Source organism: Roseateles sp. P5_D6, from assembly GCF_054049415.1.
In genome coordinates this window covers 55,580-111,963 of sequence record NZ_JBFUMK010000021.1, presented here as the reverse complement: position 1 = coordinate 111,963, position 56,384 = coordinate 55,580, and the positions used below count along the sequence as shown (strand labels likewise).

The 56,384-nt window shown below is 65.4% G+C and carries 54 protein-coding genes (2 of these 54 running past the window's edge); 32 read left to right on the top strand and 22 right to left on the bottom strand.

Translation table 11 applies throughout. The features are described 5' to 3' along the window. Positions 1-74 carry the beginning of a redox-regulated ATPase YchF gene (gene ychF / locus ACXJKM_RS23970; protein ID WP_056204434.1) on the bottom strand. Its footprint begins 1,018 nt before the window's first position, so the window shows 74 of its 1,092 coding nt (coding positions 1-74); it begins with the start codon at positions 72-74; its stop codon lies beyond the left edge, outside the window. Between the two features lie 137 nt (positions 75-211). Here ychF and ACXJKM_RS23965 point away from each other — a divergent pair, with 137 nt between their 5' ends. The 7 genes from ACXJKM_RS23965 (at position 212) to ACXJKM_RS23935 (ending at position 6,693) form a co-directional block, all read left to right on the top strand. Beyond that, entirely contained in the window at positions 212-1,333 is a 1,122-nt protein-coding gene (locus ACXJKM_RS23965) for an FAD-dependent monooxygenase (protein ID WP_457355735.1), read from the top strand. A 21-nt stretch (positions 1,334-1,354) separates the two neighbouring features. Continuing rightward, positions 1,355-2,089 carry a DsbC family protein gene (locus ACXJKM_RS23960; protein WP_457355733.1) on the top strand — a complete coding sequence of 245 codons (735 nt, stop codon included), beginning with the start codon at positions 1,355-1,357 and terminating at the stop codon, positions 2,087-2,089. Between the two features lie 5 nt (positions 2,090-2,094). Next, positions 2,095-2,532, top strand: a complete 438-nt coding sequence (locus ACXJKM_RS23955) for a DUF3429 domain-containing protein (protein WP_056204427.1) — start codon at positions 2,095-2,097, stop codon at positions 2,530-2,532. After that, positions 2,532-4,250 (top strand): M61 family metallopeptidase, encoded by a 1,719-nt coding sequence (locus ACXJKM_RS23950; RefSeq protein WP_457355731.1) that lies wholly within the window; start codon positions 2,532-2,534, stop codon positions 4,248-4,250. Before ACXJKM_RS23955 ends, ACXJKM_RS23950 begins: the two co-directional genes overlap by 1 nt. Before the next feature lie 6 nt (positions 4,251-4,256). Beyond that, positions 4,257-5,351 (top strand): DUF3108 domain-containing protein, encoded by a 1,095-nt coding sequence (locus ACXJKM_RS23945; protein ID WP_457355729.1) that lies wholly within the window; start codon positions 4,257-4,259, stop codon positions 5,349-5,351. Continuing rightward, positions 5,348-6,136, top strand: a complete 789-nt coding sequence (locus tag ACXJKM_RS23940) for an enoyl-CoA hydratase (RefSeq protein WP_457355727.1) — start codon at positions 5,348-5,350, stop codon at positions 6,134-6,136. Before ACXJKM_RS23945 ends, ACXJKM_RS23940 begins: the two co-directional genes overlap by 4 nt. A gap of 185 nt (positions 6,137-6,321) precedes the next feature. Beyond that, entirely contained in the window at positions 6,322-6,693 is a 372-nt protein-coding gene (locus ACXJKM_RS23935; protein WP_056204416.1) for a DUF4148 domain-containing protein, read from the top strand. Between the two features lie 251 nt (positions 6,694-6,944). On the opposite strand, the gene lysS is transcribed toward ACXJKM_RS23935, so the two are convergent. After that, positions 6,945-8,468 (bottom strand): lysine--tRNA ligase, encoded by a 1,524-nt coding sequence (lysS, locus tag ACXJKM_RS23930; protein WP_457355725.1) that lies wholly within the window; start codon positions 8,466-8,468, stop codon positions 6,945-6,947. 45 nt (positions 8,469-8,513) lie between these two features. Between lysS and ACXJKM_RS23925 the strand changes: the two genes are divergently transcribed. The 20 genes from ACXJKM_RS23925 to ACXJKM_RS23830 all read left to right on the top strand — a co-directional run bounded on the left by ACXJKM_RS23925 (position 8,514) and on the right by ACXJKM_RS23830 (position 28,883). Continuing rightward, positions 8,514-9,719, top strand: coding sequence for a lipopolysaccharide biosynthesis protein (locus ACXJKM_RS23925; RefSeq protein ID WP_457325201.1), 1,206 nt, complete (start codon positions 8,514-8,516; stop codon positions 9,717-9,719). Then, positions 9,719-10,285 (top strand): acyltransferase, encoded by a 567-nt coding sequence (locus ACXJKM_RS23920; protein ID WP_457355741.1) that lies wholly within the window; start codon positions 9,719-9,721, stop codon positions 10,283-10,285. The genes ACXJKM_RS23925 and ACXJKM_RS23920 overlap by 1 nt, the downstream gene beginning before the upstream one ends. Next, positions 10,282-11,358, top strand: a complete 1,077-nt coding sequence (locus ACXJKM_RS23915; RefSeq protein WP_457355723.1) for a glycosyltransferase — start codon at positions 10,282-10,284, stop codon at positions 11,356-11,358. Before ACXJKM_RS23920 ends, ACXJKM_RS23915 begins: the two co-directional genes overlap by 4 nt. After that, complete coding sequence (locus ACXJKM_RS23910; RefSeq protein ID WP_457355721.1) at positions 11,355-12,581, top strand: glycosyltransferase family 4 protein; 1,227 nt, start codon at positions 11,355-11,357, stop codon at positions 12,579-12,581. Before ACXJKM_RS23915 ends, ACXJKM_RS23910 begins: the two co-directional genes overlap by 4 nt. Beyond that, positions 12,578-13,246: a class I SAM-dependent methyltransferase gene (locus ACXJKM_RS23905; protein WP_457355719.1), complete on the top strand. Its 669-nt coding sequence runs from the start codon at positions 12,578-12,580 to the stop codon at positions 13,244-13,246. The genes ACXJKM_RS23910 and ACXJKM_RS23905 overlap by 4 nt, the downstream gene beginning before the upstream one ends. A 17-nt stretch (positions 13,247-13,263) precedes the next feature. Then, complete coding sequence (locus tag ACXJKM_RS23900; protein WP_457355717.1) at positions 13,264-14,424, top strand: DegT/DnrJ/EryC1/StrS family aminotransferase; 1,161 nt, start codon at positions 13,264-13,266, stop codon at positions 14,422-14,424. Continuing rightward, positions 14,421-15,008 carry a sugar transferase gene (locus ACXJKM_RS23895; protein ID WP_056204400.1) on the top strand — a complete coding sequence of 196 codons (588 nt, stop codon included), beginning with the start codon at positions 14,421-14,423 and terminating at the stop codon, positions 15,006-15,008. The genes ACXJKM_RS23900 and ACXJKM_RS23895 overlap by 4 nt, the downstream gene beginning before the upstream one ends. A 13-nt stretch (positions 15,009-15,021) precedes the next feature. Beyond that, on the top strand, positions 15,022-16,920 hold the full coding sequence (locus ACXJKM_RS23890; protein ID WP_457355715.1) for a polysaccharide biosynthesis protein: 1,899 nt from the start codon (positions 15,022-15,024) through the stop codon (positions 16,918-16,920). A gap of 285 nt (positions 16,921-17,205) precedes the next feature. Further along, a complete protein-coding gene (locus ACXJKM_RS23885; RefSeq protein ID WP_457355713.1) occupies positions 17,206-18,615 on the top strand; it encodes a hypothetical protein in 1,410 nt (469 codons plus the stop codon). A 114-nt stretch (positions 18,616-18,729) separates the two neighbouring features. Next, positions 18,730-19,194, top strand: coding sequence for a type II secretion system major pseudopilin GspG (gspG, locus tag ACXJKM_RS23880; RefSeq protein ID WP_457355711.1), 465 nt, complete (start codon positions 18,730-18,732; stop codon positions 19,192-19,194). After that, entirely contained in the window at positions 19,191-19,598 is a 408-nt protein-coding gene (locus tag ACXJKM_RS23875) for a prepilin-type N-terminal cleavage/methylation domain-containing protein (protein ID WP_056204386.1), read from the top strand. The genes gspG and ACXJKM_RS23875 overlap by 4 nt, the downstream gene beginning before the upstream one ends. Positions 19,599-19,609: 11 nt before the next feature. Continuing rightward, complete coding sequence (locus tag ACXJKM_RS23870; protein ID WP_457355709.1) at positions 19,610-20,050, top strand: type II secretion system protein; 441 nt, start codon at positions 19,610-19,612, stop codon at positions 20,048-20,050. Continuing rightward, the gene (locus tag ACXJKM_RS23865) at positions 20,047-20,658 is read left to right on the top strand and encodes a prepilin-type N-terminal cleavage/methylation domain-containing protein (RefSeq protein ID WP_457355707.1); all 612 of its coding nucleotides are present in this window, start codon (positions 20,047-20,049) and stop codon (positions 20,656-20,658) included. The genes ACXJKM_RS23870 and ACXJKM_RS23865 overlap by 4 nt, the downstream gene beginning before the upstream one ends. Beyond that, positions 20,658-21,674: a general secretion pathway protein GspK gene (locus ACXJKM_RS23860; RefSeq protein WP_457355705.1), complete on the top strand. Its 1,017-nt coding sequence runs from the start codon at positions 20,658-20,660 to the stop codon at positions 21,672-21,674. Before ACXJKM_RS23865 ends, ACXJKM_RS23860 begins: the two co-directional genes overlap by 1 nt. Beyond that, on the top strand, positions 21,592-22,752 hold the full coding sequence (locus ACXJKM_RS23855) for a hypothetical protein (protein WP_157282134.1): 1,161 nt from the start codon (positions 21,592-21,594) through the stop codon (positions 22,750-22,752). Before ACXJKM_RS23860 ends, ACXJKM_RS23855 begins: the two co-directional genes overlap by 83 nt. Before the next feature lie 101 nt (positions 22,753-22,853). After that, positions 22,854-23,363 carry a GspMb/PilO family protein gene (locus ACXJKM_RS23850; RefSeq protein ID WP_457355703.1) on the top strand — a complete coding sequence of 170 codons (510 nt, stop codon included), beginning with the start codon at positions 22,854-22,856 and terminating at the stop codon, positions 23,361-23,363. A gap of 1 nt (position 23,364) precedes the next feature. After that, positions 23,365-23,808, top strand: a complete 444-nt coding sequence (locus ACXJKM_RS23845) for a hypothetical protein (RefSeq protein ID WP_056204367.1) — start codon at positions 23,365-23,367, stop codon at positions 23,806-23,808. A gap of 175 nt (positions 23,809-23,983) precedes the next feature. Next, the gene (locus tag ACXJKM_RS23840; RefSeq protein ID WP_056204364.1) at positions 23,984-25,990 is read left to right on the top strand and encodes a secretin N-terminal domain-containing protein; all 2,007 of its coding nucleotides are present in this window, start codon (positions 23,984-23,986) and stop codon (positions 25,988-25,990) included. Then, positions 25,987-27,666, top strand: coding sequence for a GspE/PulE family protein (locus ACXJKM_RS23835; RefSeq protein ID WP_457355701.1), 1,680 nt, complete (start codon positions 25,987-25,989; stop codon positions 27,664-27,666). Before ACXJKM_RS23840 ends, ACXJKM_RS23835 begins: the two co-directional genes overlap by 4 nt. Continuing rightward, positions 27,666-28,883: a type II secretion system F family protein gene (locus ACXJKM_RS23830; RefSeq protein WP_457355699.1), complete on the top strand. Its 1,218-nt coding sequence runs from the start codon at positions 27,666-27,668 to the stop codon at positions 28,881-28,883. The genes ACXJKM_RS23835 and ACXJKM_RS23830 overlap by 1 nt, the downstream gene beginning before the upstream one ends. Here ACXJKM_RS23830 and ACXJKM_RS23825 read toward each other — a convergent pair. The 3 genes from ACXJKM_RS23825 to ACXJKM_RS23815 are packed head-to-tail and all read right to left on the bottom strand — an operon-like array spanning position 28,860 to position 31,965. Then, positions 28,860-30,401 carry a sulfatase-like hydrolase/transferase gene (locus tag ACXJKM_RS23825; protein WP_457355697.1) on the bottom strand — a complete coding sequence of 514 codons (1,542 nt, stop codon included), beginning with the start codon at positions 30,399-30,401 and terminating at the stop codon, positions 28,860-28,862. The genes ACXJKM_RS23830 and ACXJKM_RS23825 overlap by 24 nt on opposite strands. Then, the gene (locus ACXJKM_RS23820; RefSeq protein ID WP_457355695.1) at positions 30,398-31,780 is read right to left on the bottom strand and encodes a class I SAM-dependent methyltransferase; all 1,383 of its coding nucleotides are present in this window, start codon (positions 31,778-31,780) and stop codon (positions 30,398-30,400) included. The genes ACXJKM_RS23825 and ACXJKM_RS23820 overlap by 4 nt, the downstream gene beginning before the upstream one ends. Beyond that, entirely contained in the window at positions 31,780-31,965 is a 186-nt protein-coding gene (locus ACXJKM_RS23815; protein ID WP_457355693.1) for a hypothetical protein, read from the bottom strand. The genes ACXJKM_RS23820 and ACXJKM_RS23815 overlap by 1 nt, the downstream gene beginning before the upstream one ends. Here ACXJKM_RS23815 and ACXJKM_RS23810 point away from each other — a divergent pair, their 5' ends adjacent. From ACXJKM_RS23810 to ACXJKM_RS23795, 4 genes are read left to right on the top strand one after another with little or no spacing between them, the layout of a single operon-like run. Beyond that, positions 31,966-33,558 (top strand): flippase, encoded by a 1,593-nt coding sequence (locus tag ACXJKM_RS23810; RefSeq protein WP_457355691.1) that lies wholly within the window; start codon positions 31,966-31,968, stop codon positions 33,556-33,558. Further along, entirely contained in the window at positions 33,509-34,771 is a 1,263-nt protein-coding gene (locus tag ACXJKM_RS23805) for a glycosyltransferase family 2 protein (protein ID WP_457355689.1), read from the top strand. Before ACXJKM_RS23810 ends, ACXJKM_RS23805 begins: the two co-directional genes overlap by 50 nt. 13 nt (positions 34,772-34,784) lie before the next feature. Then, positions 34,785-35,657: a dTDP-4-dehydrorhamnose reductase family protein gene (locus tag ACXJKM_RS23800; RefSeq protein WP_457355687.1), complete on the top strand. Its 873-nt coding sequence runs from the start codon at positions 34,785-34,787 to the stop codon at positions 35,655-35,657. A 7-nt stretch (positions 35,658-35,664) separates the two neighbouring features. Further along, a complete protein-coding gene (locus ACXJKM_RS23795) occupies positions 35,665-36,627 on the top strand; it encodes an acyltransferase family protein (RefSeq protein ID WP_457355685.1) in 963 nt (320 codons plus the stop codon). On the opposite strand, the gene ACXJKM_RS23790 is transcribed toward ACXJKM_RS23795, so the two are convergent. From ACXJKM_RS23790 to ACXJKM_RS23710, 17 genes are all read right to left on the bottom strand, one after another. Further along, positions 36,599-37,750, bottom strand: a complete 1,152-nt coding sequence (locus tag ACXJKM_RS23790; protein WP_457355683.1) for a glycosyltransferase family 4 protein — start codon at positions 37,748-37,750, stop codon at positions 36,599-36,601. The genes ACXJKM_RS23795 and ACXJKM_RS23790 overlap by 29 nt on opposite strands. Next, entirely contained in the window at positions 37,747-38,988 is a 1,242-nt protein-coding gene (locus ACXJKM_RS23785) for a glycosyltransferase family 4 protein (RefSeq protein WP_457355681.1), read from the bottom strand. The genes ACXJKM_RS23790 and ACXJKM_RS23785 overlap by 4 nt, the downstream gene beginning before the upstream one ends. Before the next feature lie 2 nt (positions 38,989-38,990). Next, positions 38,991-40,124 (bottom strand): non-hydrolyzing UDP-N-acetylglucosamine 2-epimerase, encoded by a 1,134-nt coding sequence (wecB, locus tag ACXJKM_RS23780; protein WP_457355679.1) that lies wholly within the window; start codon positions 40,122-40,124, stop codon positions 38,991-38,993. Next, the gene (wbjC, locus tag ACXJKM_RS23775) at positions 40,121-41,233 is read right to left on the bottom strand and encodes a UDP-2-acetamido-2,6-beta-L-arabino-hexul-4-ose reductase (protein WP_457355677.1); all 1,113 of its coding nucleotides are present in this window, start codon (positions 41,231-41,233) and stop codon (positions 40,121-40,123) included. Before wbjC ends, wecB begins: the two co-directional genes overlap by 4 nt. Before the next feature lie 4 nt (positions 41,234-41,237). Next, positions 41,238-42,275 (bottom strand): polysaccharide biosynthesis protein, encoded by a 1,038-nt coding sequence (locus tag ACXJKM_RS23770; RefSeq protein WP_457355675.1) that lies wholly within the window; start codon positions 42,273-42,275, stop codon positions 41,238-41,240. A 2-nt stretch (positions 42,276-42,277) separates the two neighbouring features. Next, complete coding sequence (locus ACXJKM_RS23765) at positions 42,278-43,063, bottom strand: AglZ/HisF2 family acetamidino modification protein (protein ID WP_457355673.1); 786 nt, start codon at positions 43,061-43,063, stop codon at positions 42,278-42,280. Further along, positions 43,057-43,686 carry an imidazole glycerol phosphate synthase subunit HisH gene (gene hisH / locus ACXJKM_RS23760; RefSeq protein WP_457325216.1) on the bottom strand — a complete coding sequence of 210 codons (630 nt, stop codon included), beginning with the start codon at positions 43,684-43,686 and terminating at the stop codon, positions 43,057-43,059. Before hisH ends, ACXJKM_RS23765 begins: the two co-directional genes overlap by 7 nt. Next, positions 43,683-44,822: an N-acetyl sugar amidotransferase gene (locus ACXJKM_RS23755; protein WP_082533023.1), complete on the bottom strand. Its 1,140-nt coding sequence runs from the start codon at positions 44,820-44,822 to the stop codon at positions 43,683-43,685. Before ACXJKM_RS23755 ends, hisH begins: the two co-directional genes overlap by 4 nt. Positions 44,823-44,840: 18 nt before the next feature. After that, on the bottom strand, positions 44,841-45,956 hold the full coding sequence (locus ACXJKM_RS23750; protein ID WP_457355671.1) for a glycosyltransferase family 4 protein: 1,116 nt from the start codon (positions 45,954-45,956) through the stop codon (positions 44,841-44,843). Between the two features lie 2 nt (positions 45,957-45,958). After that, positions 45,959-47,149, bottom strand: a complete 1,191-nt coding sequence (locus tag ACXJKM_RS23745; protein ID WP_457355669.1) for a glycosyltransferase family 4 protein — start codon at positions 47,147-47,149, stop codon at positions 45,959-45,961. Then, positions 47,146-48,432, bottom strand: a complete 1,287-nt coding sequence (locus tag ACXJKM_RS23740; protein ID WP_457355667.1) for a lipopolysaccharide biosynthesis protein — start codon at positions 48,430-48,432, stop codon at positions 47,146-47,148. The genes ACXJKM_RS23745 and ACXJKM_RS23740 overlap by 4 nt, the downstream gene beginning before the upstream one ends. Beyond that, positions 48,429-49,784 carry a hypothetical protein gene (locus ACXJKM_RS23735; RefSeq protein ID WP_457355665.1) on the bottom strand — a complete coding sequence of 452 codons (1,356 nt, stop codon included), beginning with the start codon at positions 49,782-49,784 and terminating at the stop codon, positions 48,429-48,431. Before ACXJKM_RS23735 ends, ACXJKM_RS23740 begins: the two co-directional genes overlap by 4 nt. 38 nt (positions 49,785-49,822) lie before the next feature. Beyond that, entirely contained in the window at positions 49,823-50,929 is a 1,107-nt protein-coding gene (locus ACXJKM_RS23730) for a DegT/DnrJ/EryC1/StrS family aminotransferase (protein WP_457355663.1), read from the bottom strand. Positions 50,930-50,931: 2 nt separating this feature from the next. Next, positions 50,932-51,504 carry an acyltransferase gene (locus ACXJKM_RS23725; RefSeq protein WP_457355661.1) on the bottom strand — a complete coding sequence of 191 codons (573 nt, stop codon included), beginning with the start codon at positions 51,502-51,504 and terminating at the stop codon, positions 50,932-50,934. 6 nt (positions 51,505-51,510) lie between these two features. Then, the gene (locus tag ACXJKM_RS23720; protein WP_056204304.1) at positions 51,511-52,572 is read right to left on the bottom strand and encodes a Gfo/Idh/MocA family protein; all 1,062 of its coding nucleotides are present in this window, start codon (positions 52,570-52,572) and stop codon (positions 51,511-51,513) included. A 69-nt stretch (positions 52,573-52,641) separates the two neighbouring features. Then, positions 52,642-53,715: a Wzz/FepE/Etk N-terminal domain-containing protein gene (locus tag ACXJKM_RS23715; RefSeq protein WP_457355659.1), complete on the bottom strand. Its 1,074-nt coding sequence runs from the start codon at positions 53,713-53,715 to the stop codon at positions 52,642-52,644. 39 nt (positions 53,716-53,754) lie between these two features. Beyond that, on the bottom strand, positions 53,755-55,752 hold the full coding sequence (locus ACXJKM_RS23710) for an SLBB domain-containing protein (RefSeq protein ID WP_457355658.1): 1,998 nt from the start codon (positions 55,750-55,752) through the stop codon (positions 53,755-53,757). Positions 55,753-55,946: 194 nt separating this feature from the next. On the opposite strand from ACXJKM_RS23710, the gene ACXJKM_RS23705 reads away from it, so the two are divergent. After that, a protein-coding gene (locus ACXJKM_RS23705; RefSeq protein WP_056204295.1) for an MraY family glycosyltransferase crosses the window boundary here: on the top strand, positions 55,947-56,384 show its beginning. The gene runs 693 nt beyond the window's last position; the window shows 438 of its 1,131 coding nt (coding positions 1-438); it begins with the start codon at positions 55,947-55,949; its stop codon lies beyond the right edge, outside the window.

Below are 56,384 nucleotides of genomic sequence, written 5' to 3'. Positions count from 1 at the left end.
GCTTTGGTCAGGGCGTTGAAGAGCGTGGACTTGCCGACATTGGGCAGGCCCACGATGCCGCATTTGAGGCTCATGGCGGGGGCTTTCCGTAGGGGAGGGCGGGCGACGGCAGGCCGACGCCGAATCGGGGATTTTAGTCGGCCGGCGCTGTCGACTCCTTCGGGCCGGCCCAGCTGGCGATGCGGGCATCACCGCTGCCTACAATTGCCCGATGCAAAGCGTGGATGTGTTGGTCAGAGGACGGGGGGCGGTCGGTGGCAGCCTCGCGCTCAGCCTGGCTGCTCAGGGGCTGACCGTGGGCATGACCGGCGCGCCGGGAACGCCTCGCGCCGACGACGTGCGGACCTATGCGCTCAACGCCGCCTCGGTCGCCCTGCTGACGGAGCTGAAGGTCTGGGACAGCTTGCCCCCTGACGCGATCAGTCCCGTCTACGACATGGTCGTCGGCGGTGATGCCGTCGCCAACCAGCCTGCCGGCCGACTGAGCTTCTCGGCATGGCAGCAAGGCCTGCGTGAGTTGGCCGTCATCGTCGACGCCGCCGCGCTGGATGCGCAGCTCGCGACGGCCCTGCGCTTCTCTCCTCATGTTCACAACGTCGCGGATAACACCTCGGCAGCGCTGATCGCCCTTTGCGAAGGTCGCGAATCGACCGCGCGCGCCGCGCTGGGCGTCGACTTCAAGCTCAAGCCCTATGGCCATCGCGCGCTGGCCGCAAGACTGAAAGCCGATCGGCCCCATCAGGGTGTCGCTCGCCAGTGGTTTCAGCCGGGTGGCGAGGTGCTGGCCCTGCTGCCTTTCGAGAAGCCGGCGCTTGGTGCGTCTTATGGCCTGGTCTGGTCCTGCGCTGAGGCGCGGGCCGAACAACTGCAAGCCTTGCCGGCCGCCGAATTCGAACGCGAACTCAATGCTGCCACCGGTGGTGCTGTGGGCGAGTTGGGCCTCGGTAGCGAGCGATCGAGTTGGCCGCTGGCTCTGGCCCGCGCGGATGTCGTCAGCGGCCCGGGTTGGGTGCTGCTGGGTGATGCAGCTCACATCGTTCACCCGCTGGCAGGCCAGGGATTGAACCTCGGTCTGGGCGACGTCGCCGCGCTTGCCCACGTGCTGGCTGCGCGCGAGTCCTGGCGCCCCCTCGGCGACGAACGCCTGCTGCGCCGCTATGCCCGCGAGCGCCTCGCGCCGACGCTGGCAATGGGCGAGCTGACCGACGTGCTGCAGCGTCTCTTCGCCAACTCTTCCCCCGCCGTCCAGAGCCTGCGCAACCGCGGCTTGGATGCGCTCAACCAACTCACCCCCGTCAAGCGCTGGCTGACCCAGCGCGCCCTCGGGCTCTGAACCCCAACCGGCTCTCCCATCGTGTCCTCTACGTTCCTTCGACTCCTGGCCGGCCTGCTTGTTGCCATCAGCCTTCCCGCGCTGGCCAACGACGCCGTCATCCGCAAGGCCCTTGCCGAGCGCATGCCCAACGCGCCCAAGGTCGACGAGATCCGCCCGGCCCCCATGCCCGGGCTGTGGGAGGTCCGCATCGGCAATGAGGTGCGCTATACCGACGCGACCGGCAGCTTCCTCATCGAAGGTGAGCTCTACGACCTGAAGGCCAAGAAGAACCTGACCGAGGAGCGCATCACCCAGCTCAACCGGATCGATTTCGCGAGCCTGCCATTCAAGGATGCGCTGGTGTGGAAGAACGGCAGCGGCAAGCGCCGGATCGCCGTCTTCGCCGACCCCAACTGCGGCTACTGCAAGCGCTTCGAGAAGGGCCTGCAGGAGCTCAAGGACGTGACGGTCTATACCTTCCTCATCCCCATCCTTGGCGGCGACTCTCCCGAGAAGACGCGTGCGATCTGGTGCGCCAAGGACAACGTCAATGCCTGGCTCGGCTGGATGCTCAAGGGCGAGCAGCCGGCCAAGGCACCGGCTTCCTGCGACGACGCCGCCATCGAGCGCAACCTCGCGCTGTCGCGCAAGATCCATGTGAACGGTACGCCCGCCATCCTGCTGGAGGACGGCAATCGCATCCCTGGTGCCGTCGGTCCGGTGGAGTTGGAGAAGCGCCTGCAAGCCCTGGCCGCGCCGGCCAGCAAATCCTGAATCCGATGAGCGTGGATCGCCGCGAGCTCGCGCATCGGTTGGGCTACGCCGGCCTCGTTCCCTTCATGCTCGGATGCGCCCTGATCTGGCTGATCGGCGACCGTGACCTCGATCAGCACACGTTTGTGAGCGTCGGGATGTCAGCGTATGCCGGGTTGGTCATTGCCTTTCTCGGCGGCATCCACTGGGGCCTGTCCTTTGCACGTGGCCTGCCTGGGCGTCAGCCCCTGGTCTGGGGCATCAGCGCCGTGCTGCTGGGCTGGCTGGGTGTGGTAATGCCGGCCTATGCGGGCCTGGCTCTGCATGGCGGTGTGCTGATCGCCTGTTATCTCGTCGACCGCCGCGTGTACCCGCAGCTCGGCGCGGCGGACTGGCTGACCTTGCGCTTTCGGCTCACGGCCGTCGCAGCGCTGAGCTGCTTTCTCGCCGCCGCGGGTAGCTGATGCGGGGACCAAGCTACAAGATTGAGCTGGCCGACATTGCGGCCCATCGCTATCGCGTCACGCTGACCCTTACCAGCCCAGCGGCTGAGCAGTTCTTCAGCCTGCCGGTGTGGATCCCTGGCAGCTACCTCGTGCGCGAGTTCGCCAAGCATCTGAGCGGGATGACGGCCCGTCAGGGCGGCAACGAACTGGTCGTCGAGCAACTCGACAAGGCCAGTTGGCGCGTGCGCTGCAGCGGCCAGCCGCGAGCCAAGGCATTGACCCTGAGCTATGACGTCTACGCCTTCGACGCCTCGGTGCGAACCGCCTGGCTGGACAGCCGGCGCGCTTTTTTCAACGCCAGCAGCCTGTGCTTGCGCGCCCATGGCCGTGAGAGCGAGGCGCATCGCGTGACATTGGGGCAACTGCCCGAGGGCTGGCGTGCCGCAACCGGGATGAGCGCTGCCGAGGGAAGCTGGGAGGCCGCCGACTACGATGAACTGCTAGACCACCCTTTCGAGATCGGCCCGCACTGGCAGGGCGAGTTCATCGCCGCCGGCGTGCCGCATCGCATCGTCGTGGCCGGCGCCTGGCCGAGCTTTGACGGCGAGCGCCTGCTGGCCGATGTGCGGCGCATCTGCGAGGCCCACATCGCGTTCTGGGGTGGTGCACCTTTCGAGCATTACAGCTTCCTGCTCTCGGCCGTGGATGACGGCCATGGCGGCCTGGAGCACCGTGCCAGCACGGCGCTGATCTGTGCACGGCGTGAACTGCCGACAGCCGCTGAAAGCGCTGCACCCAGCGACAACTATGTGCGTCTGCTCGGCCTGTTCAGCCACGAGTACTTCCATGCTTGGAACGTCAAGCGGCTGCGCCCGGCGGAGTTCGCGACCTTCGACTACCAGCGCGAGAACTACACCGAGCTGCTGTGGTTCTTCGAGGGGTTCACCAGCTACTACGACGAACTGATGCTGTGCCGCGCCGGCCTGGTCGATGCGCCGCGGTATCTGAAACTGCTCGCTGCCAGCGTCAACAGCGTGCTGGCCTCGCCGGGCCGGCGCGTGCAGCCGCTGGCCCAAGCCAGCTTCGAGGCCTGGACCAAGTACTACCGGCCCGACGAGAACAGCGTCAACGCCGCGAGCAACTACTACGGCCAGGGCGCCCTTGTCGCGCTCTGCCTGGACCTGAGCCTGCGGGATCAAAAATCCAGCCTGGATGCGCTGATGACGCGACTGTGGACGGCCAGCGCCGGCGGCCCGGTCAGTGAGGCCGACATCCTCGACGCTGTGCGTGCGCTGTCCATCGACGCGGTCGCGGCGCAATTGCACGGCTGGGTGCATGGCCGCGACGAGCTGCCACTGCGCGCGCTGCTGGAGAGACATGGCATTGTCTGGCGCGACGAGGGCCGGACCAACGTCGCCCAGCGCCTGGGCCTGCGCGTGCGCGAGGCGGCGTTGACCGGCATTGGCGTGACTCATGTACTCACTGGCGGCGCCGCCGAGGCGGGCGGCGTCAATGCACGCGACGAGATCCTCGGCTGTAACGGCTGGCGCCTGCGTCGCCTCGATGAGGTGGCGGGCCTGCTGGGCAGCGGCGAGACGCAGCTGCGCCTGCTCGTCAGCCGCGACCAGCGCTTGATCGAGCTCAATGTCGAGCTCCCAGCGCCGCAGTCCTCTGCGGTTGCCTTGACGCTGGCCGACGGGTCCCACGCTGCGCGCCGCCACTGGCTCGGCGCCTGAGGCAGCATGAAGACACCGCGGCCGCCGGGCCTGCTGGTGCTGGCCGTGTTGGCACTGCATCTGCTGCTCGGCCACGAGGTGCAGCGCATCCACGAGGGCTGGATCAGCGAAGGCCCGCCACCCATGCCGGCGCGCATGCAGATCGCCCTGGTGCGCGAGATGCAGTTGCATGAGCCGCCTGCTTTGCGCGTGCGGCCGCCTTCGCCACCTAAGCCGCGTACCAAGGCGCCGTCAGCGAACGTCCAACTGCCAGGTCCGGCGGCCTCCGCACCTGAGCCCGTCGCCGCATCGGAACCGCCGTTCCCCGAGCCCGTCGCGTCCGTAGCGTCAGCGCCTGAACAACCCGCCTCCGTTGCCCAGGCCGCGTCGGCGCCGTCGGTGGACGGCGAGCCCGGTCCTGAATGGCCGCTGTCAACGCGGCTCAGCTATGTGCTGACCGGCAACTACCGGGGACCAGTCAGCGGCCAGGCCCAGGTCGAATGGCTGCGCAAGGGGCGGGACTACCAAGTCCACCTCGACGTCGGCGTCGGCCCCGGCTTCGCGCCGCTGATCACACGACGCATGAGCAGCCAGGGCCAGTTGACGCCCGAGGGCATCGCGCCGCAACGCTACGACGAGGAGACCAAGGTCATCCTCAGTGACAGCCGGCGCGCCAGCGTGTTCTTCCTGGGCAATGAGGTCCAACTCGCCACCGGTGCGCGCGAGCCGGCCTCGCGGGGCGCGCAAGATTCGGCCAGCCAGTTCGTCCAGTTGACCTGGCTCTTTTTGACCGGCCGCGAGCTGCTCCAGGCTGGGCGCACCGTGCAGTTCCCGCTGGTGCTGGCTCGCCGTCAATACATCTGGCAATACGAAGTGGTGGGCGAAGAGACGCTGGATACGCCGATGGGCCCGCTGGCCAGCTGGCATCTCAGGCCCACCCGTGCGCCCGCCGGTGGCGACCTGGCCGCTGAAGTCTGGCTGGCACCTGGCCTGCAATACCTGCCCGTGCGCCTGGTCATCCGACAGGACGCCGACACCTATATCGATCTCATGCTCAAGAGCGCGCCGCTGCAAGCCGCGCCAGAATCAATCAACGACACGCCCAGGAGACTCAGCCAATGACCTACGAATGCATCATCACCGCCGTCCATGGCGACGGCCCGCGCAAGACCGGGCTGATCACGCTGAACCGCCCCAAGGCGCTGAACGCGCTGAACGACCAACTGATGGACGAAATGGGCGCCGCCCTGCTCGCCTTTGACGCCGATGACGGCATCGGCTGCATCGTGCTGACCGGATCGGAGCGCGCCTTCGCGGCCGGCGCCGACATTCCGACCATGCTGCCCCACACCTTCGCCACGGCTTTCAAGAGCGGTTTGATCTCCAAGAACTGGGAGACCATCCTGCAGGTGCGCAAACCCGTCATCGCTGCGGTAGGCGGCTTTGCGCTCGGCGGCGGCTGTGAGCTGGCGATGATGTGCGACTTCATCATCGCGGCCGACACAGCCAAGTTCGGCCAACCCGAGATCAAGCTGGGCATCGTGCCAGGCGCCGGCGGCACCCAGCGCCTACCGCGCGCCGTGGGCAAGAGCAAGGCCATGGACATGCTGCTCACCGCTCGCATGATGGGTGCGACGGAGGCTGAAAGCGCCGGCCTGGTGTCGCGCGTCGTGCCGGCTGACAAGCTGCTCGAAGAGGCCCTGGCCGCCGCCGAGACGATCAACGGTTTCAGCGGCCCCTCGGTCATGCTGATCAAAGAACTCGTTAACCTCGCCTACCAGGCGCCGCTCACCGACGGCGTGGCCGTCGAGCGCCGCTACTTCCACGCGCTGTTTGGCAGCCATGACCAGCACGAAGGCATGGAGGCCTTCCTGGCCAAGCGGCCGCCCAACTTCGAACACCGTTGATGAGTTGTGGCAAAGCGATGACGATCTAGGGATGATTGTTTGCATTGAATGAATAGTCAGTTCCCGTCAGCCTAGTATTTCTACTGAGATCGACTCCCTACAGTTCGGCCCATGGACACCGCGGTCGCGATGTCCGAGTGACCTAGAAAGCAGGAAGTTCCTGCCAGACACTGAAGGAGCCCGTCATGAGCAAGCTGTCCACCCTCATCGCCGCCACCCTGTTGATCGCCGCAGGCGCCGCCTCCGCCCAAACCACCCCGTTGACCCGCGAGCAAGTCGTTGCCGATCTGGTTGCGGCCCGTAACAGCGGCGAACTGGCCGCCATCCAGGGCGAAAAGGGCATCGAAGTGACGACCCCGGGCGCGGCCAAGGCTGCCGCGGTTGCCACTGTCAAGCTTCCCCGCCAGGCCGTGCTGACCGTCAAGCCGAGCGAAGTGCGCGCCGACGAGAAGATCGCCGCCGCCCAGGCAGCCGACCATGGTGAAAACGCCGCCCGCGAACTGGGTGATTTCCCGGCTCCTGTCGTGCGCCGTGCCTCCGCCCTGGCCAGCCGTTGAGCGAACGCTGAAACAAAGCGGTTTCAAACCGACGAAAGGCGACCCGAGAGGGCAATGCCAGACAGTTAGGGCATCAAGGCACTGACTGGAGATAAAAAGGGAACGTGTAGAAAACGTTCCCTTTTTGCTTTGCGCCTGCTTCAAAGTCCCCTTGACCAGACCCCGCAACAAATGCCGCATGACGCCTTCGCGCAGCTGTCGCAGCTCATCGACAGCGAATGCATCGCGGGCAAAGCGCCCGCCTCGGCAGCCTAGTTTCCGCCTTCCCGGCGCAGCGCCGGGAACAGGATCACATCGCGGATTGACGGCGAGTCCGTGATCAACATCATCAGCCGGTCGATGCCGATGCCGCAGCCGCCGGTCGGAGGCATGCCGTATTCCAGCGCGCGGATGAAGTCGGCGTCGAAGAACATCGCCTCTTCGTCGCCGGCATCCTTGTTGGCGACCTGGGCGTGGAAGCGCGCGGCCTGGTCCTCGGCGTCGTTCAGCTCGGAGAAACCGTTGGCGTACTCGCGGCCGGTGATGAAGAGCTCGAAGCGCTCAGTGATCTTGGGATTGGCATCCGACGCACGGGCCAGCGGCGAGACCTCGACGGGGTAGTCGATGATGAAGGTGGGCTCCCAGAGCTTCTCTTCGACGACGGCCTCGAACAGGCCGAACTGCAGCTCGGCCAGGCCCCAGCGGGCGGGCGCTTCTTCGCCGGCGGCCTTGACCTTGGCGCGCAGCACGTCGGCGTCATCGGCCTCGGCTTCGGTGAGGCCGGCGAACTGGATCAGCGAGTCGCGCACCGACACGCGCGCAAACGGCTTGTCCAGCGCCACCGGCTTGCCGGCATAGGTCAGCGCGGCGCTGCCGGTTGCGGCAATCGCCGCGTGGCGCAGCACGGCTTCCGTGAAGTCCATCTGGTCATGATGCGTCCAGTAGGCCGCATAGAACTCCATCATCGTGAACTCGGGGTTGTGCCGGACCGAGATGCCTTCATTGCGGAAGTTGCGGTTGATCTCGAACACGCGCTCGAAGCCGCCCACGACCAGGCGCTTCAGATAGAGCTCAGGCGCGATGCGCAGGAACATCTCCTGGTCCAGCGCGTTGTGGTGGGTCTTGAAGGGCTTGGCGTTGGCGCCGCCCGGGATCGGATGCAGCATGGGCGTCTCGACCTCCAGGAAGCCGTGGTCCACCATGAAGCTGCGGATGGCCGACACCGCCTTGGAGCGCGCCGTGAAGCGCTTGCGGGCGTCTTCGTCCGTGATCAGGTCGACATAGCGCTGGCGGTACTTCTGCTCCTGGTCAGTCATGCCGTGGAACTTGTCCGGCAGCGGGCGCAGGCTCTTGGTCAGCAAGCGCAGCGTCGTCACTGCGACGGACAGCTCGCCGGTCTTGGTCCTCATCAACGTGCCTTCGCCACCGATGATGTCGCCCAGGTCCCAGTGCTTGAAGGCGTCGTAGACCTCGGGGCCAACGTTGTCGATGGTCACGCGCAGCTGGATGCGGCCAGTGGCGTCCTGCAGCGTGCAAAAGCTCGCCTTGCCCATCATGCGCTTGAGCATCATTCGGCCGGCCACGCTGACCTTGACGGCTTGCGGTTCCAGCTCCTCGTTGGGCACCTCGCCGTACTGGGCCTGCAGGGGCTGGGCGCGGTGCTGGGGCTTGAAGTCGTTGGGGAAAGGCACCGCTGTGGTGGCCCGCAGTGCGGCCAGTTTGCTGCGGCGCTCGGCGATCAATTGGTTGTCGTCGGCCTGAGCGGTCGAAACAGGAGTCGGAGTCGTTGTGGTCATTGCGGGCCTTCAGTCGAACCAGCGATTCTAGAATCTCGCGCCTTGATGACCTCCCACAGCCTGACGCGCGCCACTCTCACCTTGCTTGCCGGCAGCGCGCTGGCCCAGGCCGTGCCGCTCTTGCTGGGCCCCTGGATCGCCCGGCTGTACACGCCGGCCGAGTACGGCCAGTTCTCTCTGGTGTGGACGGTAGCCAGCAATCTGGCCGTTGTCGGTTGTGCGCGCTACGAGTTCGCGCTGGCGCTCGAGACGGGCGAAGAGGGCGCCGCGGCGCTGTTGGCGTTGTGCCTGCGCGTGCTGCTGGCGATGACGGCCATGGCCATCGTCGTCGGCGGGGCCTGGATGATCTGGGCGGATCTTCCCGTTGCCGCCGCGTTGCCGCCGGCCGTGCTGGCGGCCGCGGCCAGCCAGGCGCTGGCGCAATGGGCGGCTCGAGCCGGTCGGTTTGGCGTGCTGGCCTGGGGCCGTGTCGTGCAGTGGGGCGGCGGCGCCATTGCACAGGTTGGCTTCGGCCTGTTGCAGGCGGGGCCCTGGGGGCTGATCGGCGGCGCCACATTGGCCACGGCTGCTGCCGCAGCCCTGCAGGCGCAGCCGGCCCCCGCCCGCGGTTGGCGTGGCCTGCTGGCACCCCAGCCGCTGCGCGCCATGGCCGAGAAGCATCGCGACTTCCCGCTGCTGAACACGCCGCACGCCTTTGCCGGCGCGCTGCAGGACACCCTGGCCATCGCGCTGCTGACCGCCTGGCTGGGTTCGCCCGAGGCTGGCGCCTGGGCGCTGGCACTGCGCTATCTGAAGGCGCCGGCCAGCCTCGTCGGTGGCTCGCTGTCGCAGGCCCTCTACCCCCGGCTCACGCAGACCGAAAGCCGCAGCGAAGCCCGCGCCCTGGTGCGCAAGAAGCTGCTGCTGCTGACGGCCATCGCGCTGCCGCTGATGCTCGCGCTGCTGGCCTTCGGGCCATGGCTGTTCGCCACCGTCTTCGGCCCCGAATGGCGCGGCGCCGGCGAACTGGCCCGCTCGCTGGCACCCTATGTCGCGCTGCACTTCATCGCGTCGCCGCTGTCCGTCGTCACCATGGCCTGGGGTGCACAGGCCTGGGCGCTGAAGCTGGCGCTGGTCGGGCAGGCGATGTTCATCGGCGGGCTGGCGGCCGGCATCTACCTGGGCGGCCTGGCCGGTGCCGGCTGGGGCGTGTCCGCGGCGATGCTGCTCTACTTCGGCTACTTCTTCTGGGCACTTTGGACCTGGGAATGATTCGATCCTGGCTCAACCGCTTTCGTCGTCGCCTCCTGCGGCTGCTCGGCTTTCGCATGCTGTTCGGCGAGGCCGGCGCGCCGCATTCGCGCATCGCGCCCAGTACCTGCATCGAAGGCGAGGGCGGCCTGCAGCTGGCGGACCACGTCTTCATCGGCCAGTTCAATTTCATCGACGCCGGCGCGGGGCTGGTCATCGAGGAAGGCGTGCAGATCACCAATTTCTGTTCCATCGTGACCCACAGCACTCACAACGCCCTGCGTGTGAACGGCCGCCGCAGCGCGGTGCTGGGTGGCGAGCTGCCGGGCTACCGCAAAGGCCCCATCCGGCTGGGCGCCTATAGCTTTGTCGGGCCGCACAGCCTTATCGAGCCCGGCAGCACGCTCGGCAAGGGTGCCATCCTGTGCGCCTACTCGCAGCTGCGCGCCGCCGCACCCGACTTCGCCATCATGGCCGGCCAGCCCGCCCGTCAGGTGGGCGACACGCGGGAACGCGATGCGGCCTTGCTGGCGCGCCATCCCGAACTCCGTGAAGCCTACGAAGCCTGGGCCGGAGTGCCTCGATGAGCTTGGGTGCCGGCCTGAAACTGGTTCTGATCGGCGACGGCGAAAGCCCGCACCTGCTGAAGTGGGCCCGTGCGCTCAACCCACGTGTGCAATTGCATGCCATCTCGTCGCGTGGCTTCCTGCCCGAGTTCCACCAACTGCTTCCCGACGCACGCCGGCTGGCGCTGAATACGGCGCCCGACCATGGCGGCGGCAACGTCGCGCTGATCAAGCAGCTGCCCCGCGTGGGTGCCTGGCTGGCCGATACGGACGCCGATTGGCTGCATGCCCACTATCTGACCTCCCACGGTTCACTGGCCTGGGCGGCCCGCATGGGTTGGCGGCTGCGCGCGCAGATTGCCGGCTCGGCCTGGGGCAGCGACATCCTCGTGACGCCGCAGCGTGGCGGCGCCTGGCGCTGGCTGACGAAGAAGGCGTTGCGGGAATGCGCCGTGACGACGTCGGATTCGGTCCATATGGCCGAGCGCATGCGCGAGCTGGGTGCGCGCGAGGTGATGACCTTCCCATTCGGTTTGGAAGCCATGCCCAAGCAGAACGCGAAGAAGCAGCCGTGGCTGTGCTTTGCGAACCGGGGGCTGGAACCCATCTACCGGCCGCAGCTTGTCATTGACGCCTTCGCGCGCATCGCGGCGGCGCAGCCCGAAGCGCGGCTGGTCGTGGCCAATGACGGGTCGCTGCGAGCCGCGCTGGAGGCTGACGTCACGGCGCGTGGCCTAGGCGACAAGGTCACCTTTGTCGGTCGCCTTGATGCGCAAGCTCAGGCCAGCCACTATGCACGTTCGGCTTGGTTCCTGAGCTTGCCGGCAAGCGATTCGGTGTCGGTCTCGGTGCTGGAGGCCATGGCCCATGGTTGCGTTCCGCTGCTGTCCGCGCTGCCTGCCAACATCGAGCTGATTGGCGACTCGGCGCGTGGCCTCATCGTTGGCTCGCTGGACGACCTGCCGGCGCGCATGGTGACCTTGGACACGACCAAACTCGCCGTTGCGAATCGCGACTGGGTTGCCGCCAACGGCCTCTTCGAGCCCCATGTGCAGCGCTTCCTGACCCGGCTCAAGGAGCTCACGCCGGCATGAGGATTCTCCTGGTCAACCATTACGCCGGTTCGCCTGCGCACGGCATGGAGTTCCGGCCCTACTACTTGGCCCGTGAATGGGTCAGGGCGGGTCACGAGGTCACCATCGTCGCGGCCGGCTACTCCCATGTGCGCGCCGTGCAGCCCGAAGTGCCTGGCCAACCGGTCGAGGAGATCATCGACGGCATTCGCTACCGCTGGCTACCCGTGCCGAGCTATCACGGCAACGGCGTTGGGCGGCTGCGCAACATCCTGTCCTTCCTGCGCCGGTTGCGCGCTGACGCCTGGCGGCTGACGCGCGAGTTCCGGCCTGACGCCGTCATCGCGTCCAGCACCTATCCCATGGATGTGTGGGTTGCCAAGAAGCTCGCCAAACTCGCGAAGGCCAAGCTGGTCTACGAGGTGCATGACCTGTGGCCGCTGTCGTTGATCGAGCTGTCCGGCATGTCGCCCCGCCATCCTTTCGCGCTGATGTGCGGCAAGGCGGAGGCGGATGCGTACCGAGACGCCGATGTCGTCGTCTCCATGCTGCCCTGCGTGCACGAGCACATGGCCTCAAAGGGCCTGGATCTGAGCAAGCTGCGCATCGTGCCCAATGGCTTTGCGCCCGAGGAATGGCAGGGCCACAGCGCGCCATTCGGTGCGACGCTGGCGGCGCATCTTGACGCAGAGCGCGCGGCCGGCCGCGTCGTCGTCGGCTATGCCGGCTCCATGGGACTGCCCAATGCACTCGACGTGCTGCTCGATGCAGCCGCCCAACTGCGCGATCGGCCGATCAGCTTCGTGCTGGTGGGCAGCGGCCACGAGGCGGCGCGCCTGGCCGAGCGCGCCCATGCCGAGGGCTTGAAGCAGGTGCGCTTTTTCGCTCCCATCCCCAAAGCCCAGATCCCGACGCTGCTGAGCCGCTTCGATATTGCCTACATCGGCTGGCAGCGCACACCCATCTACCGCTTCGGCATCGCGCCCAACAAACTCATCGACTATTTGATGGCCGGCCGCGCCGTACTGCATTCGGTTCAGGCGGGCAACGACCCGGTCGCCGAGGCCGGCGCCGGACTGACGGTCGCGCCGGAAGACGCCGACGCCGTGGCCCAGGGCCTGCTGAAGCTGGCGACGCTGACGTCTGAGCAGCGCGCCGAGATGGGCGAGCGAGGTCGTGCCTTTGCGATGGCCCACCACGCCTACCCCGTGCTTGCTGCCCATTTCATCGAGGCCCTGTCGTGACTGAGTTGGAGCAGATCGCCGAGCGTTACGCTCGCCGCAATACGGGCGACCGCTACAGCCTGCTGCGCCCTGAGGTGTGGCGGATGTGGCAGGAGCGCCAGCGCGTGTTGCTGCAGCTGTTGGCCGCACGGCCCGGCCGTCCGGCCGATTGGCGTGCGACCGAGGTGGGTTGCGGTGCCGGTGGCAATCTGCTGGACCTGCTGCGCCTGGGGCTGCTGCCCGCGCACCTGACCGGCATCGAACTGCTACCCGAGCGCCTGGACGCCGCGCGCGCCGCCCTGCCCGAAAGCGTGCGCCTGCTCCCAGGCGATGCTTCAGAAGCCGACGTCGCACCGGCCAGCCAGGACCTGGTGCTGCAATCCACGGTCTTCTCGTCCATCCTCGATGACGCCTTGCAGCAGCGAGTGGCCGACGCGATGTGGCGCTGGCTCAAACCGGGTGGCGTCGTCGTCTGGTACGACTTCACCGTCAACAATCCGCGCAACCCCGACGTCCGCGGCGTGCCGCTGGCACGCGTTCGACAGCTCTTCCCGCAAGGCGCTTTCACGGCCCGCCGCGTGACGCTGGCGCCACCGCTGGCTCGTGCGCTGCCCGCGGCCTATGGCCTGCTTAACCTCATCCCCTGGCTGCGTACCCACCGGCTGGTGCTGATCGCCAAACACTGATCGTCGAAAATCCCTTCATGAGTGCCCAGCCCTTTCTTCCCTTTGCCTTGCCCGACCTGGGCGACGACGAGATCGCCGAAGTCGTTGACACGCTGAAATCCGGCTGGATCACCACCGGCCCCAAGGCCAAGCGCTTCGAGCAAGCCTTTGCCGACTTCCTCGGTGACCCGCAGATCGAGTGCATCGCCGTCAACTCGGCCACCGCCGGCCTGCACCTGGCGCTCGAAGCCATCGGCCTGGGCCCTGGCGACGAGGTCATCACGACTACCCACACCTTCACGGCAACGGCCGAGGTCGTGCGCTATCTGGGCGCCGACGTGAAGCTGGTCGACATCGACCCGGCGACGATGAACATCGACATTGGCGCCATCGAGGCCGCGATCACGCCAAAGACCCGCGCCATCCTGCCTGTGCACTACGCCGGCCTTGCGGTGGACATGCTGGCCATCCTCGACATCGCGCGCCGCCACGGCCTGCGCGTCATCGAGGACGCCGCCCACGCGCTGCCGACGACGTTGGAGAAGGAGCTGATCGGCACGCTGGGCAGCGACGCCACGGTGTTCAGCTTCTACGCCAACAAGACGATGACGACCGGCGAGGGCGGCATGCTGGTCACGCGCAACGCCGAACTGGCCAAGCGCGCCCGCGTCATGCGCCTGCACGGTATGAGCCGCGACGCCTTCGACCGCTTCACGGCCAAGGTGCCGAGCTGGTACTACGAGATCGTCGCGCCCGGCTTCAAGTACAACCTGACCGACATCGCCGCGGCTCTGGGCCTGCATCAGCTCAAGCGCCTGCCGGCCTTCCAGGTGCGCCGCGAGCAGATCGCGATGCGCTATCACGAGGCCCTGGCCGACCTGCCGCTGATCCTGCCGCCCGATGCGCCGGAGGGCGACACGCACTCCTGGCATCTCTACGTCGTTCGCCTGGCCGACGAAGCCAGCATCACACGCGATGCCTTCATCGAGGGCATGTACGCTGCCGGCATCGGTTGCAGCGTGCATTACGTGCCCCTGCACCTGCATCCCTACTGGCGCGACCGCTACGGTCTGACGCCCGAGCAATTCCCGCAGTCGCAGAAGGCCTTCGAGCGCACGGTCAGCCTGCCGCTGTACACGGCGATGAGCGACGCGGACGTCGAGCGCGTCATCGCCGCCGTGAGGGGCCTGCTGGCTTGATCAAGCGCCTGTTCGACGTGGTCAGTGCGGCGCTGGGGCTGCTGGTTCTCGCGCCGCTGCTGCTGCTGGCCGCGGTCTGGATCAAGCTCGACTCTCCCGGCCCGGCCCTGTTTCGCCAGACGCGTGTGGGCCGGCATGGCGTGCCCTTCACCATCCACAAGTTCCGCACGATGCGCGTCGAGCCGGGTGCGGCCATCACGGTCGGCGCCGACCCCCGCATCACGCGCTCGGGCCGTGTGTTGCGCCAGGCCAAGCTCGACGAGCTGCCCCAGCTCTGGGATGTGCTGCGCGGCGCGATGAGCCTGGTCGGCCCGCGGCCGGAGTTGCCTCGCTATGTCGAGCTCTACTCGGCCGAATTGCGTGAACGCGTGCTGGCGGTGCGGCCGGGCATCACCGATCCCGCGTCGCTGGCTTTCAGCCACGAGGCCGAAATGTTGGCTGCAGCGCAGGACCCAGAGCGCGAATACCGCGAGGTCGTGATGCCCGCAAAACTCAAACTGTCAGCCGAGTACGCGGCCAGCGCCAGCCTGATGACCGACCTGCGGCTGATCCTGGCGACGTTGGCCCGCGTGCTGCGCGGCTGACAATCGCTTCCCAATGAACTGGCAGTTTCTCGACACCCTGCTCACGCGCCTGCGACCGCGCCGTGAAGCCTTGGCCCTGCTGCTCGACGTCGTTGTCGTTGCCATCGCCTGGCAGGCCACCTATCTGTTCCGCCTCGGTTTCGAGCGCTGGTTCTCGGCACGCCCCGACTACGACGGTTGGGTGCTGCTGGGGCTGCTGGCCATCTATGCGGCTGTGCTGTACCTGTTGCGCGTGCCCAAGGGCATGTGGCGCTTCTCCGGCTTCGGCGAGGTCCAGCGTCTGGCCTTGGCCTGCACGCTGGCGGGCCTGATCGGCACCGCGGCCGTGCTGATGGCCCATTTGCATGCTGTCCCTCGGGCCGTACTGGCCCTGCATCCGCTGTTCACGCTGATGCTGCTGGCCATGATGCGCATGGGCTACCGCATGCTCTACGAGCACATGCGCAGCCGCATCAGCGGCAGCGCCCAGGAGCAGCGGCGGGCGCTGGTGATGGGCGCCGGCGACGCGGGCCGCCTGCTGGTGGCGGGCATCCAGCACAGCCAGGGTTGGGTGGTCGTGGGCTTCCTGGACGATGATCCCGCCAAACTGGGCGGGCGCGTGGCTGGGTTGGCCGTGCTGGGCGACCTGAGCCACGCGCGGCGATTCGCCAGCGTGCATGGCGTAACCCACATCATCGTGGCCATGCCGGCAGCCTCCGTTGAGCAACGGCGCCGGGCCCTTGACGTCGCGGGTGCCACCGGTCTGCCGGTGTTGACCGTGCCCAGCAGCTCGGAGCTGATGGCTGGTCGTCGCGTCAATGAGGTGCGCGATATCGAGCCCGAGGACTTGCTGGGCCGCGAACCGGTGCAACTCGACGAGGGTGGCATCAGCGAGGCACTGAGTGGCAAGGTGGTATTGGTCACGGGCGCCGGCGGCAGCATCGGTAGTGAGCTCTGCCGGCAGATCGCGCGCTATCGGCCGCGCCAATTGGTGCTCTACGAGCTCAGCGAGTTCGCGCTTTATCAGATAGAGCAGGAGCTGAGCGAGCACTTTCCGCATCTGCCACTGCTGCGGCTGATCGGCGACGTGAAGGATCTGTTTCATTTGCGGGCCACGTTCGCCGCCCATCGGCCCCAAGTGGTCTTCCATGCAGCCGCCTATAAGCATGTGCCGTTGATGGAAGTGGGCAACGCCGCGGCCTGCCTGCGCAACAACGTAATGGGCACGTATCACGCCTGCCTGGCGTCAGCCGAATGTGGCACCGAGCGCTTTGTGCTGATCAGTACGGACAAGGCTGTCAATCCAACCAATGTGATGGGCGCCACCAAGCGCGCGGCCGAGCTGGTCATCAGCCACATGGCGGCCCAGGGCCACGCCACCCGCTTCATGGCCGTGCGTTTCGGCAATGTGCTGGGCTCCAGCGGCAGCGTGATTCCGAAATTCAAGGAGCAGATCGCCAGAGGCGGTCCGGTGACAGTGACGCATCCGGACATCACGCGCTATTTCATGACGATACCTGAGGCGGCGCGCCTGGTCGTTCAGGCTGCGGCGCTCGGCGAGGGAGGGCAGGTTTTTGTTCTCGACATGGGAGCGCCCGTGCGGATCGCGGACCTCGCAAAGGACCTGATCCGCATGTCGGGACATAGCGAGCGCGATATCCCTGTCTCATATGTCGGTCTGCGGCCGGGCGAGAAGCTTTATGAAGAACTGTTGTCCGAGTCCGACGCGACGATGCCGACTCCGGTCAAGCGGCTGTTGATTGCCAAGCTTGACGATGGCCCCCGGCATGCGGCGGTTCATGCATGGTTAAAAGGTGTCGCGCAAGGTGAAAATCCACCCTCCTCGGACGCGGAGGTGCGACGGTTTCTTTCGGTACTCCTTGGATCAGAGTACGTTGTCGAGCCGCGCGGCGTTGACGCGTCAATGGCGTGAAGCATGCGTACAAAGTGTGTGACCCGTACGAAGTGTCTCTCACTGGCAACGAAAGTCGTAAGTCCATGAGGAGCCTTTCGCGCGACGCTACTACTATGAACTCCGCTGCTGTACGGCCTAAGCTGACCGGCTGCAGGCCGTGTGGTTCTCACGTGTTTTCCCGAAGCCGAGCTGTTTCATTGACAAACGCTTAAAAACGCGGTCTAGAATGCCGCGGCGTGTTTCTAAACGCGTGTGATTCGCGAATCATCGATCTCTTTCCATAACCCTTGTGGAGTTCACCGAATGAAAAAATTTGTGTTTAAGGCGACCGCTCTGGCGATCGGTGCGCTGGTTGGCGGCGGAGCGTTTGCCTCGGTCAACCTGGACACGGCCGTGACGACCGGTACGTTTGCCAAAGAGTTGAACTACAGCTCGGTGGCTCCCGGCGTCGCTATCGCTGCCGGCCAGACCATCACGACGAAGCTTGGCTTCGGTGTCAGTGGTGGTCAAGACCGCTACATTCGTGTTGACCTTGGCGGCGCCAAGCTTGCATCCGCTGCAGCAGGTGGCAACGTAGTCAACGGCACGCTTGCGTTTGCAAACAGCATCGTCGTTCAGGGCGGCGCAATTGGCGACGGTTACGTGATTTACCAGGTGACTGCAGCCGGCGCGGGCCATGCTCAAAGCGATGCTCTGACGATCACGTTGCCCTCGCTCAATGTGACTAACGGCAATGCTGCGAACGTCGTCGCGACGTATTCGTTGTACGAGACTGCCGTCGCTGCAGTCGCTAACGCCACCTCGACGTGGCTGTACAGGAATTTTGGCGACCTGTTGAAGTTCTCGACGGGTATCAAGTTCACGCTGACGACCAACAACACAACGGCGGCCGTTGAGCAGTCGTTCAAGAAATTTACCGCTGGTACCACGACCGGTGCGACCCCCGCGACCGCTGACCTCCTGACCGCTCGCATCGGTTCCTTCACCTACGGTGTCGTGACTGGTGTGTTGAACACGGCTGGCACACAAGTGCAGCTTGAGGATTTGGTGCAGGCAACTACCAAGGTCACGTTCGCTGGCGATTTCGGCGCTGCTGGCACGTTGGGTACGTCTACTGACGACTGCGCTACCGCTCCCACCGCCCTGACTCTGAATACTGGCAAGACTTCGGCATCGTTCACGTTGCCCGTGACTGGCCAGGCTGACACAACGCGTGCATTGTGCTACGTCGTGACCGGTAACACCGCGGTTCTGTCCCAGTCGGTGACTGCACTGCTGGACGTGACCGCTGCAACGGCTGCGACCACTGCCGACGTCGCTGCTGCCACGATCGGTACCATCGACCGCGACGGTACGGAACTGCAAGCGCCGTTGGCGTCGATTTACGGCCCGCTTACTAACGGTAACCGTGCCGTGTTGACGAGCCAGCACTCGGCCGATGCGACTGTGTTGGCTTCGGTAATCACCGAAAAAGATGTGGAGTGTGGCGCCGGTAAAACTGAATACTCGCTCTTGGCTGGCAAGCAGTTGTTCATCAACGCTTCGGAAGTCTGCCCGACGTTGAGCGCCGGCACGCGCTTCGCCCTGAAGTTCATCATCGCTGCCCCGAACAACAAGATTTCGGGCGTGTACAACTCGTACACCTACGATCCGACGACCGGCAAGGTGACTGACATGTCGTCCTACCCGCTGCTGCGTCCGGGTACGAACTGATCAATTGACATTGGTCAAGGGCGCCTTCGGGCGCCCTTTTTATTTGCCGGTGGCAATTCGTTGGAAATGCGCTCAACCTAAAATCCCTCGGCTTTAGTCGCCGCGGATTCTGAGATGTCAAGATTGTTCAAGCATGGGCGGAGCCGCAAGGCGGCCCCATCAGGGTTCACTTTGCTCGAGATGCTCGTCGTGCTCGTGATCATTGGCCTGCTAGCCGGGCTCGTCGGGCCTCGCCTGTTCAGCAAGGTCGATCAATCCAAGGTCACCGCGGCGATCACGCAGGCCAAGATGCTTCGAGGTGCCGTAGAGAGCCTGCGCCTGGACATCGGCCGCTACCCGCTGCCTGAAGAGGGGCTTGCTCTGCTGACAAAGCCCCCCCCGGAGCCGGCCTTGGCCAGCCGTTGGCGCGGGCCGTATCTGGACGGCGCGCTCCCCGAAGATCCCTGGGGCCAACCTTATCAATATGCCGTGCCCGGCGCTGACGGCCAGCCGTTTGCGTTGTTCTCCCTGGGAGCCGACAGCAAGCGCGGCGGCACGGGCGACGCGGCTGACGTGGGTGTTCTTCCGGCTGCTCAGTGAGCACTTGTCTCCACCCCAGCAAGGTGCGCGCGTTTCGCGGCTTCACCTTGCTGGAGATGCTCGTCGTCCTTGTGCTGATCGCCCTGGCTGCTGGGCTCGTCGCGCCATCGGGGGTGAGGTGGTTGGAGGCGGCGCGCCAGCGCGCCTGGCAGGACGATCTGCGCGCACAACTCTTGAATCTGCCTCTGCGGGCCTTTCATGAGGGGCGCGCCTTGAATCTGGACGCGTCGTCTGTGAGAGAGCTCGTACCGGATATTCCGACAGATGTGGTCATCGAGCTTTCAGCGCCGCTGCGCTACGGTCCGACGGGCGCTGCGAGCGCTGGAGAGATTCGGTTCGGCAAACGTGGCGCACCGCCGGTGGTGTGGCGCGTCATGGCCGTCACTGGCGACGTGCAGGGCTGAAACCGTCGGGTATGAAACCGCATGAACGCGGCTTCGGCCTGCTGGAGGCGATCATCGCGTTGGTCATCCTGGCCAGCGCCGGGCTGGCCTTGTTCGCCTGGATCGGCCAGAACCTGACCGACGTCCGGCGCATTGAAGATGCGCAGGCCCGCGCAGCTTTGCAGCTGACAACGGTGGGACTGGTCACCAATATCAATCCATTTGTCGAACCTAAAGGGGAGAGGCGCGTTGGCGCCGTGCTCGTGCGCTGGAGTTCGGAACTGATAGAGCCACTGCGCCACAGCCTGCCCTTTGGTGGAAGCCAGAGCCCGGTTTGGGAAGTGGGCCTGTACCGGCTGGACGTCGTGAGCACCGAGGAGTCGACCGGCACGCACGTGGAATTCAGCCTTGAGCAGCCTGGGCTGAATGCGCTGAACGTGCAAGCGAGGCGGCGCGGCGAGGAGCCGCCATGAGCGCCGGCCGTCACCAGCATGGATTGACGCTCCTGGAGACGCTGGTCACCCTGGTCATCGCCGCGATGGTGGCGACGCTGATGGCCGAGGGCCTGTTTCAGCTCGGGCAGTTGGAGCGGCGCCTCGGCACCGGTCAGTTGCAGCCACGGCTCGAGCGGCTGCACGTGCTATGGCTGCAGCAGTCCCTGGAAGGCTTGCGAGCCGGCGAGCCTGGCACTGCGGATGAAGTGCTGGGCGGCCCGCGCAAGGTTCAGGGCATCAGCAGTCTGCTGCCGATGGTCGAACCGGCTGGGCCTATGCCGGTGACGCTGTCGATGACCTATAGCCAATCCACGGACCAGACGGAACTCACGATGGACGTGGGCCCAGTTGAGAAGCGCGTGCAAACGGCCGTGCTGGCGCGCTGGAAAGGTAATGCAGGCCACTTTAGTTATTTGGACCAGAGCGGAGCGTGGCTGAGTGAATGGCCGCTCAAGGTGCCGAATGCTCAGCTGATCCCCCGAGCCATTGCAGTTCATGGCGACGCTGAAGCAGTGCTCTTTGTCGCAGCTCTGCAGGCATCCTCCGAGCGGCTGGGCAAGCGGATCGAACTCTCCAAGCTCCCTTGATGAAGTCTTCAAGAGTCTCTCAACGTGAGGGCGGCTACGTCCTCATCTTCGTCATCGCCTCGCTGGCACTGGTGGCTTTCGTCGCCACGCGTTTCGCTTTGCGCGTGGACGCATTGCGACAGCAGGCAACCTCGATGCAGAACCTGGCACAGGGACGGCTGCTGGTAGAAAGCGCAAAGGCTCGGGCCTTGTTCTGGTTGAGCACGCGGCCCTTCGGCCTGGCGTCCTCTGGATTCGCCGATGAGCAGCCACTTGCGCTGGACAATCGGAGCTACGAAATGCGCAATGGCGCCTGGATCCGGGTGCAGGACGCTCGCGGGCTGCTGTCCTTGAACGTGCCGCAGCGCGAACGTTGGCTTGCCGCATTGATCGGCGCCGGGGCTTCCCTGGATCAGGCGAGCGCCATGATCGACATCCTGCTGGACTACACCGACACCGACTCCCTGAAGCGGCTCAACGGTGCCGAGGCGCCTGACTATGCGGCCGTCGGCCTGGCGCCGCCGCGCAACGACTGGATACTTTCCACCGATGAAACTGCGCTGATGCCAGTTTGGGCGACAAATCCACAGTTGCGCCAGCGGATGGTTTCATGGACGAACGTTATGAGAAATGATTCGTTCAATCCAAATACAGCGCCATTGGATTTGCTTCGAGCGCTTTGGCCCAAAGTATCCGCAGATCAATGGAATCTTTTCGACCGACTGAGAAGAACGGCTCCGTTTGTCGATGCCACTGCTGCAATCGCAGCAACGGGCATTCCGTTTCCCACTGACGAAAGCGTGCACTTCCATGCCAGCAACGAGCTGCGTGTTCAGTTGTGGGCCCCCGGACTGCCGATGGCGGTCGAATACACTCTTTCGATTCTGCCGACGGGGGCCTACGCGCCCTGGCTGATCCAAGAAGTTCGCCCGTCGGATCGATTCGCCGCCCCTGATGCCCATCAAGCCGCCGCCAAGTTTCCTGACGCGAGCAAAGACCTCGCTCGACCCGCTCCGTCTGCCCCGCCTTCTTTGTGACCGGCTGGAACTCGGTGCGCAGGGCGCGCAGGCGCGAGGGCTAACTTTGATCTCGCGCGGAGTGATCCGTCACCGTGCATTCGACCTTTCCGAGCTGCCCGAGGCAGACCGGCTGGGCGCCTTGCGAGCCCAACTGGCTGCCTGGGAGCCGCTGCCGGATGCGCAGTATTTGATCAGTTGGCAGGGGGCGGTCGCGCAGGCGTTTGCCATCGAGAAGCATCGCCTTGACCAAGTTGCGGTGAAGAACCCAGCCTGGTTGCCTGAGACCCTGGCGCGAGAAGCGTACTCGCAAGGGGTGCGCATGGTGCAGGCGCTCGACGGATTCGAAGGCCAGGCCTGGAAGGCTGGCGTGCTGCGGGTCACCCGTTGGTGGGCGACTCGGCCTAGCGCTCAGGAATGGTCGCTATTCCTGCGGCAGGCTGGCTGGGCGGGCTCGGCGAGCACCGCCCCTGAGCTTGAATCGCCCAATTGGCAAAAACCTGGTCGCCTTCCGGTTTCTGCCGATCAGCTCGGGCAGGTCGGTCAGGGCAACGAGCGGGTGCTGGTCGGCGTCCTGGCCCTGGTATTGATCGGGTTCGGCGCCATGTCCGCGCGAGCGCTTTGGGACAGCTTCGAGGCACGCCGTCAGGCGCAGCTTGCGCTCGCGGAACTGAAAGTCGGGGTTGCACCGGTGCTGGCGGCGCGTGACAAGGCCCTGGCCTCGGCAGACCAGAGTGCAGCACTGATTTCGCTTTTGCAGGCGCCGCGCCCCCTTGAGGTGCTCGAGGAGTTGCTGCGACTGCTACCGAGCACGGGCCTCATCCGGGAAGCCGATATCCAGGGCATGGAAGTCCGTGTCGTGCTGGACCTGCCGGCCGATGTCTCGCGCAGCAAGGTCATCGCTGGACTGGAGGCGGGTGGCTGGTTCACTCAGGTCTCCGAAGCGCGAGATGGACAGCCTCGTGCTGGCCTTGACCTGCAGATGAAGCTGTCGTCCGTGTCGCCGCCCCAGCGCAGCAGTGCCGATGCCGGCTTGCAGCGCCTGAGCGGCGAAGGTGCGCCGCCTACACCGCCCGGCAGTGCAGGGACGAAGCAGTGAAAGTCGATACAGCCAAGAACCTGCAGGCCACGCTGGGTGAAGCCTGGCTCCAGGCTCGCCGGGAGTGGATGGGCAATGCGCGCCTGCGCTGGGGCGTGCGAATGATCCTCGCCACGCTCTGGATCTGGTTCTCGCTGCTGGCGCAAGACCAGGCGGCCGCATGGCGCGCGGAAGGCGACGAAGCCCAGGCCCAGATGCAGCGCCTGAGTTCGCTGCGATCGGAAACGGTCTGGCCGCAGCGTGCCGAGGATGCGCGCACGCAGCTCGAGAGCGCGCGGGCGCTGCTTTGGACCGCCGCCAGTCAGGGCCAGGCCGAGGCCACGCTGCAGGACCGATTGCGCGAAATGGCTGCAAAGGCGGGCCTGACGATTCGCGAGCTGAGCATCGTTGCCGGTGACACCAAGCCAACCAGCGATGGCGCACGCCCGTTGCGCGTACGGTTGATCGTGGACATGAGCGATCGCGTGGCACTGACGGGCTTCCTGTCCGAGGTCAGCCAGTCGCCCCAACTGATTATCGTTGACACACTGCGCCTGCGCCCTCAGGCTGCTCCACCTCGGGCCGAGATCGAAGTACGCGTTCTGTATCGCGAGCAGGCGAAGGCTTCCTGAGATGATGACGTTACGCAACAAGCTGCTGCTGACCGTGGCCGTCGTGCTGCTCGGCTGGTTCGCTGGGGAGACGACAGCCTACAAGGCGCCGGCTCCCGTGCAGGCGCGCCGCGATGCCTGGCAACTGCCGGCGCTGCCGAAGGCTGATGGTTCGTCGACCCGGGCTGCCATCGTCGCGACCTCTGCGCAATGGGGTGCGGCGAAGGCGGCCAGCGCACCCGGTGCGCAGGAAGAAGCGCCGCGATGGCGCCTCGCGGGCATTTATGGCCAAGGCAAGGTGGGTGGCGTGCTGGTTTTGTATGAGGGTGATCGCAAGCCTGCCGAGCGTTTGAAGGTCGGCGAAAAGTTACCGAGCGGGCATGTCATTGAGTTGATCGATGGCAACCAAGTACACGTGCGTCTCGGAAAGAAACGCGAGACCTTTGGAGTTGAAAATCGTGAATGAATCCCTGAGAGCCAGGCCGGTACCGGCTTTCTGGAGGCGCACCTTCTTGACCTTGGTGGCAGCCCTGTCGGGTTGCGCGCCCCTGGCGCCCATCGTCCCGGCGCCCCTGGCAACGGCCAGCCCCGAAGCCGCCGCCTCCTCGCCCTTTGGATCTGCCGAGACCCCGACATCGAGCATGCGGGTCAATGATCTTCCGTCGCCCCCGGCAGTTGCTTCAAGCAACTATGCAGCCAAGCGCAGCGCCGCAGATGCCAAGGTCAGCACCGACATCGCAAGCCGGCAGGGTGATGAGGTCGGAGCGATCAACCTGCAGCAGGTGCCGCTGCCGAACTTCGTGCAGATCGTCTATACCGAGATGCTCAAGCGCAACGTCAACATCGATCCGGCGGTGGTCGCCCGCAAGGATCTGGTGACGTTCCGTGCACCCGCTTCGCAAAGCGCGGCGCAGCTCGAGACGGCGATCAAGCTGCTTCTGAAGAGTTACCAGATCGCCGTTGTCGACGTGGGCGGCCTGGTGCGCGTGCTGCCGGACAACGCCCAGCTCGGCAATCTGCCCGAGATCCGCCGCGGTGACGCCCTTCCCGACACCCCGCTGCCGTTGCGGCCCGTCTACCAGCTCGTCGAAATGAGGTCGGTCAGGCAGAACGAGGTCGCCATGTGGCTCAAGACCCTGTTCGCCAATCGCGTGAACATCCAGGAGGACGTCGCCCGCAATGCGCTGCTGCTCAATGGCACGCCGGACAACATGCAGGCGGCGCTCGAGGCGATCCGCATGCTGGACCAGCCGCTGATGAGCGGGCGCCGCAGCATCGCCCTGACGCCGGCCTACCTGTCGGTCGACGATCTGGCCAAGCGCCTCGTCGAGGTGCTGACCGCGCAGGGCTACGCCGTGGCGCCGCTGGGTCCACAGCAGGGCATCCGCTATCCCGTTACGCTGCTTCCGGTCTCGGCAGTGAACTCGGTCTATGTCTTTGCGGTCAGCGACGAAGTGCTCAAGCACGTCGAGCAATGGGCGCGCACGCTGGACAAGCCCAGTGAGCGCGGCGTCGGCAAGAACTTCTTCACCTACCAGGTCCGGCACAAGGATGCCGGCGACCTGGCCAAGACGCTGGATCAACTGCTCAGCAGCAGCCGTGGGCGAGTCAGCGCGGCACCGGCTCAGAGTCAGAGCAGCACGGCCTCGTCGGGCAGCACCGCTGCGCCACGCTTGACATCGGTGGTGGTCGACCAGTCCAGCAACATGCTGATCTTCCAGGCCGAGCCCGAAGAATATTCGCAGATCAGCTCGCTGCTGCAGATGCTGGACCGTCCCGCCAAGGCCGCGCTGATCGAGGTTACTGTTGCGGAGTTGTCGACCATCGACAGCAGCCAGCTCGGCATCGAATGGCTGGCCAGTCATGACTATGGCAACGGCAAGATCGGCCGCTTCGGCACCCAGGGCGGCACCGGCATCGGCAACTCAGGCTTCAATTTCCGCCTGCTGGACTCCGCAGGCAGCGTGAAGGCAGCCCTCAACGCACTGGCCTCGACGAACCAGGCCACCATCCTTTCAAGCCCCCGTGTGCAGGCTCGCAATGGTGAGCAGGCGATCATCCAGGTGGGCCAGGAAGTGCCCATCATCACGAGCCAGCAGACCACGACGGGCACGATCACGACGCCGACCCAGACGGGCGTGTTGCAGACGGTCCAGTACCGCAGCACGGGTGTCATCCTGAAGGTCAAGCCGGTCATCCACTCCGGCGATCAGGTCGACATCGAGGTGGACCAGGAGGTCAGCGCCGCTGCTGCGACCAACACGGGCGTCAACACCTCGCCGACCTTCAGCACGCGCAAGCTGTCAACCAAGATGACCTTGCGCAATGGAGCCACCGTGATGATGGGCGGCCTGATCTCGAACGACACCAGCCAGGGCAGCGCGGGCATCCCGTTCCTCAAGGACATTCCGCTGATCGGTAACCTGTTCAGCACCCGTACCAGTGGCGGCAATCGCCGTGAGCTGGTGATCCTGATCACGCCCTACATCCTCAACGACAGCAGCGAAGCCGAGGCCATGACCGCGGCCTTCCGCAAGCAGCTGGGGGGGTGGGCCGACACGGCCACCAAGCCTGACGGGTCTGTTGCGCCCAACCGCCCCATTCTCGATCTGATCGCCAAGCCGCCGGCTGGGAAGGCGGGCCAGTGAGCTCGTCCAAGCTGATCGGCGAACTGCTGATCGAGCGCGGCACAGTCAAGGCGGCTGAAGTGGAGAACGCGCTGCTGGTGCAAGCCAGCAAGGGCGGGCGGCTCGGAGAAATCCTGGTCCGCCTGGGCGCGGTGTCCATGCAAGTGCTTTACGCCGCCTTGGCCGAGCAACTGGGCTACCCGCTGCTCCTTGCCAACGCGCTGGACGAAGACGCCATGCGAGCCGGCATGGCCAAGCTGGGCACGCCCGCGAGCTGGTGGCTGGATCGCCATGTGCTGCTGTGGCGGGACGACGAAGGCCTTTGCGTGGCCAGCGCCGATCCGCTGGACGTGGACGTGGCGGAGGCGCTGGCCGGCGAACCGCACGTGAGTGCGCTGCGCTGGCATCTGCTGCTGCCCGCTGATGCTGAAATGTGGGCCCAGCGCCTGCGCGCATCGCCCCACTCTGTGGGCGCGGATGCGCGCAGCCTGCGAGAGCTGGCTGAAGACGCGCCGGTCGTGGCCTTCGTCAACAACACGCTGGCCCAGGCACTCGAGGCGCGCGCCTCGGACATCCACATCGAGCCCGGTGAGCGCGAATGCACGCTGCGCTTTCGTGTGGACGGCGTGCTGCACACGCGCAGCAGCCTGGGCATGGACCGCTACCCGGCCATCGCTTCGCGGATCAAGCTGATCGGCGGCCTGGACATCGCCGAAAGGCGCCTGCCGCAGGACGGTCGCATCTCCACGCGCGTGGCGGGCCGCGAAGTCGATATCCGCATCTCCGCCATTCCGGCCGTGCATGGCGAGTCGCTGGTGCTGCGCCTGCTGCCCAAGGAGCGCGGCGATATCGGCATGCATCGCATCGGCATGGAGTCTGACCACCGTGCCCTGTTCGAGCAGTGGCTGGGCTGGCCCAATGGTCTGGTGCTCGTGACCGGCCCGACCGGATCGGGCAAGAGCACCACGCTCTACAGCGCGCTCTCGCACATCAACGATGGCGTTCGCAAGTTGATCACGGTCGAGGATCCCGTCGAGCTGCGGCTGCCGGGCGTCGTTCAGATCCAGACGCAGGCCGAAATCGGCTATACCTTCGCCAGGGCGCTGCGCTCCATCCTGCGGCACGATCCGGACGTCATCATGGTTGGCGAAATCCGTGACCGCGAGACCGCCGAGATCGCGATCCAGGCCGCGTTGACCGGCCACCTCGTGCTCGCGACGGTCCACACCAACGACGCGCTGTCCGCCGTGAACCGGCTCGTCGACATGGGCATCGAGCCCTATCTGGTCGCGGCTGCGCTGCGGGCCGTGATGGCGCAGCGCCTGATCCGCCGGCTCTGCAGCAATTGCGCCAAGCCTCACCCCGAGGCTGCGAGCCTGCAGCATCGTTGGCAGGTGCTGCGCGACCGATTGCCGGCGCTGCACGATGTGCCCGATGAGCCCGCCTGGCTTGCCGCCGGTGGCTGCGACATCTGCGGCGGCACGGGCTACCGCGGCCGTGTCGGCATCTATGAACTGGTGACGGTCGGCGCGGCGATGCAGCACGAGATCGCACAGGGCGGCAGCTCGGAGCGCTTGCTGGCCATGGCCGATGCCGACGGGCGGCGCTCCATGGTGGATGACGGGCTGATCAAGAGCGCGCGTGGCCTGTCCACCTTGGACGAAGTGCTGCGCGCCGCCAGCGAGCACGGCGGGTGATGGACAGCTTCAGCTACCGCGCGCAAGACGCCGCCGGCCACATGGTCAGCGGCCAGATCGAGGCGAGGGACTCGGCCCAGGCGGCGCGCGACCTGCTGCGCCAGGGGCTCACGCCGCTGGCGCTGAAGGCCCTGGACGCACCGCCCGAGGCAGCGCTGCCCCGTGCCGGCCGCACGCCTAAACGCCTGACGCTGGCAGACAAGGTCGTGATGTTGCGCGAGCTGGCCACCTTGCTGGCCGCCGGCGTCTCGCTGGACGAGGCCTTGGTGTCGCTAGCGAGCGGCCACTTCGGTGGCGCCATGGGCGATGTCATGACGCGTGCCTCCCGCACCGTGCGCGAGGGCGGCAGCCTGCACGACGCTTTGCAGTCCAGCGGCCTGGGCCTGGCCGAGCATCTGATGACGGTGGTGCGCGTGGGTGAAGCCAGCGGCGACCTGGCCACCGCGCTCAGCGATTGCGCTGAACAGCTGGACGTGTCCCGCCGTATGGGGCAGGAGCTGCGCAACGCGATGGTCTATCCGAGCATCCTGGTGGTGGCGGGCCTTTTCGCGGTGCTGATCATCTTCATCGGTGTCATCCCGCGATTCGCGCCGCTGCTCAGAGGCGCGCGTCGGCAGATGCCCGAGTTCTCGGTCTGGGTGATCGAGACGGCCGTGTACATGAAGGCCCATGTGCTGGCGCTCGGCCTGGGCGTGGGCATCGTGGCGGCTTTGCTTGTGACCCTTTTCGCACGGGCGAGCTTTCGACGTGCGCTGCTCGAATGGGCCGCTGCGGCGCCGGTGCTTGGCCCCTGGCTGCGCGACGCAGAAGTGGGGCGGTGGGCGCTGTTGATGGGCACCATGCTGCGCAACCGAGTGCCATTGCTTGACGCACTGAAGCTGTCGCGCGGTGCGCTGCAGCTGCGCGAGTTTTCGCTGGTGATCGCCTCTGCGACCCGCGAGCTCGAACATGGACGAACGCTGTACGACAGCTTGCGCCATTCGGCCTGGATTCCGGCGGCGCGGCTGAACCTGATCAAGGTGGGCGAGCGCGCTGGCAGCCTGGACGCGATGCTGACCTCGCTGGGCAGCATGCAGTCCGAGGCGGCGCGGGAACGTCAGAAGCGGGCCATGGCCCTGATCGAGCCGATTGCCATCCTGCTTATCGGCGCCGTGATCGGTGTGCTGATGGTCGCCGTGATGATGGCGATCACGTCAATGAACGCCGGCGCCGCCTGAGCGCGGCGGCATGGGCGCCGGTTGCTGCGCGAAGAAGCGGGCCACGTCCTGCGGTGAGCGAACGCTGCCGTCCTGCAGCGCAAGGACGAGGTTGCGCGTCGCCAGCGCGCTGACCGGTGGCTGGTGTTGCACAGGCGGCGTGCTGCCGCTGAACCAGACAATCAGCGGCACGCGCTGGTCGGACGACTTGCCGGCGCTCCCGCTTCCCGGGCCGCGCTGCTGCTCGTACATGGCCGACCACAGCTCGCGCTCCCGAAGCCAGTGGTCGGACGTCAGCACGAGCGTCGCCTCGTCGCCCTGGGCTGTGAGCCGCTGGCGCACTTCTTCGATCATCTCGGCGGTCAACGCCAGATTGGCCTGGTAGTCCTGGCGCAGGTCACGCGGCGCGCGGTGCGCCGCGGCGCTGGGCGGATGAGGCACGTTGATGTGGATCCAGACCATCGCGTTGGCGCGGTCTTCCACAGCCTGCAGGGCTTCCTCGTGCAGGCGGGTATAGGTCGCATGCCACTGCTGCAGGAACACCGAGTAGGGGAAGTCGAACTGCCCGCTGCGCTTGAACACCCGCTCGAGCTGGGCCTTCCACCCCTGGAAGAACTGGACGGGTTCGGCATGGCAGGTGTGCGCCGTCGTGACCAGCGCGCAGTAGTCGTGGTAGTAGCCAATGACCGCGTGGCTGATGTGGCGGGCCTGCAGGTCGCTGAAGAGCTGCGGGGTTTCGGGGCTCCAGACTTCGCCGCTCTTGCTGCGCAGCGACGCCTTGCCGCCGAGCTCGACTTCACCGAAGGGCCGGCCGAACAGCATGCCTGGAATGGACTCCAGCGTGTTCGGCCCCGCGGGCAAGGCGTTCTGGGCAAAGAAGGATTGCTTGAGCAGACCCTGCATTGCCTCTCGCTTGAAGAGTCCTTCGCGCTCTGAGATCTCCATGTCCCATTCATCGAACACGATCACGATGGTGCGCCGCGGGGCGGGAGCTGCCTGCGCCGCGGGCGCATGGTCACGCGCTTGAGGCGAGAAGGTGCCCAGCAGATAGCCCGTCATGCCTGGCTGCAGCGCGAACAGCGTCAGCATGGCCAGGCAGGCCGCGTTGCCCAGCCGCGCAGCCGACTCTGGGCGCGTGCGCCAAGCGATCAGGGCCGCAGCGATGGCGCAGCCGACCATGGCGCCGGCCTTGGCCCAACCAGGCAAGGGCAGGGAGGTGGCCAGCGATTGGCGAAAGACCTGGAACAGCGCCACGAAGACCAGCGTCAGCAGCAATGCGCGCGCCATTCGGGCGGTGGCATGCAAGGCGCGATCCGGCCTATCCAGCCAGCCGCCGAGCGCGCCGAAGAGCGCCACCGCCACCAGCAGCAGATGGCCTTCCCGCAGGAAGCTGGCCGGCTGAAACGACAGATACAGCGAGTAGGTGTAGCGCAGGATCACGTCGCCCACGCCGATCGCGCCGAGGCTGATGAAGCTCAGCAAGGCATAGCGCAGCGCCTGACGCGCGGCAGGCCCGAGCTGCGCCTTGCCCAAGCTCATGGCGCGTGCGCGCCGCGGCGGCGCAGGCGCAACAGCGTGCGATGTTCCGAGATCTGCTGCTGGTCCTGCAGCTCGAACCACGGTTCGGCGCAGCCCAGCACGAAGGCCAGATCCCAATGCTGGTACAGACCCATGTTTGGCCCTGCGAGCTCGACGAAGCGCGGGTCTTCTCGAGGCACAAATTCCAGCAGCAGCGTGTCACGGCAGCAGTCGGCCAGCACTTCGAAGAGCTGCGCCGTCGGCAGGCGCTCCGTCACGGTCAGGTGATGGATCACGGCCAGTGCCAGCACCAGGTCGAACCGGCCCGCAAAACGCTGCGGCAACCCCAGCGTTTCCGCGAGGCGCCAGCCTGTCGCGGGCGTGGGTCGCGCAAAGTTGGCATGCAGGCACTGGATGGGCAGGCTCAGTTCGCGCGCCTGGCGGTGCAGGTCGTGCAAGGCGTTGACGTCGTCGTCCAAGGCCAGCACCTGGCTGCCAGCGCGCGCTGCGATCAGCGAGAACTCGCCGCTGTTGGCGCCGATGTCCAGCACGCGTGCATAGCGGCCTTCGCCCACCAGTTGCTCGATGGCCTTGCGCTTGGCCGTCAGCTCGATTGCCAGGTAGTGATCGCGGTTGCCCGTGTATTCGCTCCAGGTGCTGAGGCCTCTGCCGTGGGACTCCAGGCGGTCGACGAAGCGCCCGAGGTTGCCCAGCAGCCAGGGAGTGCCGTCAGCGCCGCTCGCCTTGCTTGCGCCCGACGCCTTCTGGTCACGGCGAATGCGGCGTCTCTCCAGCCGTGCGGGCAGTCGCACATGCAGCCACATCGCCAGCCCCAAATGGGCGTACCAAGGGATGAAGGGCGCGATCTCGGCGGCGCGCAGGCCGTCGCGGTGAGCCAGGAAGACGTCTCGCGGCGTGCGGCCCAGCTCGGCCACGGCCAGCAGGGGCAGCACGAAATGACGCACGAACTGGCCGTAGGCCAGCCATCCCGGCGGATCGGCCGGTTGGCGCCGCTGCAGTGACAGCAGGTCGCAGAAGACGGGCCGGCAGCCTTCGAACAGCACATTGCTGGTGGCCGCATCCTTGAGGGTCCAGCCCGCAGTCCAGGCGCGCCGCTGGATCTCCAGCGTCAGCCGCGCGGCATCCGCCAACATGGCCGGCGTCCACTCGAAGGCATAGGTCGGCATCTCGACGCGGCGATGCAGCAGCAGCAGGCCGCCATCTGGCTGAGGATGTTGCTCCTGCACCCCGATCAGCAGGCCGTCCCGGACGAGCTCGGCAAACAGCGCACTGGTCAGCAGCTCGGCGGTTGGCGCTGCGGCATGCGCTTGAACTCTTCGCCAGACCTGCTGCCCGTCATCCTCGACGTTGCCGTCGGGATCCCGGAAGCTCACACGCATCAGGAGCGGTCCCGATTCCAACGCCGCTTGAGGGCGCGCCAGATCTCGCGAGGATTGCGGATGTAGTAGACGAGTCCGACAGCCGCCGCAATCAGGCCCTGGATGATCAGGTGGGCCGAGCCCCCGTCGATATAGGCATAGGCCGGTGCCATGCTTGCTAGCAATAGCAGCACAACCAGAAGCACTTGGCGGCAGAAATACATGGCTGGATCGGGAGAGTTGCCCCGGGCCTGGAGCAGGGGGCCCATGTTATCAGGCGACGCCCGCCGAGCCGGCTGCCGCCGACCCGCCACCTACAATCGCGCGCCCTGAGGCCCGCCTTGAGAATCGTCCGACATTCCCTGCTGAACCTGATCGGACTTGGTGCCCCGCTGCTGGTGGCCTTGTTTGCGATTCCCGTCCTGCTGGCGGGGTTGGGCACGGCGCGTTTCGGGTTGCTGACACTGATCTGGGCGCTGGTCAGCTATTTCGGCCTTTTCGATCTGGGTTTGGCGCGTGCGCTGACGCTGCGCCTGGCCGTCGTGCTGGAGAAGGGCGAGGACGCGCTGGTGGGGCCGCTGTGTGTCACAGCGCTGATCCTGATGGGCGGCGTCGGGCTGGCCGCCGGATCGGCCCTGTACCTGCTGTCGCCTTGGCTCGTGGGGAATCTGCGCGATTTGCCCGATGTCGGCGAGGCGCTGGTCAGCCTGCGATGGATGGCCCTGGCCCTGCCTCTGGTGATCGGGACGGCCGGCCTGCGCGGCATGCTGGAAGCCTGCGGGGCTTTCGGCCTCGTCAATGGCATCCGATTGCCCATGGGGGTCTGGACCTTTGCCGCACCTGTCGCCGTGCTGCACCTGTACGGACCCGATCTGACAGCGATCGCTGCCGTGCTCACCATCGGCAGGTTGCTCGGCGCAGTGGCACACGGTGTTGCCGCCTGGTATGCGTTGCCGCAACTGCGCGGTCGAGTCACTTGGCGACGCGAGCTGCTGGGCTCGCTGCTGCGCTCCAGCCGGTGGCTGCTGGTCAGCAACCTGCTGGGCCCCCTGATGGGCTATGCGGACCGCTTCATCGTCGGCCTGTTCGTACCGTTGGCGACCCTCGCCTACTACGCCACGCCGCAGGAGCTGGTGATGAAGCTCTGGATCCTGCCCGGCGCACTGACGGCGGTGCTGTTCCCGGCGCTGGCGGCGCAGATCGCGCAGCGCGAGCAGGACGCCGCGCGCCTGTGCAGGCAGGCAGTGCTCGGCCTGAGTCTGGTCCTGCTGCCCATCACCTTGGGTCTGGCCACCTTTGCCGGCCCGTTGCTGTCGATCTGGCTTGGTGCCGCGTTTGCGACCGAGGCCCAAGGCTGCCTGCTGATCTTCTCGCTCGGCATGTTCGTGACCGGGTTGGCCCAACTGCCCTACACCGCCTTGCAAAGCGCCGGGCAGGCCGCGACGACGGCCAAGCTTCATCTCCTCGAACTGCCTTTGTTCCTCGTGGCGCTGGCCTGGGCTGCGTCTCATCTGGGCATTGAGGCCGCGGCCTGGGTCTGGCTGGCGCGCGTGGTGCTCGATGCCGTGTTGCTGGTCGTGGCGGCGCAGCGCCTGCCATTGCACGGAGGCGGGCGGCTGTTCGACAGGCGGGCGCTCGCCCTGCTGATGCTGACCCCCTTCGGTTTCGTGGGGCTGCTGCTACCCAACTCGGCGTTGCGGATATCTGCCTGGCTGCTGGTGAGCGTGCTTTGCGTGATCGGCGCTGTGCATGCCCTGCGGCAGCGATCTAAGACAATGCCCAGCCTTGATCCGCTCTGACGACCCCATGCCGCCGCTTTTGTCTGTTGTGATACCCACGCACAATCGTGCCCGCTACGCGATGCATGCGATCGAGTCGGTGCTCAGCCAGGGAGACGAGAGGCTCGAACTGGTGGTCAGCGACACCAGCACCGACGGCGAACTGGCGCGCTGGGTGGCGGAACACCCGCGGGGCCGTGACCCGCGCCTGAACTATTTCAGGCCTGCGCAGAAGCTGGACATGACCGGCAACCACAACGCCGCCGTCGCAGCCAGCAAGGGCGAATACCTGTGCCTGATCGGGGATGACGACACCATTTCCGGTGCGCTGCTTGATGCGACGCAGTGGGCTCATCAAAAGCGCGTCGACCTGATCGCGCCCAATGTGGTGGCCAACTATGTCTGGCCGGACTTCCGCTCACGCCATTTCGGCGCCAGGCACGCCTCCAGGCTGTATTTCGCCAAGCAGATGGGCGGTGGCAAGGTTTGCCTGGCTTCCGAGGCGCTGGCCCTGGCTTTGCGCGAAGCCGCGCAGGGCACGGACGGCCTGCCCAAGATCTATCACGGCGTCGTTCGCCGCACGCTGATGGACCGCATTCGCGAGCGTTCAGGGCAGTACTTCCATGGTTCGAGCCCCGACGTCTCCGGCGCCGTGGGCCTGGCGGCCTATGCCGATCGATTCCTGGTCGTTGACTTCCCCTTGTCCATCCCGGGCGCCTCCGGCGGCAGCAATACCGGGCGCAGTGCGATGAACACCCACAAGGGCCAACTCAGCGCCGAGTCGCAGACCAGCAGCTTTGTCGCCTCGGGCTGGAGCCCGGGGGTGCCCAAGTTCTTTTCGGTGGAAACCGTCTGGGCGCACGCCGCCCTCGAAACCTTGAAGCACCTGGCACCCTCGACCCTGACCGAGTTCAACTTCGTGCGATTGCTGGGCACGTGCAGCATGCGTCACCCGGAGTTCAAATCGGAGATCGCGCAGGCGACGTCAGAAGCTGCCGAAATGCTGGGCACGCCGTTGCCTGCATTGCAGGCCGCGGTCGTTCGCGAGCGAAGGACGCTGAGACAGGCGCGCATCCGCTATGTCCTGGCTCGCGCCATGCGCCCGACGGCCGCCGGTGGGCGCCCGTTCGTCGATGGCCTCGCGACCGTGGCCGAGGCCCCACCCCGCCTGGCTGCCCGCCTCGTCGAGATGAAGCTCGACTGGGAAACGGCTGTGCGCGGTCTGGTGGTTTGAAGGCATCCTGCTCATGACGCATTCCCTCAAGCGACTCCTGGTTCTCGGCGCCAATGGCATGCTGGGCAACGCCGTGCTGCGCTGGTTCTCGCAAGACCCGTCCTATGCCGTCGTTGGCGCTGTGCGGCGTGTCGAAACGGTCGAGGGCCTGAGGGCGCGCGCGCCGTCCGCATCGTTCATTGCTTGCGAAGATGCCGGCGACCTGTCCGCGATGCGGCGGCTGTTGGCCGAAGCGCGTCCGGACGTCATCATCAACTGCATCGGCATCGTCAAGCAGTTGGCCGGCGCCGATGCGCCCGCGCTGACGATTCCGATCAACGCATTGCTTCCTCATCGCCTCACCCGGCTCGCGCAGGATCACGGCGCACGACTCGTCCACATCAGCACGGACTGCGTGTTCTCGGGCGCCGCCGGCAACTACGCCGAGTCAGACATCCCGGACGCCGCCGACCTCTACGGTCGCAGCAAGCTCATGGGCGAGGTGGACTATGAGAACGCCGTCACGCTGCGGACGTCCATCATTGGCCATGAGCTCCACACCTCGCATGCCCTGCTGGGGTGGTTTCTGGCCCAGTCCGGTACGGTGTCTGGCTTCAGCAACGCCATCTTCTCGGCGCTGCCGACGGTCGAACTCGCCCGCGTCATCCAGGAGTTCGTGCTGCCCAACCCGGAGCTGCGCGGTATCTACCATGTGGCCGGGCCGGCCATCAGCAAGTACGAGCTGCTGCAGATGGTGGCTCGCGTCTACGACCGCGGCAACACGATCAACGCCGAACCGCTTCCCGTCCTGGACAGGTCCTTGAACGCCGGTCGTTTCGAGGCCGCCACCGGCTACCGCTCGCCCGACTGGCACGAGATGGTGACCCGAATGCACATGTTCGGCTGACGGCCAGATGCTGCAGTCCCTGCAGGCTGGCCGGGCCATTGCGGCACTGATGGTGCTGTGCTTTCACCTCGGCCTGGCCATCCAGCACTACTTCGGCGTGAGCGCGTTCCTGGCGCCGTTCGGGCATGCCGGCGTCGAGTTCTTCTTTGTGCTGAGCGGCTTCATCATCACGTCGGCGCATCGCGGAGACGTCCATCAGCCGCGGCGGATCGGGCGATTTCTCTGGAAGCGCTTCGCCAGGATCTACCCCATCTACTGGATCGTCTTCCTGGCGGCCTATGCCGGTGCCCATGGCATCGTCAAACTGACGCCGGTTGAACTCGTGCGGGCCCTGCTGCTGGTGCCGGCGGAATCAGCGCCGGTCATTTCGGTAGCCTGGTCGCTGCAGTGGGAGGTGGTGTTCTACGGGCTGTTCGCGGCGCTGATTCTTCATCCGGCCTTGGGCGTGGCCGCGCTCGCCGCGGCGCTGTTGTGCTGGCCTGACGGCACCGTCTATCTGGCACTCTTTCTGGCCGGTGCGCTGTGCGCCGTCCTCGATCAGCGTCGGCTGGCCCTGCCTGGGCGGATGGTGGCGCTTCTGGGTGCGGCGGTATTCGTGGGCGCCTGTGTGTACGACGTCACCACGGGCCTGAAGCCCACGCTCTGGCTCGGCATCGGCGCGGCGATTCTGGTGCTGGGCCTCGTCAGCGCGGAGCGCGCCGGCCACGTGTTCGGCCGACATCCCGCGCTGCAACTGCTGGGCGACGCTTCCTACTGCATCTACCTGGTTCACTACCCCTTCATCAGCGCGGCATGCAAGGCCGCCATGTGGGTTGGCCTTCGCGGCCAAACCTGGGGTTGGGTGCTCTACCCCGTGATGCTGTCGGGTGCGGTGCTGGCGGGGGTCTGGCTGCACCTATGGGTCGAGAAACCCTTGCTGGGCAGGTTGAACAAGGCGGGCACTAGCGATGCCCTGACGCCGCCTGCGTGAGCAGCGTGCGCATCGCGGCGATGTCGGCCTCGGCATTGAGCCTGGCTGCGCCGTAGCCTTGAGCGCGCTGGCGCTGCGCAAGCCGTTCACCAGCAGGCAGGGCGGCAAACGCGTCCACGGCTTGTGCGAATTGCGAGACCTGCAGCGGCAGATCGGCGCCAACACCGGCCGCAGCAAGATGTCGCCATGGGGTTTGATCGCTGATCAGCAGGGAGCAGCCCGCCAGCAGCGCCTCGTGGATCACATAGCCGTTGTTCTCTGCCCGGGTCGGAAACAGGAACAACTCGTAGTCCGCCAACGTGGCGACGACCTGTTCGGGGTCGACCGGGCCGAGATAGCGGGTGTGCACCCAGTCGGGCAGGCGCGTCGTCGCCTCGCGACAGGCGTCCCAATAGGCTTCATTGCCGATAGGCCCGACGATGTCCAGGGACACGGGCGCCGTGACCTTGGCCAGCGCTTCCAGCGCGAACAACAGGTTCTTCTTGGCCTCGATGCGCGAGAGAAAAACGACCTTCAAGGGCGCTGATTCGTCAGCACAGAGTGGTGTCGGCAATGCCTGCGCCCGCGGCGGGAGGTCGGCGACGAGGTGGACAGCAGCGAAGCCGAAGTCGCGCAGTCCTTGCCGCTCTGTCTCGCTGGTGGCATGGAACTGCAGCCCTCGGAACATGCCCAGCCCTCGCAGCAGCCGCAGGTAGAGCAGCTTCTTTGCTCGGCGCTGCATCAGCGCGCCACTCATGAGCTCGCCTCGGGGCGCAAGAAGCACGGGCAGGTCGAGCCGGCGCAGCCGCCGCAGCAGCAGCGGCAGGGCCGTGAATACCGGCGACAGGAAGCTGTTCAGGTAGACCAGATCCCACGGCTGGCTCAGCAGCTTTTGCATCGACCTGAGGCCGGCAAGGCCGCGCGGCAGATGGTGCAACGCGACGCCGGCTTTTTTCTGTGCCTCAAGGCAGGCCGCGGCGGAATAGGGCTCGGCGGTGTGCAGGTCGTGCGCGCTGGCGGCAACGACGAAGTCGAAGTCGTCCTTCAGGTGCGCGACGAGGCTCACCACCGCCGTCACCGAACCGCCCCCCTTGCTGCCGGGCAGGAAGTGAGGGTTGAGCACCAGGACGCGCGGTCTGCTCATCGCTGTTTGCGAAAGCCCTGGCTCGCCTCCTGCAGCCATTGTTCGAGCTGGCCAATCAGCGTGTCGCGGTGGAACTGGGAGCGGCAATACGCCCGCGCCTTCAAGCCCATGGCGAGACGCTCCTGCTCGGACATGCTGGCCAGCAGGCTCACCTGACGGGCCAGTGCGGCGCTGTCGCTGGCAGGGCAGGTCAGCCCAGCGCCTGCTTCCTCCACCACCTTGGCGCCCTCGCCATCGAGCATCGCCAGCAGCGGCTTGCCGGCCGACAGGTAGGCGGAGACCTTGCCAGGAATGGTCATGGCGAAGATGGGCTCGGCCTTGAGCGACACGAGCAGCGCATCGGCACCCTTGAAGAACGAGGGCATGCGCTCAAGCGGATGCCGGCCGAGCATGAAGACGGTGTCGCCCAGCTGGCGCCTTGCGATCTCGTCCCGCACCCACTCGGCCGCACGGCCGTCGCCAACGACCAGCCAGTGGACATCCCTGCGCTCCCGCATCGTCTCGGCGGCCGCGAGGATGGCCGGAAAATCCTGCGCGTCGCCGATATTGCCGGCAAACATGACCTTGAATGCGCTGCGATGCGGCGCCAGCTCGGCGGCGGTCTCCACGTCGGCGAGGTCACGGTCGAAGGCTTCCTCGGCCCACTGCGGGAAGTAGCGCGTCTTCTCAGGCGCGCGCGACCAACGCTGGATGGGTGCGAAGAAGGAGCGCGACTGGCCCAGGATCAGGTCGCAGCGCGCGTAGATGAAGGCGACCAGCCGCCCCACCCAGCCGAGCAGGCGCGGCGAGCGCACCATGCCGACGGCTGACAGGGTGTCGGGCCAGAGATCCAGCACCCACAGCAGCAGCGGCGCCTGCTTGATGCGGCGCAGCAGCACGGCCGGCAGGGCCGACGTGATGGGCGAGGTCTCGAAGCAGAAGATCGCGTCGAAGTGGCGCCCGCGCAGCCGCCACGGCCCCAGCAGGCAGCCCCAGAAGACGAAGCTCCAGTAATTCAGCAACAGGCGGATCGAGCCCTTGCCGCGGGGCCGCAAGGGCAGGCGAATGACTTCGGCGCCGTGGTACTCGGCAAACGCCGCCGGGTCCGCCGCGTAGTCGTCAAAGACCTGGCCACCGGGGTAGTTGGGCCGGCCGGTCAGCACGGTCACTTCATGGCCGCGTGCACGCAGCTCGGAGACGATTTCGTTGACGCGAAAGGCTTCGGGCCAGAAGTACTGGCTGACGACGAGAACGCGCATCCTCAGTCGTACTGGCGCCAGACGACGCGTTTCACATAGTCGGTGTAGCTGTGAATGATGCGTACGACCTTGGCGGAGACGTTGGGCATGCTGTAGTCGGCCACCAGGCGCAGGCTGCGCTGGTCGCCGCGAGCCTGGGATGCCAGCACGGCAAGGCCCTGGCGCACCCGCTCGACCGACAGCCCGGTCATCATGACGGCGCCTTCCTCCATGCCTTCGGGGCGCTCGTGGGCCTCGCGCAGGTTCAGCGCGGGGAAGTTGAGGATCGACGACTCCTCGTTGATCGTGCCGCTGTCGGACAGCACGGCCATGGCCGAGGATTGCAGCCGCACGTAGTCAAGGAAGCCCAGCGGCTTCATCAACCGCACGCCGGCGTGGAACTTGATGCCCCCCGCGTCGATGCGCTTTTGCGTGCGCGGATGCGTCGACACGATGACGGGCAGGCCATGGTCCTCGGCGACCGCGTTCAAGATGCCGACGAGCTTGCCGAAGGTGCGCGGCGATTCGATGTTCTCTTCGCGGTGGGCGCTGACGACGAAATAGCGCTGCTCATCGAGGCTGAGGCGGCTCAGCACGTCCGACGCTGCGATGCCGTCGCGGTAATGGTTCAGCACCTCGAACATCGGGCTGCCGGTCTTGATGATCTGGTCGGGCGGAAGACCCTCGCGCAGCAGATAGTCGCGGGCGATCGTGCTGTAGGTGAGGTTGATGTCGGCCGTGTGGTCGACGATGCGGCGGTTGGTCTCCTCCGGCACGCGCATGTCGAAGCAGCGGTTGCCGGCTTCCATGTGGAAGATCGGGATCTTGCGGCGCTTGGCGGCGATGACGGCCAGGCAGGAGTTGGTGTCGCCGAGCACCAGCATGGCCTCGGGTTGCTCGGCCTCCAGCACCGTGTCGATGCCCCCGATGATGTTGCCGATGGTCTGCGCCGCGCCGCCCTGGGCCGCGTTCAGGAAGTGTGCGGGCTTGCGCACGCCGAGGTCGTCGAAGAAGACCTGGTTGAGCTCGTAGTCGTAGTTCTGGCCCGTGTGGACGAGGATGTGGTCGCAGTGTTCGTCCAGCGCGGCCATGACGCGCGACAGCCGGATGATCTCGGGGCGCGTGCCAACGACGGTCAGCACCTTGAGCTTCTTCATGGCTTGACTTTCATGGCGGTCGTGTCGGGGCGCGCGCGGTCGAAGATCTCGTTGGCCCAGAGCATGACGATGAGCTCGTCCTCACCGATGTTGGTGATGTTGTGGGTCCAGCCGGGGATGGTCTCGACGATCTGCGCCTCGCCACCACGCGTGACGAGTTCATGCGTCTCGCCGCTGTCGATATGGCGGAAGCCGAAATGCGCCGTGCCCTTGATGACGAGGAATTTCTCGGTCTTGGTGTGGTGGTAATGCTCGCCGCGCGTGATGCCGGGGCCGGCCGTGAAATAGCTGAACTGCCCGCAGTCCGGCGTCTTCAGCATCTCGACAAAGACACCACGCGGGTCGGCGTGGCGAGCCACCTGGTAGGCGAAGGCCTCGCTGGGCAGGTAGCTGACGTAGGTGGCGTATAGCGCCCGCGTCAGACCGGTGCCCACGCGGTCGATCAGCAGGCCCTCGCGCGTGGCGCGAAAGCCGTTCAGGGTCTGGGCCAGCTCGCCGACGGTCGTCTCGTACGTCGGCTCGACATCGACGAAGCCGGCGGCCGGCGGCGTGGCTCCCAACAGTGCCAGCATCTGGTCGATGACGTCGTCGATGTAGACCAGGCGCAGCGGCGCGGCCGGGTCGTTGATCGTGACGGTCAGGCCGCGCGCGATGTTGTGGCAAAAGGTCGCGACGACCGAGTTGTAGTTGGGCCGGCACCATTTGCCGAAGACATTGGTCAGCCGGAAGATGTAGACCGGCACGCGGCATTGGCGCTGGTAGTGCAGCAGGGCGTCTTCTGCGGCACGCTTGCTGCGGCCATAGACGTTGTCCAGCGAGGCCTGCGTGGATGACGCGAAGGCGATCGGTGGCGAGTCGGGCAGGCTGCCCAGGATGGCGATCAGGCGCAGGCTGAAGTCTGCATTGCCGTCGTCGAACTCGGCCGGGTCCTGCGGCCGGTTCACGCCGGCCAGGTGATAGACGAAGTCAAGGCCGCTGAGCTGCTCGATGAGCTCGGCGTCGCCCGCCCGATGGGAAATCAGGCGCACGTCGGCATGGCCGGCCTCGCGCAGCCGCCATTGCAGGTTGCGGCCGACGAAGCCAGATGCACCGGTGATGCCGATCTTCACGACGTCAATCCTCCGCCGTCACGTTGGCCTCGCCCGCGGCGAGGCGGCGCATGAAGTCGAGCTTCATCAGCAGAGCCGTCATGCCGGCCAAGTCCAGGCGCTCGGTGTTGTGCGAGGTGTAGTCCTCGGCGTCCTGGATGCGCGTCTCGCCCTGCTCGACGAACTTGGTGTAGTTCAGGTCGCGGCCATCGGGTGGGATGCGGTAGTAGCCGCCCAGGTCCTCGGCGCCGGCGCGCTCCTCGCGGCTCAGCAGCGCCTCGTAGAGCTTCTCGCCGTGGCGGGTACCGATCTCGCGGATGGCATGGTCGGGCGCACCGATGACGCCGAGCACGGCCTCGGCCAGCACGCGGATCGTCGCCGCGGGCGCCTTCTGTACAAAGATGTCGCCGTTGCGGCCATGCTCGAAGGCATAGAGCACGAGCTCGACGGCATCGTCCAGCGTCATCATGAAGCGCGTCATCGCCGGGTCGGTGAGCGTGATCGGCTTGCCGGCGCGAACCTGCTCGACGAACAACGGGATGACCGAGCCACGCGAGGCCATCACATTGCCGTAGCGCGTACCGCAGATGACGGTGCTCGTGCCCTCAAGATTGCGCGACGCGGCGACCATGACCTTCTCCATCATGGCCTTGGAGATGCCCATCGCGTTGATCGGGTAGACGGCCTTGTCGGTGGACAGGCAGATGACGCGCTTCACGCCGGCCGTGATGGCGGCGTCGAGCACGTTCTCGGTGCCCAGCACATTGGTGCGCACAGCCTCCATCGGATGGAACTCGCAGGACGGCACCTGCTTGAGCGCGGCGGCGTGGAAGCAGTAGTCCACGCCGCGCATGGCGCCGGCGACCGCGCGCGGGTCACGCACATCGCCGATGTAGAACTTCAGCTTGGGCGATGCGTACTTCTTGCGCATATCGTCCTGCTTCTTCTCGTCGCGGCTGAGGATGCGGATCTCACGCAGGCCGGAGTCGAGGAAGCGGCGCAGCACGGCATTGCCGAAGCTGCCGGTGCCACCGGTGATGAGCAGAGTCTTGTCGTCAAACATGTTCAGCGGGGGAGGGCAGCGGCGAAGAGGGCGTCCTTCTGGGCCGGCTGCGGGTAATTGATCAGTACCGCGCGGTACTGACCCTTGAAGACGAAGAGGCTGCCGGCCGCGGCGCCGATGACACCGCAGGCCTTGATCAGGGCCTCGATGTCGGCGAGCGAGCCGGCGCCGCCGAGCACGCTCATCGGGATGCGCAGCGCGGCGCGCATCTGCTTGGCGAGTTCGAGGTCATAGCCCTTCATGACGCCGTCTCGATCGACCGAGTTCAGCACGATCTCGCCGGCACCCTGGGCCTGGCATTCACGCGCGAAGGCGATCGGGTCGAGCTTGTGAGCCTTGGTCGCGTTGTGCGTGCAGAGCTCATAGCCGCTGGCGAACAGACCCGACTTCTTGCGCACGTCGAGCACGACGACGACGCTCTGGCCGCCGACGGCGTCGGCGATGCGGCGGATACAGGTCGGGTCCTCGACGGCGGCGCTGCTGATGCAGACCTTCTCGACACCGAGTTCGATGATGCGCTTGGCCTGCTCGGGCGTACGCACGCCGCCGCCATAGGCCAGCGGCATGCGGCATTCGGCGGCCAGGTCCTGGATCAGCTTGTAGTCGGGCTCGACGCCGTTGCGCGTCGCGTCGATGTCGAGGACGACGAGCTCGTCGGCTTCCTTCTCGTTGAAGATCTTGACCGCGTTGATCGGGTCGCCGACGTACTTCGGGTCCTTGAAGCCGACGGTCTTCACGAGGCCGCCCTCGTGCACGAGCAGGCAGGGGGTGATGCGCGGCCTCAGCATGTCGAAGACTCCAGTTCGGCGAAGTTCTTCAGCATGGCCGCGCCCCAATGGTGGCTCTTCTCGGGGTGGCCCTGCATGCCGTAGATGCAGCCATTGCGCACCGAAGCCGCGAACGTCGAGCCGTACTCGGCGCGAGCAGCGACATGGGTCGGGTCGCTGCACTCGAAGTAATATGAGTGCAGAAAGTAAAAGCGCGCGTCGGTCTCAAGGCCCTTGAACAGCGGCGTGCCGGCAACCGGGTTCACGTCGTTCCAGCCCATGTGCGGCAGCGGCAGGCCGGCTGTTCTGCCGGTGCTGTCGAAATGCTTCACCTGGCCGGGAACCCAGCCCAGGCCGCGGCATTGGCCCTCGTCGCTGGACTCACCGAGCATCTGCATGCCCACGCAGATGCCCAGCACCGGCACGCCGCCACGGGCGACCATCGCATCCAGCGGCTCGCGCAGCCCGGAGGCGTTGAGACGGTTCATCGCATCGTCGAAACCGCCGACGCCCGGCAGGATGACATGCGTGGCGTCCTCGATCTCGGCGGCCGTCGTCGCGAAGCGCGTGGGGATGCTCATGCGCTTGTACATGGTGGCCAGCGCACCGATATTGCCGACGCCGTAGCTGACGATGGTGATCATCGAATGATGGCCCTTTGCACGCCGAGCGCGCGCAGCACCCGGGTGCCGAGATCGATGATGGCCATGTCGTTGGCGTAGTCCTTGTACGTCTTGGGCTCGCCGCGGTGCAGCGCCTGCAACTCGGCGACGGTCAGGCCGAGCTTGGTGGCGATGTATTCGAAGTCATGCGCCAGCGTTTCCTCGTCATAGGCGGGGATGGCGATCTTGGCGAGCGCGTCCTCGCGCTTGAGCTGGCCGGTCAGGATCAGGCTGGAGAAATGCGCGCGGCGCTTGTCGTAGCCGAACTTGCTGGGCAGCCAGTAGCCCTCGTAGAAGCGCGTGAAGCGCGACTCGTAGTGCTTGTGCGCGTACTTCTGCCAGCCGAACTTGTCCACCAGTTCGTCCATGGCCGCTTCCTTGTAGAAGGGCACGCAGTTCAGCGGCTTGACGACCTGGACGCCCTTGAAGAAGCGGTAGTAGATCTTGAAGCGGAAGATGCCCGCGAGCGGGAACTTCTTCAGCGGCCGCGTGCCGAAACGGCGGTGGATGTCCTTGAGCTGGCGCACGTCGGACGCGTGGTAATGCCACTCCAGCGGCTCGCGAACGCACTCGGTCGAGTAGTTGGCACCGGTCAGGATGTATTTCGCGTTGTTCTTGGCCGCGAAGTTGTAGAGGCCCGCGAAAAAGGCGTGGTCCTGCGGCGTGTCAAGGTGCGGCACCTGGGCCTTGAAAAAGGCCAGCTGCAGGTCGCGCATCTCGGGCCAGTCGATGACCTCGGTGAACAGATCCAGCCCCAGGCCGTCGACCAGCTTCTCGATGTTGTTGACCGCCTGCTGCGAGTTCCAGCCGGCGTCGACGTGATACAGCAGCGGGCGCAGGCCGAACTTCTCCTTGGCCAGATAGGTCACGTAGGAGCTGTCGACACCACCCGAGAGGCCGATCAGGCAGTCATGGTCCTTGCCCTTGCCATCGCGCTTGATCTGCTCGACCTGCGCCATGATCTCGCGCTCGCCGCGCTCGTCGGTGTGCCAGTTGGGCAGGATGTTGCGGTGGTAGTTGTTGCAGTAGTCGCACCAGCCGCGCTCGTCGAACACGATGCCGGAGTCGGACGTGTCCATGATGCAGTTGGAGCAGATCTGGTAAGGGCGCAAGGGCATGGTTCTGGCAAATGGGGGTCAGGCGGCTGCGTCCAGCGTGGAGAGCACCGAGAGAAGACGGCGATTGTAGGTAGCAACCCTGTAGCGCTCGTCCGCCAGTTGACGGTTATGAAGTGCTTGCCTCAGTAGCGCCTGGCGATCGGCAAGGCATTGCCGCAGCGCAGCAGTGATCGACTCCGCTGAGCGTGGCTGTACCGCCAGCCCGCATTCGCCCGGCGCGAAAACGTCGAAGATGCCGCTGTGGTCCGTCGTGATGACGGCGCAGCCGGAAGCGTAGGCCTCCAGGATGGAGATTGGCTGGCCCTCGTAAGGGTAGTAGGTGGGCAGGCAGAAGACATGTGCGTCGCCCAGCAGCCCAGCCTTCGCTGTGCCACCGACGATGCCGTGATAGCTGACGTTGGGCAACCCGGCGGCCCGCGCCAGGAACTCGCCGCGGGCGGCTTCGCTTTCGAAGGCGCCGGCAAAATCCAGCCGGATTCGCGCCTGTTCCGCGGGGCTCAGGCTTTGGTAGGCGCCCAGCAGTTCCTCGTGGCCTTTACCGGGAATCAGGTTGCTCAGATAGAGCAGGCGCAGCGGCCCGGACGCGGCGAACTTGGTCTCGATCTCGGCGACATCGCGGAATAGATAGTCCTGCGCGAAGTTGGGTATGAGATGGGCGTGCCGCTCGCGCCATCGTTGCGGCAGGCCCTCCAGTAGTGGCAGGTGCCGCTCGCCGAGCAGGATGACAGCACCCATGCGTCGCCAGAAGAAGCGGTTGAGGGCCGCAAGCAGAGGGTGGTCGCGCAGCAGAGCCTTCATGCCGGCGCCGCCGTGCAGGTGAATGGCCATGCGCGACAGCCGGCTGGCGCAAACGGCGTAGATCAACAGATCTTTCAAATTGCCGGCCACCGACTCCGAGATCGTGAAATAGACAAGGTCGCAGTGCCGGGCCCGGCGCCAAGCCTGCCAGACAAATCCCAGCACCTCGCGCACGCGCCCCAGTGCGCCACCCATCACACCGCTCTTCAGGCTGGTCTTGTTGATGTTGATGACGTCGATCTCGTATTGCTTCTCGAGTTCGTCGAGAAATACCCGGCAGGCCAGCGATTGGCCGGTGACCGGGTCGGGCAGTGGCGCAATGAACAAGACCTTCATGCTCAAGTTCCAAGCGTCTGCGTAGCGATGACGTTCCAGTCGAGCAACTCATCGGCCGTGCGCAACGCCCCAGCGGCCATATCCTCTACTTGCGTGCGGTCCGCTGCCAGGGCCGACAAGCGGGCGCTCAGGAGTGCATGTGCACCCTCTGGTTCTATGCACAACTCCAGATTGGCGTGGCGGTTCAGGTAGCCAACTTCCTGATCGCCGCCAATGACTGCCTTGGGTTCTCCAATCAGCAAAGGCTTGCCCATGCCGATCGCTTGTTGCCAAAGGATTGATTGGCTGCCAGGGAAGACCGCGAGGTCGGCCAGATCCAGGTGGGCGAGGATGGCTTCTTGATCGAGCCAGCCGGTGAAGCGGATGCGTGGATGACTGCCGGCAAGTCCGCGCAATTCTTCAAGGTACGCTGCGTCAGCCTTGCTGGCATCTCCGGCAATGATGAGCCATGTCGAATCTCCAGGCAGGGTCAGGAAGGCACGGAGCAGGCGTTCCACGCGTTTGGGACGGGCTAATTTGCCACCGCCGAAGATGACCAAAGCTTTGGCGTCAATGCCATATTGTTGACGCAGCTGGCGCCCACGCCGTTCGTTGCGAATCCGGCGGCACGCATCCATGTCACAACCAAGCGGTAGCAACGTCATGCGGTCATTGGAGACGCCGTATACCTCGTTTAGAAAGCGCTGGCTGGCCGGGGTGACCGGATAGATCGCGTCGAGCATCGAGAGGTATCGGTGTAGCAGCGGCCTCCGTAAGCCCTTATGCAGAACCGCAAGGGATAGCCAGTTGCGTGCCGAGTTGCTGAAGTCTGCGTGATAGTCGAGTACGACACGCGTGCCTGGGTAGCGTTGTCTGTACCTGCTGACTTCGGACAGGTTGAACTGGATGTCGTGGACGAAGATGACGTCGGGGCGCTCTCGCTCCAGCAGATCCGACACGCCCTTGAACTTACGAATTCGCGAAACGAAGTTGAAGGCATAGGGTTGCCTGTAGACGGTCGTTGTACCGTGGCGCTCGATACTTGCAGGGCGCCGAGCGTCGTGGCGGTTTTCTACGAACTCGAACACATCGGTGGTAGTGGCCGTGACGATACTGACTCGATGGCCCAACTTGCCGAAATACCTTTCGAGCAAGTTCTCCTGATAGCTGAGCGACTGGTTGTAGAAGTCGCAGATCATCAGCACATGACTCATTGAGCGGCGAGTGCAACGGGTGATAGGGCCATGTCGGGCGGACACAGGCGTGCGAAGCTGCGTTCGGCGAGCAGGTCAACGACATACAAGACTGACATTTGAGCGGCGTGCAGGGCCATGAAAGCATCGAAGGACAGCGCGCAGCGCCAGGCGAGGGCCAACGCGCACAGTGTGGTCAGTGCTCTTGCTGCGTGCCAGATCGGCAGGTAGTGCAGGCGACCAACGACCAGGCTTGAGCGGTCCATGGGAGCACTGACGAAGGAGAAGAAGGCCGCTATCGACATCCAGACCGCATACCTGCCCGCCGCCTCCCATGCATCACCAAAGATGAAGGGATAGGCCCAAGGCGACAGCATGGCGATGAGTGCGTACGCAAGCACGCCAATCGCGCTGAGCCGTGCGAAGGTTTGTCGCCAAAGTGGCGCGAAGGATTCGCCCCGTGACCATAGGGCTGCAGCCCGCTGGTAATAGACTTGGCCGATTGCGCTGCCGATCAGCCCGGCCGGCAGAAAGATGGTGGCCGCAACCAGGCTGTATTGGCCGAGATCGATGCTGCCGTAGAACTGGCCGATGAAAAGGATGGTCACCAAGCCTGTGACTGTGCCCAGCAGGTGCGAGCCAAACATGGAGCCTGCGTGTCTCGCGTGCGTCCGAGCCGCTTGAATGGCGCTGGAGGCGCCACCTGCCTTGGCTGCAATATGTCGGTCGGCGCGGCCGGCCAACAGATGCAAGACCAGCTTGGCTGCAGCGCCCGCAGCAATCGTGGCAATCAGCCCCAATGTTGCCAGGCCGCACAACGTCGCCAGCACACCGGTGCCAATGTAGGCGAGCTTGGCCAGCACTTCACCCATGCCCGACAGCTTGAACAGGCCTTTGCGCTGCGTCCAGTGCTGATGGGCCAGGGATAGGGAGATCAACGCTGCCGTCATCGGGCTCAACCACAGCCAATGTGTCTGCCCTGGGTCCATGGATAGCAATGGCGCTGACAACCATGTCAACGGCGTCAGCAGTACGCAGCCAGCTACGGCCAGCAGCAGCGTAAGGCGCAGCAGGGCTAGGGCATCGCTATCACGCCGGGGGAGCTGCACGAAGTACTCGTAGCGCCAAGTCATCAGCCCGGAAAAGAACATCGCAAACTGCAAGAACACACTTTGCGCGGCGAAGTCGGCCGGCGTATACAGCCGCGTCAGCAGCGGCATGCCAAGCACACCAAGCGCCTGGGCCGAGGTGTTGCCGATTGCCTGCCAGCGAACGTCTGACCAGAACGACGCACGCGCCGTCACGATGGCGTGTCTCCTGCGGGCTGCGGAGCAGTCTCCTGCATGCGTGCAGATATCTTCGGTGGCTCAACGAATCTGAAGACCAGTAACCAAAAGATGCCGCCGAACGAGAGCATGGTTGTGAAGAAGTGCCCGTTGGTCAGCGAGATCGCGGGCGGCAATGTCACCATTGCAGCAAACAAGGTATTCCATCTCATCGACAGCCGATCTACAAGCTTGATCCAGCCGATGAATACAAGTCCGATGATGAGGATGCCGACCGTGCCCGCTGCCGCGATACCGTCGCCGGCGAACAGGTTGGCGTTCACGTTGAAGATGGGATTGTTGTAGAGCTTGTCCCCAACGATGTAGCCGAGGTCTGGCCAAAGGGGCTCATTGAAGGCCCAGTCCGGTGGCGGCACGAATAGACTGAAGCCCTTGACGTTGGACCAGTAGGTATGACCAATCTCTGAGAACAGGTCTTCGTACTGACTGACGGTCAGGCCCGGAATGGCGATGGTACGGAATGTCAGCAAAACCGCGAACGCCGCACCAAAGAGGCTCTCCTCCTGTGTGTGTGCCGACCAGATCATCGCAACGGACAACACAGCCAGTATCGTGTGTGCGGCGTACTGGTGCAGGCGTGGTCGAGAGATGAGCAAGAAAACAGCCACCAGAATCAGCGGCAGCAGCAGCAGGGTGCGCTGGGCATTGACTGCATACATCAACAGACCACCTGCGAAGGCGCCGGCAATCCAGAGGGGACGACGCCTGATCAGCCCAATGCATAGCAGGGTGGGCGTGAAGATGTTGCTGAAATAAGTCTGTATGTAGCGGATGACAGGATTGTCAGTAGCGCCCGCGGTGCGCTGCTCGTAAACCGCGGCCGGATCGTCGAGACTGGTCAAGCTCAGAGACGAGCCTGAATAGGCAGCAATGATGACAAAGGCCAGCGCCCATGCTATGAGCACGAAGCGTTCGAATCCCGGGTGGAGTCCATCGGTGCCTTTGAGTGTGCCGGGTTGCGACGAGGAGGCGGCTATGCCGGCCAACACAAAGATGGCGGTCAGTGCGAGCAGCATGGGGCCATAGAGCCTCAGTGCGTCACTGCTGAGCATCAGCGACGTGATCAGGCAGGGGATGTAGACATTGAAATAGAGAACGAAGACGACCAAGCTGGCCGGTGTCGTGATCCGGGGGGCCTGAGCGAAAGCGCTAAGGGCCAGCATCGATACACCGACCGCGAGGCGGGCACCGTCCATGGGATACATCTTGAAGCCGAAGTACTCCCAAACTGGATTGAGGTACTCCACGTAGGCATAGCCGAAGGAGGCGGCGTACAAGAAGACAAAGAGCGCAAAAAGTAATCGCTTCATCTGACTGCCCCGGCCTTCTGGGATGGTGCGGAATTCAGTCAAGCGCCACGGAGCGCGCGTGAGAGAGCCTCGACGATTTGCAGCTGTTGAATTTCTGTGAGGTCCGCGCTCATGGGCAAGCTCATGACGCGCGCTGCAGCCGCGTTGCTATGTGGCAGGCTGTCCGCCGGGCAGCCCGGGCTTTCGTAAGCCGGCTGGCGATGCAATGGGCGCGGGTAGTGCACGGCCGTCGGAATGCCCTGCTCTTTAAGTGCGGCGATGACGGCCGCGCGATCCTCGACCTTGACTGTGTACTGAGCCCACACGCAGTCGCGGTCATCGGCCACCGGTAGCAGGTCGACCGGCGCGCCACTGGCCTTGATCAGCTCCGCGTAGCGATCACCCAGTTGCTTGCGCTGGGCGATCTCCCATTCAAAGCGTTCAAGCTTGCCCAGCACGATCGCGCATTGCAGCGTGTCCATGCGACCACCTACTCCCACGCGGGTGTGGGTATACCGCTGGCTCTGGCCATGCACGCGGATCTCGCGCATGGCCTGCGCGAGGGCATCGTCGCTGGTGAATAGAGCACCACCATCGCCATAACAGCCGAGCGGCTTGCTGGGGAAGAAGCTGGTCGCGCCGATCTTCGAGACGTTGCAGCTCTTGCGGCCCTTGTAGGTCGCACCGAAGCTCTGTGCCGCGTCTTCGATGACCGATAGGTTGTGCTTGGCGGCGATGGCGTTGATCTCGTCCATGTCGGCGACTTGGCCATACAAGCTCACCGGCATGATGGCGCGCGTGGCCGGCGTGATGGCTGCCTCGATGAGGGCGGGATCGATGTTGCAGTCACCGGGCTTGATGTCCACGTAGACCGGCTTGGCGCCGGCCAGCACGATGGTTTCGGCCGTCGCGGCGAAGGTGAAAGGCGTGGTAATGACTTCGTGGCCGGCACCGATGCCCTCGGCCATCAGCGCAATCAGCAGGGCCTCGGTGCCGCTGGAGACGGTGATGCAGTGCTTGGCGCCGGTCAATTGGGCGAGCGCGGCTTCGAGCTCGGCCACTTCGGGGCCCATGATGTATTGGCCGTGGTCGAGTACCTTCTGGATGCGAGCGTCGATGCTGGTCTTGAGCGCGTGGTACTGGCTCTTGAGGTCGATGAATTGCATGTTCAGTCTTGGATCAATTCGCATCGGCCTTCAACGAGCCGATAGCGGTCATGGGTTTGGGGGCAGGTCGCCTCGCCGTCGATGATTTCGAGGCGCTCGCCATGGCGGCTCATCCAGCCGGTCTGCCGCGCCGGCACGCCGAGCATGAGGGCGAAGTCGGGCACGTCGCGGTTGACGACGGCGCCCGCGCCGATGAAGGCGAAGCGACCGATCGTCGTGCCACAGACGATGGTGCTGTTGGCCCCCAGCGTCGCACCCTGGCGCACGACGGTGCGACGGTATTCGTCCTTGCGGGTCACTGCCGAGCGGGGGTTGTATACATTGGTGAACACCATGCTCGGGCCACAGAACACGTCGTCCTCCAGCGTCACTGCGTCGTAGACGGAGACGTTGTTCTGCACCTTGACGTTGTTGCCGATGCTCACGTCGTTGCCGACGAACACGTTCTGTCCGAAGGAGCAGCCCTTCCCGATGCGCGCGCCGCCACAGATGTGCACGAAGTGCCAGACGCGGCTGCCGTCGCCGATCTGCGCGCCCTCGTCAACGATGGCGGAAGGGTGGATGCTGACGCTCATGCAGGCTCAGAACTGCAGGGGCAGGTTGACGCGGCGGCCGTCGCGGGCTGACTGGTACATGCCGATCAGCAATTCCAGGGACTTCAGTCCTTCGCGACCATCGGTCTCTGCCTTGGCCTGGCCGCGCAACACGTCGATGACGTTGAGGTAGTAGAGCGGGTGGCCGATGCCATAGACCGACGTGGTCTGGTAACTGGCATCCTTGATGCTGGCGTCCGCCGGATCGGGCGTCTGGAACTCCCAGTGCTTGATCTCGTTGACGGCCACGCCACCAATGACTGCCGAGCCCTTTTCGCCCAGGATGGTGATCGACCCCTCGAGATTCTTGGGATAGGTGAGCATGGTCACGTTGATCGAGCCCATGGCGCCACTGCGCCACTTCACCGCCGCCACGCCGGTGTCTTCAACCTCGATGTCCCGAGCCAGGGTGCCCGTGTAGGCCATGACACTTTCCACCGGGCCGACGATCCAGTCCAGCAGATCGATGTAGTGACTGGCCTGGTTCATGAAGGCGCCGCCGTCGAACTCCCAGGTGCCGCGCCAAGCGGCGCTGTCGTAGTAGGACTGCGGGCGGGTCCAGAACACATTGACGTTGACCATGTAGATCCGCCCGAAGCGCCCGGCTGTGACGGCGTTCTTCAGCACCTGCAAGGTTGGGTTGCGACGGTTCTGCTTCACGACGAAGAGTCGCACGCCGGCTTCGTCGCAGGCGCGGACCATGTCCAGGCCTTCCTGCCAGCGCGTAGCCATGGGCTTCTCGGTCATCACATGAAAACCAGCCTGCGCGACCTGGATGGCCTGGCGCGAATGCAGCCCGCTTGGCGTCGTGAGAATCACGCAGTCGGCCGTGGTGGCGGCCAGCATGTCCGTCAGGTTCCCGTGGCCCTTGGCACCGGTCGACGCGGTAGCGGCCGCCAGCGCGTCGGGCTCGATGTCGCATACGTCGACCAACTCGCAGTCGTCGGCGAGCTTCCTGATCGACTCGAAATGGTTGTTCGCAATCCGGCCGCAGCCGACCAGAGCGAATCGGACCTTGCGGCCGAGAATGGGTTTTAAAAGGGCGTTCATGCAGGGGCCTGCTCGGTATGGGGGAACTGGATTTCCAGGCAGAAACGGTTCTGCCGGGCAATCAGCGCTCTAGATCTGGCTCTTGGCGCGTTGGCGGACCAGCACCAGCGCGGTATGAGCAGCCACTGCGATCAGGGCCAGGGCAAAACCGGCCATCATCAGCTGGCTGCGCTTGGGTTTGTATTTGCGCTCCGGCACCTGGGCCACGTCGATGACCTGCAGTTGGCCACCGTCGCGGCTTTCATCCACGCGCGCCAGTTCGTACTGGCGGGCGATCAGGTCGAACAGCGTCTCCTGATACTTGAACTCGCGATAGGCGCCGATGTAGCCCGCCCCCGCGGTGGACTGCTCAGCCTGACCGGCACGCGCCAGTTCGCTGCGCAGCCGCGTGACCGCGGCGGTCTGCTGCTGCACCTCGGGCGTGTGCTCGGCCAGACTGCTGCTGAGCATCTGCAAACGCACTTCGGCGCTGGTGAGCTCGGCGCGCAAGCGGGCCACGGCTTCCATCGCAGCCTTGGGTTCCGCCTTGAGAGTCTCGGCCGACACACCAACGCCCTGCAGCACAGCCTGGGCGGCGTCGAGCTTGGTGCGCACCTGCTTCAACTGCCCCTCGAAGAAGGCTCGCCGCTGCTGGGCCTCGGTCAGGGTCAGGCCGGCGGTGAGCTTGCGCAGCTCTTCAACATAGGCGTTTGCCATGTCTGCAGCGCGCTTGGGATCGTGGTCGTCCACTTCAATGGAGATCACACCGTCCTTCTTGCCAAGATTGATCCGGGTGTTGCGCATGAGCTCAAGGCGAGCGTCGTGCGCCAGCTTTTCTTCGTAGACCGTCTTCAGGTCGAAGCGCTCAAGCATGCGGTCGGCGATGGTGCGGCTCTGCGCGAAGGTGACGTACTGGTCGCCGGTATTGCGAACACCGCCGGATATCCCGGCCAGCGCTCCAAGAGAAGCCAGGGCGCCGGCCGCGGCGCTCTGCTGCTGTTGGGGCGGCATGATGCTCGTGCGGGCCATGAACGTGGGCGCAATGAGGTAGCTGGCTCCCAGGCCCAGCACGGCAGTCGCGAGCGGTGCGACCACCAGCAGGCGCCATCGAGCGCCCAGCGCGCCTGCAAACTCGGAGAGGGTCAACTCGGATTCGACGGGCATGTTTGCCGCATTGTTGGGAAGCATCGAAAAACCTGCCCGTTAGTTCTTGAGAGTCTTCAATGCAGCAGCGCCCAGACCGAACTGGTACAGGATCTGCGTCCATTCCTTGGCTTCCTGGCTGAAGCTCGTGCGCGTCAGGTCCTCGGGCACGAAGACGGTGTCACCCGGCAAGGCGGCGAGTGTTGAGAAGCCTGAGCCGAAGGAGATCCAGCCTGAGGACTGTTGTTTGGCGCTGACCACGCTGCCGTTGGCGCGGATCACAAAGGTGCTTGACGTGTCGGCACCGCGGGTCGGGCCGCCGGCCAGGCGCAGCATGTCCTCAACGCTTGCTTCAGGGCGGAACACGAAACTGCCACCATTGAAGACACTGCCGAACACGCCAACGGTGGTTGGCATGGCCGGCACGGTAAGGCGGTCCCCGTCTTCCACCATCAGGTCCGGCAGACGAGAGGCATTGGGTGCGGTTTGCAGCACGATACGGCCGGTCGGCTTGACGGCCCGCAGTCGGTCTATGAGTCGATTGGAACTCTGCACCCTCGAGCCCTGCGCGCTCGCTTCATCGGCTGTCAGCGCCTTCTGGCTCACTTGAACGCGAGCGAACTCCGTTTCGAGGTCCCGCAGCGCGCGTTCGTACTGGGCCTGCTGCGTGATGCGTACGCTTTCTCTGATGAATTCGGCACCGTAGACAAAGGCGCCCGACGTCAGGCCGCCGGCGGCATTTATGGCGTCCGTCAGGCTGCTCCGGGGCGGGAGGATGTATTCCCCAGGGCGCTGGACTTCGCCCTCAATTCGCACCCGCTTGTTCTGGCGGTGCTGGGGCAACAAGGCGGCAGTCGCGTTGAAGGCGCGCACCAGGTCGCCGCTCTTGAGCGTTGCGCGCAGTTGTTGCGGCAGGGTCAACTCAGTGATGCGAGCATCGTTGCGCGTATCCAGGCTTTCAACGGCCAGGCGCGACCGGTCGGCTACCGCATTGAAGCCTGCGCCCATCCGCAACAGGTCGTCAATGGTCTCGCTCGGCTTGAGTTCGAAGATGCCAGGGCGGTTGACGCTGCCAATCAGTGCGACTTGCTGCCCAACAGGCCCGATATGGACGACGTCCTCCGACTGCAGCACGCGATCCGCCGTTTTGTCGCCGCGCAGGAGCAGGTCGTACAGGTCGAACTGGCTGACCAGCTTGCCGCCGCGGCGCAATTCGATCTGGCGCAGACTGCCAGCTGCGGAAGGCCCGCCTGCCTGGATCAGCGCATTGACGATGGTTGACAGGCTGCTGACTGCATAGGCGCCGGGCTTGAGCGTGAACCCCGTGACATAGACGCGGATGCTGCGCAGCCTGCCCAGCGAGGTGCTGAGTCGGTAGTTCTTGAACACCTGGCTCACCCGCTGGTCGATGGCTGTATTCAGGTCGCCATAGCGCAGGCCCGCCACCATGACCGGTCCGACCCGCGGAATGGTGATGCGTCCGTTCCGGTCGACGGTCAGGCGCAGGTCGGCCTCGACAGCGCCCCAAAGGTTGACCAGCAGCTCATCGCCCACGCTGACGACATAGTCGCCGGGAATCTGGCTGGAACCTTCGCCTGGCGTGCCGACGCGCGGGCTCAGCAGCTCCATGCCGAAGCGAGGCACTTCAACGTCTTCACCGACGGCACGCTGCACGTAGCGTTCGAACTCGCTCATCTCGAGAATCCGACGCGCATCGCGTTCCGAAGGATCGAGCGCGCGCAGCGACTCCCGCTGCGGCCCGCGCTGCAGCTCGCGCTGAGATTCCCGCGGTGCTTCGCTGCCCGGGTCGCTGCCTGCGGGGCGCGCTGGCGTCTGCGACGGTGCGACCAGCCGCACCGGCCCTACCTGTGAATCGTTGCTGTTGGTCTCGGCCGCACGGCTGCTCAGCGAGGTCATGCTGGCCAGCACGCCGAATGCCAGCGAGGCCATCAGGTGGCAGGCCAGATGGGTGGACGCCCCGCGCTTTACCTTGGCGAATGTCTGAGTCACGGTGGATGGTGAATATTTAGGCAATTCCAAGAGACCGGGACTAGTCATGGGGGCTGCGTGAAGTTGAGAGGAGCAGCCCAGACGCCGGACGTCCGACGGGGCTCGAATCGGCGCGGATTCTAGCTACGCGCCTGGGGGCAACCCGGATAGCGCCCGGCGCAGTCTCCCGTCGTTACACTGCTGATGTCGGCCGAACGGTGGTCACAGCCGCTGCCCCGCATCCAGGCCTGCGCTCTTATTCCATGCTTCCGATTCTCGCCCTGAGCTTTGCGATTGCAGCTGCTGCAACGCTGCTCATCATCCGTTCATCGCACCTGCACGGTGCGCTGTCGGCCGACCATGACCTGTCCGGCCCGCAGAAGTTTCACTCCCGCCCCGTGCCGCGCATTGGCGGGCTTGCCATCTTCGGTGGCTTTGCCGTCGGCACGGTCTTGCTCACCTGGCGTTATCCGGCCATGCGCCACATGGCTGGGCTGCTGCTCGCGTGCAGCGCGCCAGCCTTCGCCTCCGGCGTCATCGAAGACCTGACCAAGCGCGTCAGCCCGCTGCGCCGCATGCTGGCCACGCTGCTGGCAGCCGCCCTGGGCGCCTGGCTGCTGGGCGCGCAGATCAAGGTGACCGAGATCCCCGGGCTGGACTTGATCGCGGCCACGACGGTGGGCGGCTACCTGCTTGCGCTG

Coding starts and splice junctions, on each gene's coding strand:
- ACXJKM_RS23965 (WP_457355735.1), top strand. CDS start 212: ATGCAAAGCGTGGATGTGTTGGTCAGAGGACGGGGGGCGGTCGGTGGC.
- ACXJKM_RS23955 (WP_056204427.1), top strand. CDS start 2,095: ATGAGCGTGGATCGCCGCGAGCTCGCGCATCGGTTGGGCTACGCCGGC.
- ACXJKM_RS23950 (WP_457355731.1), top strand. CDS start 2,532: ATGCGGGGACCAAGCTACAAGATTGAGCTGGCCGACATTGCGGCCCAT.
- ACXJKM_RS23945 (WP_457355729.1), top strand. CDS start 4,257: ATGAAGACACCGCGGCCGCCGGGCCTGCTGGTGCTGGCCGTGTTGGCA.
- ACXJKM_RS23940 (WP_457355727.1), top strand. CDS start 5,348: ATGACCTACGAATGCATCATCACCGCCGTCCATGGCGACGGCCCGCGC.
- ACXJKM_RS23935 (WP_056204416.1), top strand. CDS start 6,322: ATGAGCAAGCTGTCCACCCTCATCGCCGCCACCCTGTTGATCGCCGCA.
- lysS (WP_457355725.1), bottom strand. CDS start 8,468: ATGACCACAACGACTCCGACTCCTGTTTCGACCGCTCAGGCCGACGAC.
- ACXJKM_RS23925 (WP_457325201.1), top strand. CDS start 8,514: ATGACCTCCCACAGCCTGACGCGCGCCACTCTCACCTTGCTTGCCGGC.
- ACXJKM_RS23915 (WP_457355723.1), top strand. CDS start 10,282: ATGAGCTTGGGTGCCGGCCTGAAACTGGTTCTGATCGGCGACGGCGAA.
- ACXJKM_RS23910 (WP_457355721.1), top strand. CDS start 11,355: ATGAGGATTCTCCTGGTCAACCATTACGCCGGTTCGCCTGCGCACGGC.
- ACXJKM_RS23900 (WP_457355717.1), top strand. CDS start 13,264: ATGAGTGCCCAGCCCTTTCTTCCCTTTGCCTTGCCCGACCTGGGCGAC.
- ACXJKM_RS23890 (WP_457355715.1), top strand. CDS start 15,022: ATGAACTGGCAGTTTCTCGACACCCTGCTCACGCGCCTGCGACCGCGC.
- ACXJKM_RS23885 (WP_457355713.1), top strand. CDS start 17,206: ATGAAAAAATTTGTGTTTAAGGCGACCGCTCTGGCGATCGGTGCGCTG.
- gspG (WP_457355711.1), top strand. CDS start 18,730: ATGTCAAGATTGTTCAAGCATGGGCGGAGCCGCAAGGCGGCCCCATCA.
- ACXJKM_RS23870 (WP_457355709.1), top strand. CDS start 19,610: ATGAAACCGCATGAACGCGGCTTCGGCCTGCTGGAGGCGATCATCGCG.
- ACXJKM_RS23865 (WP_457355707.1), top strand. CDS start 20,047: ATGAGCGCCGGCCGTCACCAGCATGGATTGACGCTCCTGGAGACGCTG.
- ACXJKM_RS23860 (WP_457355705.1), top strand. CDS start 20,658: ATGAAGTCTTCAAGAGTCTCTCAACGTGAGGGCGGCTACGTCCTCATC.
- ACXJKM_RS23855 (WP_157282134.1), top strand. CDS start 21,592: ATGCCCATCAAGCCGCCGCCAAGTTTCCTGACGCGAGCAAAGACCTCG.
- ACXJKM_RS23850 (WP_457355703.1), top strand. CDS start 22,854: ATGATCCTCGCCACGCTCTGGATCTGGTTCTCGCTGCTGGCGCAAGAC.
- ACXJKM_RS23845 (WP_056204367.1), top strand. CDS start 23,365: ATGATGACGTTACGCAACAAGCTGCTGCTGACCGTGGCCGTCGTGCTG.
- ACXJKM_RS23840 (WP_056204364.1), top strand. CDS start 23,984: ATGCGGGTCAATGATCTTCCGTCGCCCCCGGCAGTTGCTTCAAGCAAC.
- ACXJKM_RS23830 (WP_457355699.1), top strand. CDS start 27,666: ATGGACAGCTTCAGCTACCGCGCGCAAGACGCCGCCGGCCACATGGTC.
- ACXJKM_RS23825 (WP_457355697.1), bottom strand. CDS start 30,401: ATGAGCTTGGGCAAGGCGCAGCTCGGGCCTGCCGCGCGTCAGGCGCTG.
- ACXJKM_RS23820 (WP_457355695.1), bottom strand. CDS start 31,780: ATGCGTGTGAGCTTCCGGGATCCCGACGGCAACGTCGAGGATGACGGG.
- ACXJKM_RS23805 (WP_457355689.1), top strand. CDS start 33,509: ATGCCCTGCGGCAGCGATCTAAGACAATGCCCAGCCTTGATCCGCTCT.
- ACXJKM_RS23800 (WP_457355687.1), top strand. CDS start 34,785: ATGACGCATTCCCTCAAGCGACTCCTGGTTCTCGGCGCCAATGGCATG.
- ACXJKM_RS23795 (WP_457355685.1), top strand. CDS start 35,665: ATGCTGCAGTCCCTGCAGGCTGGCCGGGCCATTGCGGCACTGATGGTG.
- ACXJKM_RS23790 (WP_457355683.1), bottom strand. CDS start 37,750: ATGAGCAGACCGCGCGTCCTGGTGCTCAACCCTCACTTCCTGCCCGGC.
- ACXJKM_RS23785 (WP_457355681.1), bottom strand. CDS start 38,988: ATGCGCGTTCTCGTCGTCAGCCAGTACTTCTGGCCCGAAGCCTTTCGC.
- wecB (WP_457355679.1), bottom strand. CDS start 40,124: ATGAAGAAGCTCAAGGTGCTGACCGTCGTTGGCACGCGCCCCGAGATC.
- ACXJKM_RS23770 (WP_457355675.1), bottom strand. CDS start 42,275: ATGTTTGACGACAAGACTCTGCTCATCACCGGTGGCACCGGCAGCTTC.
- ACXJKM_RS23765 (WP_457355673.1), bottom strand. CDS start 43,063: ATGCTGAGGCCGCGCATCACCCCCTGCCTGCTCGTGCACGAGGGCGGC.
- hisH (WP_457325216.1), bottom strand. CDS start 43,686: ATGATCACCATCGTCAGCTACGGCGTCGGCAATATCGGTGCGCTGGCC.
- ACXJKM_RS23755 (WP_082533023.1), bottom strand. CDS start 44,822: ATGCCCTTGCGCCCTTACCAGATCTGCTCCAACTGCATCATGGACACG.
- ACXJKM_RS23750 (WP_457355671.1), bottom strand. CDS start 45,956: ATGAAGGTCTTGTTCATTGCGCCACTGCCCGACCCGGTCACCGGCCAA.
- ACXJKM_RS23745 (WP_457355669.1), bottom strand. CDS start 47,149: ATGAGTCATGTGCTGATGATCTGCGACTTCTACAACCAGTCGCTCAGC.
- ACXJKM_RS23735 (WP_457355665.1), bottom strand. CDS start 49,784: ATGAAGCGATTACTTTTTGCGCTCTTTGTCTTCTTGTACGCCGCCTCC.
- ACXJKM_RS23730 (WP_457355663.1), bottom strand. CDS start 50,929: ATGCAATTCATCGACCTCAAGAGCCAGTACCACGCGCTCAAGACCAGC.
- ACXJKM_RS23725 (WP_457355661.1), bottom strand. CDS start 51,504: ATGAGCGTCAGCATCCACCCTTCCGCCATCGTTGACGAGGGCGCGCAG.
- ACXJKM_RS23720 (WP_056204304.1), bottom strand. CDS start 52,572: ATGAACGCCCTTTTAAAACCCATTCTCGGCCGCAAGGTCCGATTCGCT.
- ACXJKM_RS23715 (WP_457355659.1), bottom strand. CDS start 53,715: ATGCCCGTCGAATCCGAGTTGACCCTCTCCGAGTTTGCAGGCGCGCTG.
- ACXJKM_RS23710 (WP_457355658.1), bottom strand. CDS start 55,752: ATGACTAGTCCCGGTCTCTTGGAATTGCCTAAATATTCACCATCCACC.